Source organism: Enterococcus sp. DIV0724b, from assembly GCF_050531475.1.
In the GTDB taxonomy this organism is placed as follows: Bacteria; Bacillota; Bacilli; order Lactobacillales; family Enterococcaceae; genus Enterococcus_L; species Enterococcus_L haemoperoxidus.
The window spans coordinates 1,326,441-1,384,111 of record NZ_CP172890.1 but is presented as its reverse complement, the minus strand read 5'-3'; the positions used below and the strand labels follow the sequence as shown (position 1 = coordinate 1,384,111).

The following is a 57,671-nucleotide window of genomic DNA, read 5'->3' as shown; positions in this document are numbered from 1 at the left end:
CAAAAAAGCCTAATACCATAACGACCTCATCAGCTGGAATTTGGTCTAAGGTGTATGGATGTCGTATTGGAATGATTTGCATGATAAAACTTCTTTCTATTAATTATTTCTTAGTACCTTGCTAGGTTTTAATATGTTCTGCTTTGTCGGATGTGCCATATATAAACTCACAACTTGGTCTTGATAAAATAGTGCGACTAAATCTTCGGGCATTTCGTTTAAAGATAACTCAGCTGGAGTCAAGCGAACACCATTTTTTACTTTTTGATAAAGTGCAGCGGATAAATCGATTCGCGGAAAATGCTCAATAGCTGTTTCGATCGGTAATAACGTTTCAGAAATCGTATTTTGTTCCATTATTGCTGCAACTTGCGCCAACGTCAAACTTTGCTCAGCAGTCAAACCGCCACTTGCTGTGCGAGTTAAATCAGACATGTGCGCCGGAACCCCTAAAACAAGACCTGTATCTACAGACAACGTTCTAACATAGGTCCCTTTACCGCAAACTACTTTGAAGCGCCAGCTTTGTGTTCCTTTTTCTCTATCAAATTCTGGTTCATTCGTTCGTTCAAAAGAATAAATCATTGCTTTTCTCACTGGACGTTCGACTTCTTCCCCATTTCTAGCATACTCATAGAGGCGTTTGCCGTTGACTTTGACTGCCGAAAACATTGGTGGAATTTGAGTGATCTCGCCTGTCATCGTTTGCATTGCAGCATCAATTTCTTCTGTTGAAAAAGGTTTAGAGAGCGTAACACGTTCAACAGTTTCTCCACTGGCATCTTCCGTTGATGTAGAAAAACCTAGCGTGATTTGTCCTTCATAGGTCTTGCCAGAATCAACCATATATTCAATCACTTTCGTCCCTTTGCCGATACAAATAGGTAAAACACCAGAAACATCTGGGTCAAGTGTACCACCATGACCAATTTTTTTTGTATGTAAAATTTTCCTCAGTTTAAAAACACAGTCATGACTAGTCATGCCCGCTTCTTTCCATAAAGGTAAAATACCGTCCATTGTTTTCCTCCATTAGATTATTAACTCATATATTATAGCATAGAAGACAAAAAATATTCATTTTTTCAAAACTAGTTTTAATAGCTCTAAAGTAGAAGCAACAAAAAACGTGAAGCAAAACAAATTACGTTGTTTTACTTCACGCGACTATGTTAATACAAAATGAACTTAATTCAATCGTATTTTTAAGCAGAATGACCTACAATTACGCCACCAGCATATCCAAATCCAACACGGGTCATTCCAGGATTTAATTCCCAATCTCGGTGACCTGTTCCAGATGGAGATGTCATGTTCGTCTCATTGTACCAAGCCATGATGACAGAGTTTCCTGGAGCAAACATAAATGCAATTACTTCGTCTCCTCTGTTCCAATGATCAGATGGTACTTGGAAATCTTGCATGCTCGCTGCACGGCTACTAGCTGCAGCAGCAAGTCCTGCGTCCCAACTAACTGGACTCAAACCGTGAGCTGCTCGTAAAGAATTTAACGCTTGGAACGTCGCATCACCAGAAGTAACTGGTGGTGTTACAGGGTCAACAGGTTTTTCTGATGGTCCAGTACTTTCTTGATTGCCTGAGTTGTTTCCCTCATTTGGATTACTAGTCGACTCATTCGTCCCACCAGGATTAGATGGTGCTGTAGTTGTCTCTGTAGTACTTTCACTTTGAGTAGTTGTTGTTTCTGTTGCTTTTGAATTATCAGCTTTAGCAGTCTCAACCTTTTTGGCTTCTTTATTTTTCGCTTCATTTGCAAGCTGCGTTTTTAGTGCTTCTTGTTGTTCTTTTAATAATTTGCTTTTTGAGCTTTCAGCACCAGATGTTTCAGCTTCTACCTCAGCTTTTAGAACATTTAAATCAGCTTGTTTAGCAACCAGGTTTTCTTTTTCTTTTTCAAGTTGAACGGTTGCCTTTTCAACATTCGCTAAATTCGTTTGAATAGTTGATTTTTTACTTTCAATAAGGGCTTTATCTTCTTTTTGTTGTTTAACTAAATCATTATTTGCTGTCATAATTGAAGAAATTGCTTGCACCCGGCCGACTGCATCTGTGATTGATTCTGAATTTAAAATCATATCCAAAATTTGAGTCCCTTGTCCATTCACTTGAACATTTCTGCCTTGTTTTTGAATCGCTTCTGTTCTTTTATTGATTCGCACATCTAATGCAGCAATATCTTTTTTTAATTGTTCAGATTCTTTCGTTAATTCTGTTTTTTGTTTATTCAGAGAAATACCTTCATCAAAAATCGAAGAAATTTCTTCTTCTAATGTGGTGATTTGAGCTGCTACACCTTTTTGTTTTTCTTTTAATGCTGAAATTTCTTTATCTTGTTGTTCTATTTTTTTATCAGTTGTCTCAGCTAATGAACTAATCGGTACTATTGTTCCTGCAACTGTAACCATACTAACTATTAATAATGACAAATTCTTTTTCTTCACTATTAACCCTCCATTTTCTTCAACAGTGTCTTTAGTAAGACTTGTACTATAAATAATAGCATAAATTTTATCTATTTGATCGATAAAAATATTACAGTTTCTTTCAATATAGTTACAAAAGTCAATACTGTTACAAAATGCCACCATAAAAGACTCGGGAATCGTTCAAAAAGATACAAAAAAGCCAAAAAGGACGGATCCCATTCAGCTTTTTTTGCTTCTATTAGCATAGAGATTATCAGAAAGGTTACTTTAATACTTTAATTAATCAACTAAACGGTCTCACTTAACAATTTTAGATATATTAATCGAACCAATATATCCAGCACTAAAGTTTTCGACAACGATTAAAGGATTTGTTTCATTTTCGCCAACTTTGAATGTTTGGCTTATTTTATAGTAACCTTTTTCAGATAATTGATCTTTCGAAAGGAAGTTATTAATAATCTCTCTGCTTTCTTTTCCTGATGGATCCTCTTTCAGAGATAATTTCACACGATTGCTTTCTGGTTTTCCATTTTGTGGTTTGATATAGACCGTAGCACGATATTCGGCCCCTTTTTCTAGAGCGTCGATTCCTGTAAAATGTTTATATAAACTAGCATGACTATCAGAATAGAAAGTATAATCTCCCACTAAAGCAGCTTGTGGATCCTTCGACAGTTGAATATCTTGTCCTGAGAACATTTTCCAGCCCGCTGTTTTACCATTTGGCCAAGTGTCATTAATATTGACTTTAACTTTGATTGTTTTTCTAGCTACTTCATTACGACTGTTCTTCACTTCATAAGTCACTTTATAGGTACCTGGAATAGCACTACTTACGTTATTGGAAACCACTTTGATCTTATTGGTTAAATCTCCTATGCTTTGATCCGAGGCTTCTAAACCGATCCTTGCATCAAATGGATCAAATTTTTCGTCTTGTTGAATTTCGATGTTGTTTGCTTTCAATTCCGGTATACTGAGTCTAGCTACTAAGCCTTTTAATTTTACTATTTGCTCGTTACCAATTTTACCCGTTGTTGCGGCTAAGGTAAATGTCGATTCCTGACCTTCGTAAACATTTGGGCCCACTGAGAATACTGCGCCCCCATAATTGTGCCTTAAAGTAATCAATCCACCGCCAAAACTTTGAGTAAAGAAACCAAAATTTTCAGTTTCAGTAGGTAAGGGGATATTTTTCATGCTATTCCCTACTAAATAATCCCCTTTATCTGTCTCAACAAAACCTACATGCGGACCAACAATAGGTGAAATAAGCCCACCATGCTCTGGAATAGCTGGATCAAGGTATGTATTGACTTCAAAACCAAGTCCATTTTTCAACCCTAAAATACCTAAACCGCTACCATTAACTCCAGTTTTGCCAATTTCTCCAATTTCCCCTTGGTGAAAGGCCGCCCCAATCCCATTCCCTCCTTTTGAAGCAGTACCATAGTCAACATCAAAAATGAGGTTCATATTGTTATCTCCAAAAGTCAGTTTTGAGTTCAGCGTGATTGCTCCAAACTGATTTGATTTAGCTTTAGTCAGTCTTACTGTATTGCTATCAATCAATTCGGCATCACCATGAAGCGTAAAGTAATCGGTTAATTCAATATCTTCTAATGTATTGATATCTGTCTTTCGACTATTTTTTTCTTCCCCAAAAACCTCCTGATCCCCTAAAACAAAAACACTACTAGAAAATGCTGCAATGAGCAATGATGATAAAATTAATTTTTTCATACTAAATCTCCCCTTTCAAATTAGTTGAGTGATGATCCTTATTGATTGTTTCTCTAAAGCGGCATACCATTAAAAGAGCTCTCTTTTTTATCTGTCAAACCTATCAGCTCCCCCTCACTTTCTATTTACAAATTAATCGTTATTAATAATCATTAGGTCATAATGACATCCCAAAAAGATAAAATAATTAACTTTATCTAAAATTAATTTTACTATCTTTACAACAACAAAAAAGGTCATAAAAAGGACAATAAGTAACAAAAATGATTATTTTAAACTTATAAACTAAAAATATTTCTACAATAAAAAGGAAATATTACGACAATTTTATAGCTTTTTTGTATATATCAAACCTTAAACATTATCCGTGTTATTGGCTCATTTTGTTCATTTTTGGTTACTAAATTCCATTATATGATTTTTTTAGACAAACTCTTTGTTACACAAAAAAAAGCGTAAAACATAACTACATAACCGTTACGTTTTACGCTTTTATTCTATTCACCTTGATTTAATTTACGAATCAGCTCATCAATATGATTCCCATATTGGACAGATTCATCTTTCTCAAAAATTAGTTCCGGCGTTTTATACAATGTCAAACGTTGGCCTAATTCTTTGCGGATCAATCCTTTGGCTTTATCTAATCCTTGTTGCGCTTTTTGTTGATCAGAAGCTAGATCAGATAACAAACTGTAATAAATCGTCGCTTGTTGCAGATCGCCAGTTACTCGAACATCGGTAATTGTAATATCTTGCACACGTGGGTCTCTGACACGTTTTCTCAATATATCATTGATTTCACGCATGATTTCTTGACCCACTCGACGGTCACGATAATTTGCCATACTGTTTCTCCTTCTCTCTTTTTATTATTGTTTAATTTCTTCCATTACAAAGCCTTCGATCACATCATCAACTTTAAGATCATTGAAGTTTTCAACCATTGCACCACATTCAAAGCCAAGTTTAACTTCTTTAGCATCGTCTTTGAAACGTTTCAAGCTAGAAAGTTTGCCTTCAAAGATAACGATTCCGTCACGAATCACACGAACGCCACTATCACGACGGATAGAACCTTCTGTGACATAACAACCAGCAATCGTTCCAACTTTAGATACTTTATAAAGCTCACGAACAGTCATTTGACCAGTGATTTTCTCCTCGAATTCAGGATCAAGCATCCCTTTCATCGCTGTTTCAATTTCTTCGATTGCTTTGTAGATGATACGGTGTAAACGAATGTCCACTTCTTCTTGATCTGATTGTTGTTTTGCTTGAGGTGTTGGGCGAACGTTAAAGCCAATGATGATCGCATTACTTGCTGCAGCAAGTGTCACGTCACTTTCATTGATTGCACCAACAGCCGAGTGAACGATTTTCACACGAACACCAGCAACTTCGATTTTTTGTAAGCTTGCTGCAAGAGCTTCAGCCGTCCCTTGTACATCTGCTTTGATAATCACGTTAACGTCTTTCAATTCGCCTTCTTTTAGGCTTTCAAACAAGTTGTCTAATGTTACACGATTATTTGATGAACGTTGTTCAAGTTGTGCACGTTTGCCACGTTCTTCACCTGCTTGACGAGCTGTTTTTTCATCTTCAAAGACTACGAAACGATCACCAGCTTGCGGAACATCATTCAATCCTGTGATTTCAACTGGTGTTGCTGGACCTACAGCTTTATCACGACGGCCGATATCATTAGTCATAACACGGACACGGCCAAATGTATTCCCAACAACGATTGGGTCTCCAACACGTAATGAACCTTGTTGAACAAGTAATGTAGCAACAGGTCCTTTACCTTTATCTAAACGAGCTTCGATCACTGTACCGATTGCACGTTGCGTTGGATCAGCTTTCAAGTCTTCAACTTCGGCGATCAAAAGAATATTTTCTAGTAACTCGTCAATGTTTTGGTTGAATTTCGCTGAAATGTTTACGAAGATCGTATCTCCGCCCCATTCTTCCGGGATCAAACCATGTTCACTTAATTCTTGTTTTACGTGATCAGGATTAGCTCCTGGTTTATCCACTTTATTGACTGCTACAATAATTGGCACTTCCGCTGCTTTTGCATGGTTGATTGCTTCGACAGTTTGCGGCATAACACCATCATCTGCTGCAACGACTAAAATCGTAATATCTGTGATACCAGCTCCACGAGCACGCATACTTGTAAACGCAGCATGTCCTGGTGTATCTAAGAAGGTAATTGGTTTTCCATCGATATCGATTTGGTAGGCACCGATATGTTGAGTGATACCACCTGCTTCACCAGAAGTTACGCGTGAATTACGCAACGTATCTAGCAAAGTCGTTTTACCATGGTCAACGTGACCCATAATCGTTACAACTGGCGGACGTGTTACAAGATTTTCTTCAACTAATGCTTCTGGTTCGAAGAATTTATCAATATCAGCAACATCGACTTGAATTTTTTCCTGCGGCTCCATGCCATAATCCACTGCTAATAATTCAATTGTTTCTTTATCTAGGGATTGGTTTTGATTGACCATTACACCCATCATAAATAGTTTTTTGATGATTTCAGCTGGCTCGCGGTGAATTTTCTTCGCGATATCCGCAACGTTCATTCCTTCTGTATATTCTAATACATCTGGTAATTCACGGAATTTACGCGCTGGTACTGCCGGTTTTGTTGATTCTTGGTATTTGCCTTTTTTACCTTTTTTGTTGAATCTGTTGCGGTTTTGATTATTGTAGCCATTACGGTTACGATTTTGACCGCCGCCTCCACCGAAACTATTATTACGGTTTCCAGAATTCGTATTGTTACGATTTTGATTTCCTTGTGAGTTATTGCTAGCTTGCCCTTGTTGTGGACGGTTTTGCTGTCCTGCTTGTGCAGCTGGACGATTTTGATTTGTATTTTGAGTATTGCTTTGTGTGTTACGATTTTGATTTGTACTTGGCGTATTACCTTGTGAATTACGATTTTGAGTATTGTTACGGTTTTGATTATTTTGTTGTCCTGCTTGTGCTGGACGGTTTTGATTTTGGTTGTTTTGTTGCGGACGATTTTGTTGTCCTTGGTTTGAACGGTTTTGAGTCATATTTTGGCTGCTTCCTTGCATGTTACGATTTTGGTTGTTGCGATTTTGGTTATTTTGTTGTCCTTGTTGTGCTGGACGATTTTGATTATTTTGCTGCGGACGATTTTGTTGTCCGTTTTGTTGTTGCGGTCTTTGTTGAGTTTGGTTTGGTCTATTTCCATTTTGGTTAGCTGGTTTTGGATTTGCTGGTTTTGTTTGCCCTTGACCACTGTGTGCTACTTGTGGTTTCGGTGCTGATTTTTGTTGTGTACTTGCAGGCTTGTTCCCTCCAAATGAACTACGAAGTTTTGATTCTTCCTCAGAAGAAATTGCGCCCATGTGATTTTTCACATCCATACCTAATGCATGCGCTTTTTCGACAACATCTTTACTCGATTGATTCATTTCTTTTGCTAATTCATAAATTCTTTTTTTCCCCATGCAATCACCTTCCTAACCTTTGATTAGTTCCTTGAACTTAGTCGCAAAGCCCTGATCATTGATACCAATCACCATACGCGTTCTACCGATCGCGTGACTTAATTCTGAATGTAAAAACGACTCACTGCAAGGAACATTGTAATAAGAACATTTGTCCTTGATTTTTTTTCTTGTATTATCACTAGCGTCAGAGGCAACAAAAACGAATTTCGCCTTATTGCTACGGATATCACCGATAGTCAATTCTTCACCGGTCACTAGTTTTCCAGCTCTCATAGCCAAACCTAATAAATTTAGTATTTTTTCTTTATCCATTGCCGAACAACTCTTTACGTGCTTTTTGATGTTCAACATAATCTAATAATTCTTGATAAAAATCATCTGTCAATGTCGTTTCCAACACACGGTCTAAAATATGCTTATCCCAGGCCTCTTGCACTTCTTTAGGCTCAAGCGAAACGTAAGCCCCTCGTCCTGGCATCTTCCCTGTAGGATCGATTGCAACTTCGCCTTCTTTGGAACGCGTGATTCGAACTAATTCTTTTTTTGGTTTCATTTCACCTGAAACAACAGATTTACGCATCGGGACTTTTCTTTTTTTCATTCCGTTCCCTCCAAATCGTTAGACTTGTTCTTCGTCTTCTACTGTTTTATCTTCAAACTCAATATTTTCGTAATCATCAGCAGTCATATCAGATGCCACGATTTCTGCATCATGTGTTTCTTCTTCAGATGTTGCTTGATTTTCTGCTTGTTCTGCATAATAAGCGTCCATTTCAGATTCAGGTTTGATATCAATTTTAAATCCAGTCAATTTTGCTGCTAAACGAGCATTTTGACCTCTTTTGCCGATTGCAAGTGATAACTGATAATCTGGAACGACTACTGTACAAGCTTTATTGTTGTTTGGATCGAAAATAACATCAACTACTTGTGCTGGATTCAATGCGTTGCTGATGAAAACTGCTGGGTCTTCGCTCCATTCAACGATATCCATATTTTCGCCTTTTAATTCATTCACGATTGCTTGTACACGTTGCCCTTTTGGCCCTACGCATGTTCCTACTGGATCAATATTTGAATCCGTTGAGCGAACAGAAACTTTTGAACGGTCTCCTGCTTCACGTGCAATGCTTACAATCTCTACTATTCCATCATACACTTCTGGGATTTCTTGTTCAAATAATCGCTTCAATAAATCTGGATGGCTGCGGCTAACAAAGACTTGCGGGCCTTTTGACGTGTTCTCAACTCTTGAAACGTATACTTTGATACGATCATGCGGTTGATAAAATTCATTAGGCATTTGATCTTGCTTAGATAAAACAGCTTCGATTTTTCCTAGGTTTACATAAATGTAACGACGATCTTGTCTTTCAACGATCCCTTGCATGATATCATTTTCATACGCACTGAATTCGTTATAGATAATATTTCTTTCTGCTTCACGAACACGTTGTAAGATAACTTGTTTCGCTGTTTGTGCAGCAATTCGTCCAAAGTCTTTTGGTGTTACTTCAAAACGGATTTTGTCACCCATTTCGTATGCTTTATTAACTTCCATTGCTTCTTTTAATGATACTTCTAGTTGTGAATCAAAGACTTCTTCGGTTACTTCTTTAACAGCATAAACATGGATGTTGCCTTTTTTACCATCGAATTCTACTTCAACGTTTTGGGCCTGCCCATAATGTCTTTTGTATGCGGAAACCAATGCTGCTTCCAGTGCATCAATCACAATCTCTTTAGAAATACCTTTTTCAGCTTCTAATGCATCTAATGCATTTAACATTTCTTTGCTCATTTTTTTATCATTTCCTCCTACTGTCTAAATGAAAGATGAACGGAGCTGATCAACCTTTTATGGGTTGATTTTGCATCTCGTGATAAGTAAAAACTAGAATGTTCTATTTGATGTCTTCACTTAGTTAAAACTGAATTGCTAAACGAGCTTTTGCAATGTTTTTTCGTTCAAATGTATAATCTTTGACTCTTGTTTTGATTTTGACTGTCAAGGTCAACTGATCTTTATCTACTGTTTTTAAGATACCTTCAAATTGCTTCTCACCATCAATCGTTTGATAAAGTGAAACATGAATGTATTCTCCAACTGCGTTTTCATAGTCGCTTTCTTTCTTCAACGGACGTTCAGCTCCCGGAGAGGATACTTCCAGAAAGTATGCTTGAGGAATCGGATCAGGATCCATAGCATCAAGCTTTTCATCCAGCTGTTCACTAACAAGTGCACAGTCTAAGATATCAATACCGCCTTCTTTATCAATAAAGACACGGAGAAACCAGTCTCTTCCTTCCTTGACAAACTCTACTTCTACAAGTTCAAAATTTTGTTTTTCTAAGATTGGTGTGACTAACTCGGTAACAGTTTCCACAACACTACTCAAAATTTTCGCCTCCTTCGAGATTTATGTAACGTACTAGTTTTATTAGAAAAGCGGAGTGAATCGCTTTGACTTGAGTGAGTTTAAAGAAAAACAGTGTGATGTTCTCTATCACAATTTTTTTCTGTTACTCACCGAAAGTCAGATTCATACAGCTAGACAATGAAAAGCGGAGTGAATCGCTTTGACTTGAGTGAGTTTAAAGAAAAACAGTGTGATGTTCTTTATCACAATTTTTTTCTGTTACTCACCGAAAGTCAGATTCATACAGCTAGACAATGAAAAGTCGATTGCATCAGCATTTCATTGTGCTTTCCCTTTGTGTTACTCCATTAAAAAGAGTGAGCAGAAATCCGCTCACTCAAACTAGTATCATTACTTATAATGTATTCTAACACAGATTTTCTGAAAACTCAAATTTTCGTTATTATAACGCCATTATTCTCAATTATTTTTTACGTTTTCAATAAAGAATCATGCTTCACTTTTCTATTCATTTGTTTTACTATAGATAAGAAAAGCTGAAAGGAGCACTACGATGTCTCAAACACAAGTAATCAAAGTTAACAAAGATACTATGAAGAAAATGAAGTCATTTTACGAAAAAAATTATTTAAATAGAACTATTCCTTATTCTGAGTTTGTGGCGAAAGTTGGCAATACAACGATCACAGCTTACACTTCTGGAAAAGTTGTCTTTCAAGGACCAGATGCTGAAACTGCTGCCGCTAAGTGGGGAAAGCCAACTCAAAGTAAAACATCAAACACGTCTTCAGCAAAAAAGACCACTTCACTTCCAGCTAATTTTAGTCAACTTTCTGTTTTAGGTAGTGATGAAGTCGGCAATGGAAGTTATTTTGGGCCTGTCACAGTCTGTGCTGCTTATGTCGATAAAACAATGGTCACAAAGTTAAAAGCACTTGGCGTAAGAGATTCTAAAGAGCTAACTGACCCTCAAATCAGACAGCTATCAGATGTGATCAAAGAATTGATACCTTATAAACTATTGATTGTAGAACCAGAAAAATACAACCAAATCCAACCTAAGTACAACGCAGTCCACATGAAAGTAGCGTTACACAATCAGGCCATTCATTTACTGTTAAGTGAAATCGCACCAATCAAACCTGAGGCAATCTTGATCGATCAATTTACACCTGAAGCAAATTACAAGAAATATGTGCGCAACGAACAAAATCAAGTCAGTGAGAAGTTATACTTCATCACGAAAGGCGAGCAATATCACGTTGCTGTGGCCGCGGCTTCAATCATTAGTCGTGCAGCCTTTTTAGAAGAACTAGATAATGAATCGGAAGAATTAGGTATGAAAGTGCCTTCCGGTGCAGGAACCGCTTCTGATAAAGTCGCTGCTAAGATTTTAGCCAAAGGCGGCATGGCGTTATTAAGTAAATATGCAAAACTCCATTTTGCAAATACAGAGAAGGCAAAAAGAATTGCTTCTAAATAGTGAAAAGCCTAAGACAGAGTTAAGGAAATGTAGTGACCCCAAAAAGTTAGATTTTCAGGTCTAACTTTTTGGGGTCGTTACAAACTGTCTTAGGCTTTTTTTATTCTGCTTCTTTAATTTCTTTATTCAAATCTGCATAATCTATTTCAGTATGGATAAACGTCTCATCATTTTTAGGGAAATGTTGCAATAAAGAGTCCATCGGTTCAATTTCAACCGTTCCTGTTTCCAATTCAAAATCCATCAGATGTCCACCAAATGTTTGATCATCATCAATAAAATGCAAATGAAAATCTGCAGCTGCAACTCCTTGAAATAATTCAGGAGTGAAGAAACCAACTATAGTACCAGTAACGTCTTCTTTAATAAATTCAGGCTGTTCTTTGGATACTTCCACTAACCGTTTATATGGTTTTTCCTGTTTCGGCATTGCTCGAATATGCACTTTTTTAAACTTCCCGTGAATTTTAATTGCATGAAACAAATTTTCACTCTTTAACTGTTCACGGATCAATGTATTGATTTTTAGATTATCCGTAAGCTGTTCGACTTGAAATGTAATTGTCGGCTTAAAGGTTGTCACTGCAGCATAAGGTGTTTCTTGATCCTCATATAGTGCAATCAGCGCACCATCTTCTCTTCCTTGATAAGCTTTTCCACCTAAAATAATCAATTCTCCATCAAGACCGGATAAAGTCCCAATCCCAAAATCGCCTTTTTTCAAAATATTAGCAATTGTTTCAGTACCATCCATTAAGCCGGCCATTAAAGCACCTAATGTCCCGTGCTGGTATAAGATTGCTTCTTTTGTCATCGTTATCACCTTTCTAATAAAACTGATCTGGTAAAATCGTTTCGCCAAGTTTTTCGTTGTCTTGATAATCAATAGGAATATCGATCACGACAGGACCTTCCGTTTGAATCCCAGTCAAAATTGCTGTTCTTAATTCTTCCACGGTCTCCGCACGCAATCCTTTTGCCCCAAAAGCTTCAGCATATTTCACAAAATCAACCGGTCCAAAATCCACACCGGAAATTCGATGATATTTTAGCTGCTCTTGAAATTCCACCATGTTATAGCGACCATCATTCCAAATTAAATGAATTATATTCAATTTCTTGCGGACCGCCGTTTCAAGATCTTGTGCAGAAAACAAGAATCCTCCATCTCCTGATACTGATATTATTTGTGTATTCGGACGAACAAGCGCAGCTGAAATCGCCCAGGGAAGTGCTACTCCTAACGTTTGCATGCCATTACTAAAAAGTAAATGTCTCGGTTCATAACTTCTAAAATGACGCGCCATCCAAATATAATGGCTACCTACGTCAACTGTAACAGTCATCTCATCAGTCACAAGATTTTGCAGTGTCTCAATAACTTCTAGCGGATGGACCAGACCGTTTTCTGTCCGCTCTTTTAAGTCATCCCGTTCTATTAGCTTTTCGTGCAATAAATCTAAGTAATCCATTGCTTTTTCAGATAGTATTTTCGCCTCAATACTAGGTAAAAGTACGGTTAACGTTTCTGCAATATCACCGATCAGTTCACGTTCCGGCTGAAAATATAGATCGATCTCAGCTGGCGTATCATCGATTACAATGATTTTAGAATCCCCTTCCGCATTCCAATTTCTAGCTTCATACTCGATTGGATCGTAGCCGACGGCGATGACTAAGTCACTTCGCTTCAACAACATATCTCCTGGTTGATTACGGAATAAACCAACCCGACCAAAAAAATGATCTTCCAGTTTTCTAGAAATCACACCTGCCGCTTGAAATGTTTCAACAACTGGGATATTTGTTTTCTCAACAATTTCACGAATCGCTTTTGCTTCTTTTTCAGTAGATGCTCTCATACCAACTAACAAGACTGGTAATTCTGCTGCTTGAATCAGTTTAGAAAGGTATTGAATATCACAAGATGAAGCAGAACCGATCTTTGGATCACTCAAAGGTTTGATACTAGCAGATTCGACTGATCCGTCCACCACATCTTGAGGAATACTAATGAAACTAGCGCCTTTTTTTGATGATTTAGCCAAACGATAGGCATTTGCAAGAACTTCAGAAATAGTCTCTGGGTCTTGAATTTCTACACTATATTTAGTGATGGGTTCAAATAAAGCAGCATTGTTCATGCTTTGGTGCGTTAATTTTAGTAAATCTCTGCGTTTCACTTGACCGCCAATGGCTAGTACAGGATCGCCCTCTGCGGTGGCAGTGACTAAACCTGTTGCTAAGTTGCTTGCACCCGGACCACTTGTTGCAACTACCACACCCGGATTTCCGGTCAAACGTCCAACAGCTGCTGCCATAAAAGCAGCGTTTTGTTCATGACGCGTTACGATCAATTCAGGTCCGTCATCCACTAATGCATTAAATAGTCCATCGATCTTTGCTCCTGGAATCCCAAAAACATAATCAACTTGATGGTTTTTCAAACTCTCTACAATCACTTTAGCGCCATTTCTGCTTTTTTCCGCCATGTGTTACACTCCTTTTATAATCATGTTTCTTTTTCAAAAAAACGTTAATACAAAAAGAAACATTCGTTATTAAACAATAAAAAAATCTTTTTTTATAATACAGTTACATGACTTGTATCACTTTTTTCATTATAGCACGCATATTTTTATTTGTTTAATGATTTGATTGACGAAAAATAAAACAGTAACGAAACGTTTTAGGTTTCGTCACTGTTCAAAAACATGCTATTTTAGATATTTCACACGTTCATCTTCGATTCGTTTTTCAAAATCCATGCCATAATCAAAATCATAAACGTGGTCTAACTTGTCTTTATAGCAAAGCATATCAAGTGGCACATCTTCTTCTTGTTCAACCTTCTCCATATCTGCCGGCATCTGAAAAGGTAACAATTCTGATGGTGTGTACTCACCACTCAAAACACTTAAAATCGCCTGTATTTGGACACCAAAATCCACAATGATTCCTTGTGCAAATGGTTCTAATCCTTTCACAATCATCGGGTTTTTCACCATGAGAGAAACTAAAAAGCGCATTCTTCCACTTATTCTATCTTACAGAAAATTTAACTCTGATGCACACTCATCTAGCATTTTATGATTCTTTACTTGGCTCTGACACTTCTATTTTATTTTTAATAAGTTTAAGAAAGAGTAAAGAAAACGAAATTGTCAGGCTATTAACTTAAAATGCATCAAATTTGCGCTTGCCTTTGACAAATTAAAGTAGCCCCTCTCGCATTTGATTTCCTATCTGCCAAATGATAAAACAACACGGATTATTCTATTTTCTCACTTTTTATTATAAAAAATTTAATACTTAAGTAGTTGACATTAATGACGATATTCACTATATTTAGGGCGATCTAAATAACTTGTTAGGTGAGGCTCCTATGGAAACACAGGCTACTGCTCAAAAATGTCGAAAGACAGTAATGGGTAGGACAGGAATTGTCGAATTAAGGCTTTTCACAAAGTAGCTAAAAGCTCTGCTTTTTACGTTTCATAGTGCTAAAACTCAACGATGAGAATGATAATAAGCTCTCTTTGTGCTGAAATCAATCCCCCTTCGCTGAGTTATTTAAGCGAAGTTTTTTTGTTTTGATAAATAATGGTGACAGTATTTTTGATTTTGGAGGTGACGGTTTACAGGTTGACGAAATTAGACTTTGACTGTCTGTCACTTATTATTCACAGCAAAAAGAACTCTTTATCCCCATCTAAAACAATTCCTAAAGCCGAACTTTATTTGACGATCAATTAAAATGATTAGCGAGGAATAAAAAATGAAAACAGGAATGAAATTCTTAATTTGTATACTTCTTAGTATTATCTTACTTCTGACTGGAATCGGGAGTTATACTGCAATCACCTTTCATAACGGAAAGAAAATGGCTCTCTCTCAAGTAAATAAGACTAAGAATAATAATTTTTCCGGTGATCAACAAACAAATACGAAAGAGATCACAATCATGCTAATAGGTGACGATGGGCGTGAAGATGATGAAGATGGCGGACGTGCAGATACATTGATGGTCGCTCATTATAATAGCGAAACGAAACAGCCAAAATTAATTTCGATCATGAGGGACTCTTATGTATCCATACCAGGTCATGGTTTAGAAAAAATCAACGCTGCCTATGCTTATGGCGGAGCAGAATTAACCCGCAAAGTTCTTAATGATTCTTTTGGTTTACCAATCAATTATTATATATCCGCTGATTTTAATAACTTTATCCGATTGATCAATGAACTTTACCCCAAAGGAATTGAAATTGATGCGGAAAAAGACATCAACTTAGACAATGTTGATATCAAAAAAGGCAAACAAATCATGGACGGTAATACTTTACTGCAGTATGCTCGTTTTAGAATGGATGAAGAGGGAGATTTTGGACGTGTCAGAAGACAACAGCAAGTCATGGATGCTCTAGCTAAGCAATCTAAGGATGCAGTTGCTTTTATGCAGTTACCAAAAATTGCTGGTGAAGCGGTCGGTTACTTAGACACAAACATTCCAAGTGATCTCCTTGTAGATTTAGCAAAAGATTTTCTCACAGGAAAAGTAAAAAATCTAGAAACGTTATCTGTGCCAGTAAAAGGGAGCTGGGCCTTTAACGACTATACCGATGCTGGTAGTGTCTTGGAAGTAGATGAAAAACAAAATACACTGGCCATTCAAGACTTTTTGAATGATGGAGCCTCACGATGAGCTGGCCTAAAAGATTATCCAAACTGCATTATGTCGATTTTTATATTTTGATCCCTTATTTAATCTTATGTGTTGTAGGTATTCTGATGGTCTATAGCTCAAGTTCCTATCAATTGCTGGACAGTGAATTAGGGACCGCAAGTAAAGCAATCAAACAATCAATGTATTTTCTTTTTAGTTTGTTTTGCATGAGTTTTGTATATCGAGTCAATTTGAGCGTTCTTCGCAAACCCAAGATGATGTATTTCCTATTGGCATTAACATTTCTCTCAATTGTTGCGTTGCCTTTTATCGGAACAAGCGTTGGTGGTGCAAAACGATGGATCAATTTAGGTGTTCTTTTATTTCAGCCGTCTGAGTTAGTTCCTTTAGTCCTTGTATTGTACTTATCTTCTAACTTGTCTAAAAATGATACCTTAGTTCCGTTTACGTTTAAAAACCACAAACGCTCGTTACTGGTTTCGATTTTCTTTATGTTTTTTGTTGCTTTACAGCCAAATATAGCTGGTGCTTCAATGATTTTTATTCTTGTTTTAGTATTGTTTTTATTTAGTGGTCTTTCTCCTTTGTTTACATCACTTGCTTTAGTTGGCTTTGTTGCAATAAAACGGTTAGGGACGGTTCTTTTATTGTCGATTCCCACTGATTGGATGCCTCAAAAATTCAGCTATTTAGTAACACGTTTTGAAGTAATGCAAAATCCTTTTATCGATCCAACTGGCAAGGGATTTCAAACCTCTAATGCTTATTATGCCATGCATAATGGCGGTTTTTGGGGCTTAGGTTTAGGAAATAGTATTCAGAAAAAAGGATTTCTTCCAGCAGCTGATACGGATTTTATTTTTGCTATCTGTATAGAAGAGTTAGGATTGATTTTTTCTTTGGGTATTTTATTCGCCGTATTTTTTATTGTTGCTCGTTTGTTTTTATTAGCAATAAAATCAAAATACCTTTACTACTCTTACCTTTACATCGGATGTGGAATGTTGCTTTTCCTTCAAGTTTCTGTAAACGTTGGTAGCCTGTTAGGTTATATCCCTATGACCGGTTTGACATTTCCTTTTATCAGTTACGGTGGGTCTAGTTTACTGATTTTAAGCATCACGCTTGGTGTTGCCTTGAATGCACGTGGAACAGAACTTAGAGAAACAGTTAGACGACAAGGAGGCGTTGTATGAGAAAATCATTAACAGCAAAAAGCGAACCAGTGAATTACGCTCTCTTGTTACCTGTTTTTCTATTGATACTCGTCGGATTTATTGCTCAGTATGGTGCGTTTCATGCCGATCCAATGGTTGAATCGATTGCTCCGTTATTAAAAAAACAGCTTTTATGGACTATTTTAGGAATCGGAACAATGTTCGGTACTATGTTTATCCCTATCAAATATCTATGGAAATTAACACCCGCTTTATACGGCCTATCCTTGATTCTAATGGGATTGCTTATAAAGTTTCATGATCCTGTTATGGCAGCCGCTACAGGAACGAAACGTTGGCTTAGGCTAGGGCCTATCTCATTTCAACCATCAGAATTCATGAAGCTTGGCTATATTTTGATGTTAGCTTATATCGTTACAAGAAGAAGACAACGCGCCACAACCCCTTCAACGTCAAAAGAAGATTTTCATTTGTTGGGTGAATTAGTTATTGTCAGTTTACCTGTTTTAGCTTTGATGTTTTATCAAAAAGATTTCGGTACAAGTTTAGTTTTCATCTCGATTTTTCTTGGTATCGTACTTGTTTCTGGCTGTTCTTGGAAAATTTTAACCGTTGGTTTCAGTATAATTGGTGTACTTGGTGTTAGTGGTATTTTGCTAGTCTTGACTGAACAAGGGCAAAAAATTCTTTCATTCCTGCATTTTAAACCTTATCAATTTAATCGAATTCATGCGTGGCTCAATCCTTTTGAATATGCGGATTCAATTTCATTTCAGCAAGCCCGTGGTTTGACCGCAATTGGGTCCGGTGAAATGTTAGGAAAAGGATTAACAAATTTGCAAGTCTATGTTCCTGTTCGTGAATCCGATATGATTTTCACTGTCATTGGAGAAGCTTATGGTTTTGTTGGGACTTGCGCATTGATTCTATTGTTCTTTTATTTAATTTATCAAATGTTGATTTGTACGTTAAATGCGAAGCGTGAATTTTATGCCTATATTACCACTGGTGTGATTATGTATTTTTTATTTCATATTCTTGAAAATATTGGATCGAATATTGGTTTACTTCCGTTGACTGGGATTCCATTGCCTTTTATTAGTCAGGGTGGTACAGCTTATTTGGCTAATTTCATTGGGATTGGGTTGATTCTTTCGATGTATTATCAAAAGGAGAAAGTGGAAGTTGATTCAGTATAGTACTTTTAATAAAAAAAGAAAATAGTCTGTTGTTCTCTTAGATAAAAGAAGATGCGACCTTGAAAAGTTAAAAGTAATGTTTAATTAGGCAATAGATTGATACCAAAAAAATCCGATGAAAAATAACTGCAATTTAGTCTAAAAAGTAAAAGTTACTCTGTTCAAGTCACAAAACGCATCCATGTTAGTTTATTACTGGAAGCTTGGGCAAGTATTGAAAGTAGTTCAATACAGATTGCAACATGCGTCAATAAAAATGACCATGGACAACTATAGTCACTTGTCGCAAGAATCAAAAGAAAGAACAGTTAAATTAAAAAAATGCCGTTTCATTAAAACAAATAAAAAAGCTGAACCCTTATGCATCAAGGGTTCAGCTACTCTTTTAACTCTATTCTTCTTCTTCCGCCATGAATGTATTGAAAACTTCTTCAATCATGTCCCATTCAGCATCTGTTTCGATTTGTTGTAATTCGCCTTCTGTTCCTTCGTTGTTTTCGATGTAAGCATATGCTTGTAATTCAACATCTTCTTCTTCTGGAACGCCAGCTGGGTATAGAAGTACGTAGTTTTTACCAAATTCTTCTTGTCCGTCAACTGTCAATAAAATCTCATATAATGTTTCGTTGCCTTGTTCATCAACTAAAGTGATGTGTTCATGTCCTTCGTGATCATGATCATGGTTATGTTCTTCTGCCATTTGTTTTGCTCTCCTTTTATCTTACACTTGTTTTTTAAACAAGTCGTTTAAATTTTATTGCTAGCGCCATCTAGATAATTTTGTAAAATCATGACAGCAGCTACTTTATCGATTACTTTTTTTCTTTTAGCTCTTGAGGTATTTGCTTGCTCCACTAGCATACGCTCTGCTTGAACAGTTGTTAAACGCTCATCTTGATAAGTAACCGGTATTTGGAACATGTCTTCGATTTTCTTTCCGTAAGCCATTGATGCTTCTGCTCTTGGGCCGATCGAATTGTTCATATTTTTGGGCAAGCCGACAACAAATCTAGTCACTTCGTATTCTTTGACTAATTCTGCTAAGCGTTCAAAGCCGAATTCTTCCTGCTCTTCATTGATGCGAATAATCTCTACACCTTGTGCCGTCCAGCCAAATGGATCACTAACTGCAATCCCTACTGTCTTTGAGCCGACATCAAGTCCCATTACTCTCATCGAATAGTGATTCCATGATCAGATAAGTAATATTTAACCAGCTCTTCCATGATCTCATCCCGTTCGTGACGACGAATCAAATTTCGAGCGTCCTGATAACGAGGAATGTAGGCCGGGTCTCCAGAAAGTAAATAGCCCACAATCTGATTAATCGGATTATATCCTTTTTCCTCTAAAGCCTTGTATACAGTAGCTAGAGTCTCACTTACTTCCTTCTTACGACTGTCATCAAAATCAAAACGTACAGTTTCATCTGTAAAACCCATTTATCTACACCTCACTTTTATTCTATTCATACAGTTTCATTCTACTAAAAACAAGCCAAAACTACAAACAAAACTTAACATTTTCTGTCATATATTAAAGATTTCCTTTAATTTTAACAGAATTGATGGATTATGGAGCGGATAACTTGGTTTTTGCATTGATTTTGTCATCATTTTAATCTATTTTTTCCTAACGGTTGTTTTTTTATTGTATACTCTATTAAAGGGATGAATATGAAATAAAGGAGTTTTTTTGTGCTTATTGGAATTAGTATTGTATTGATTGTGTTATTGATTTGCTCATTTCGGCTTTTATTAAAACAATCGAAAAAGCCAACGGGATTTTTAGGGATTTTGATGATGCGCCTTTGGAATACCATTTACCTACCTTTAGTAAAATGGGCAACAACTAAAATCGAGTTGCCGGATCACTCGACTATTTTAGATATTGGCGTTGGTAATGGTATTTCCAGTGCTTATCTTTTGGAACAAAGAAATACTCGATCCGTGACAGGTATTGATATTTCTGAAGAGGCCATTTCACAAGCAAAGAGAAATTATTCAGATAAAATGCTTCATTTTGAAAAAATGGATATCCATGACCTTACTTTTGATTCTGAAACATTTGATCTTGTAACGGCGTTTCAAACGCATTTTCACTGGGATGACTTAGAGCAAGCCTTACATGAAATTTATCGGGTACTCAAACAAAATGGTGTTGTCATTTTTGCTTGTGAGTCTGCAAAAATCAATTACTTTTTGCCAAAATTAAAAAAATCAACTGATTTTCAAAAGTATATGTCTCAGTTCGGCTTCTCGATGACAAGTCAATCTACTACGGATCAATGGATCATGTATACGTTTAAAAAAATAAAATGATGTGACTAGGAAATAACTCTGTGAGTCACTTTCTAATAACATCAAATCCAGATAAATGGCGGGATCAGAAATTATTCCTTTTTACCCGCGCTTATCATTTTTTATAAGTTTGCCATAACTTTGACCATCAGTGCTTTTTGAGCATGAAGACGATTGGCCGCTTCTTGATAAATAGCAGAGTGTGCTCCATCAATAATATCAACTGATACCTCTTCTCCTCTATGAGCAGGTAGACAATGCAGGAAGAGGTAATCTTTTTTCGCTTGGACGACTAGTCGGTTATTAACTTGAAACGTCTTAAAAACTTCTTCTCGTTCTTTTTGTTCAGATTCATCTCCCATACTTGCCCAGACATCTGTTACGATGACATCGGCATTTTTTGCTGCATGATCAGGAGTATTTACAATTTCAATTTTACTTCCACTTTTTTTGGCATTCTTTTTAGCAAGTTCAACAAATTCCGCTTTTGGTTCATACCCCTTTGGTGTTGCGATGCTCACGTCCATCCCAACTAAACTTCCACCAATCAAAAACGAATGGGACATATTATTGCCATCACCGATATAGGCTAACTTGATTCCTTCCAGTTTGCCTTTTTGCTCATAAATCGTTTGAAAATCTGCTAGAATTTGGCATGGATGGTGATCATCCGTAAGTCCATTTATAATCGGAATGGATGCTTGCGCCGCTAGTTCAGCAACCATTTGATCAGAATAAGTACGTATCATGATAGCATCCACATAACTGGACATCACATTTGCTGTATCTTTGACAGGTTCTCCCCGGCCCATTTGTGTACTTTTTGAATCTAAAACAATCGCTTGACCACCAAGTTGAATGATTCCAGCTTCAAACGAAACCCGCGTTCTAGTACTGTTTTTTTCAAAAATCATCGCTAAGATTTTCCCAGCTAATACGCCTCGATATGCTTCTGGATTTGCTTTTATTGCCACAGCTAGCTCAATAATTGATAAAAATTCTTCTTTACTTACCTCAGTTAAATTCAAAATACTTTTACCATACATGGAATTCATTATTTATCACTCTCCCTTTTCTGAAAAGCCTATTTGTGACTCCAGATTGTTTAAGACTTTTTCAATGATCACTAAACCTTGATCAATTTCTTTTTCTGTGATCGTTAATGGTGGTAAAAGACGTAAAACTGTTTGACCAGCCTTTAATGCTAGCAACCCTTCGACTTCTAATTGCTCCAATACAACGCTCAAGGTATGTTGATCAGCTAACTCGATACCGATCATTAAACCTTTCCCACGAATCCCAGTGATCATTTTACTTTTTTCTGCTATTTGATTTAGACCAGAAAATAGCTGTCCACTTTTTTTCTGAGCATCCTGTAAAAATGCTGGTTGATTGATGCGCTCGACAACTTTACAAGCAACACTCATTGCTAATTTGTTACCGCCAAAAGTTGAACCGTGACTGCCTGGACCAAAAAAATTTGCTAAACTCCGTTTACCAAGCATTGCCCCAACAGGAATGCCGTTACCTAACCCTTTTGCCAATGTGAAAATATCTGGTTCGATTTGATATTGTTCATAAGCATAAAAGTTACCTGTTCGACCGATTCCTGTTTGAATTTCATCGATGATCAACAAAGCCCCATGCTCTTTACAAAGAGACTGTACAGCTTGAATCCACGATACATCTGCCGGTAATACACCGCCCTCACCTTGAATCAATTCTAGCATGACTGCTGCGGTTTGTTGATCGATTTCCATTTTTACTGGCTCTAGTTCATTAAAAGGGAGATAAATAAAATCAGGAACCAAGGGCTCAAATCCTGCATGAATACTATCTTGTCCTGTCGCGCTCATCGCACCGTATGTTCGACCATGGAAAGAATTTGTGAAGGTAATGATTTTACTTTTACCAGTTGCTTTGCGAGCTAATTTGATTGCAGCTTCATTCGCTTCTGCGCCACTGTTACAAAAATAACTAACATAGTCTTTTCCATTTGCTAACTTCTCAGCTACTTGTTCTTGTAAATCATTTTCGTACAAATTAGGTGTATGCCATAACAGACTAGATTGCTCTAACAACACCTGATTCAGCTCAGGATCATTATATCCTAAATTCATTACCCCAATACCGCTTGTAAAATCAAGATACCTTTTTCCGATTTGATCGATTAGCGTATTTTTAGAACCTTTGATCAACTCTAATTTTTTTCTTTGGTAATTCGGAAATAGGTAACTCATGCAAAGACCTCCTTAGATTTGATAATGGTTCCGGCATGTTGAATTTGATTTGTGATATGTACTTCTTTTACACCACCTTTGATGGCGGTTACAGCACTTTCTAATTTAGGCAACATTCCACCTTTGATGATTTTAGCTGTTTTAAGCATGGGAATTTCATTGGTAGAAAGTTCTTTCAGCCATTGATTTTCTTTTTTTACGCCTGGAACATCTGTTAGCAAATACAATTTTTCAGCCTGCAATTCCTCTGCTACTTTACAAGCTACATGATCAGCATTAATGTTCAACCATTCTCCTTCTTTGGTTAAACCTAAAGGAGCAATAATAGGAATATGCTTCGTTTCAAGTAGATGTTCTAACAATTCCGTATCTACTTGTTTGACTTGTCCAACTGAACCTAATGTATTTTTATCAAGGAACGTTCCTGTAATGATTTGACCGCAAGATGCATTTAAACCAACAACTGAAAATCCCTCTTGTTGAAAATGAGTAGTGATCATTGGTTGTACTTGCCCGATCAACACCATTTGTGCAATATCCAATGCCTCTTCTGTCGTTACCCGCAATCCATCTTTTATCACTACAGGTACATTCAAACGCTGCATCATTTCAGTAATATAATGTCCACCACCATGAACAATCACAATTTTTTTCCCATTTTTTTGCCAGCAATCGACTTGTTCAAAAAATGATGTTGTTAAGTTATCGCTGGCTACTCCACCCATTTTTATAACAATGACCTTCTTCATACTTACCGCTCCTCTACGTTTTAACTCTTCATTTTTACTTAATAATACATTTCTATGGATAAATCGGTAACTGATCCAGACCACATCGTTCATCAAATCCAGCAAAAATATTCAAATTTTGAATCGCTTGTCCAGCGGCACCTTTGCCTAAATTATCGAGAACAGTTACGATCGTGACCATATTCATTTTTGGATTATAAGATAGCCCAATATCGCAGTAATTCGAGCCAATCACTTGTTTTAGTACAGGATAATGACCTACCTCTTGAACCCGGATAAAAGGACTCTTTTCAAAATGTGCTTGATATAATTGAACTAATCTCTCGTCAGAAATCGGTTCTTGTAATTTAGCGTATGCAGTTAAGAAAATACCTCGAGTCACTGGAATCAAAGAGGTCGAGAATTGGATTGCTAAAAGTTGCGATTCCCATTTTTTTAACTGCTGAATAATTTCTGGAATATGCTGATGACTGTTCATTTTATACAACGTCATATTATCATGTGTTTCAGTAAAATGTGTTATTTGCGACAAACCTTTTCCTGCACCAGAAACACCTGATTTAGCGTCGATGACGATAGAATCTAAAACCAATTTATCCGCTTTTAATAATGGTGCTAAAGATAACTCTGCTGCGGTTGCATAGCAACCAGGATTAGCGACCCATTTTGATTCAGGATTTTCCCGATATTCGGCTAAACCATAATCAAATTTTTGAATCATATCCATCGGAGCTCCACTCGATCCATACCAATTTTCGTATTCTCCAATTTCTTTTAAACGAAAGTCTCCTGATAGATCGATCACCGGAAAGTCAGCTTCAATGAAAGGCAGTGCTAGCTCTTTTGAAATACCAGAAGGTGTTGCTAAAAAGACTAGATCACTTTTTTCCATAATTTCATTTGGATCGATTTTTTCTAACGGCAAAGAAATAAGTTGCTTCAAATGAAGATTAATGTCCTCTAATGATTTTTTATTCATTGAATGACTATGGATCGAAACAACTTCAACAAATGGATGCTGTCTGAGATAGCGTAACAGCTCTAACCCACTATACCCTGTAACCCCAACAATTGAGACCTTCATCAGCTTCACTTCTTTTCTTTTTATTTTTTATCAAACGAGTGTTGTTTTTCATATTATAAATTTTCTCATTATACAAGTCAATGGTTTTTTATAAATTTATACATCATTATTAAATAAATATGCAAAAACAACAATATCTAGACTGTTTTGACTAAAAAAATAAGCCTATAGAAAAGCTTGATTAGCTTTTCTACAGGTCCGAAATAACGTTTACGCCAACTATTTTTATCCTATCTATACAGAAAGGTAAATTACGATCGTCCCATCTGCTTTGTAATGTTCTACATCTGATAAATAGGTACGTCTTTTTTCCAATGCTTCGTCTTTCCAAATTTTCTGCCAAGCTTCTCCCACGCCTTTAGGGCTTGCCTCTGCTACTGAAACCTCTACATACTCACCGGTATGAATGACTGAACTTTCAGTAAAATCAGCTTGTTCGCTCCCTACCAACAAATCATAATCTCCTTGAAAATTGCTTTCATAGTTCGAATAGACAGCGAAAAACTCTCCATCTAAATGCATTTCTGGGACTTTGTTCCATAAAGCGATAATTTCATCTAAACGATGATTATTCGTGCGAATTTTCTTACCTTTTATTATTTTTTCCGTTAATTGAATGGTCATTTAATTCACTCCTTCAACATTTATAAGATGAGTTTAACATACAAATGATGACAACTGTCTGTCACTATTTCATTCAATTTTCTGGAGTATTTTTATTGATTACAAATAAAATTGTACCGTAACGATTCCAATCAAAATAAGAATGCCTGGCAAATAATTCGACACTCTGATTTTAGTGATGTCCATAATATTCAAGCCGATTGCAAAAATCATCAAACCACCGATTGCACTGATTTCCCCCATTAATAAATCCAGTAACTCTTTAGGTATATAGCGCATTAAGACACTAGCAAACAAAGCAATAATTCCTTGATAAAGAAAAACAGGCACTGCAGAAAAAAGAACGCCAACACCCAATGTAGCTGTCAACATGATCGACATAAAGCCGTCCATTACAGCTTTTGTAAATAACGTTTGATGATTATTCGCCACACCACTTTCGATTGCGCCAATGATTCCCATTGATCCAATAAGAAAAATCAACGATGCAGTCACAAATCCATCAGCAAAGTTGCTGTCTGGTTTTGCATAACGCTTTTCTAACTTTAAACCAAACTCATTCATCTTATCTTCAATCCCTATCGCTTCTCCTAACATTGCGCCTAAACATAAACTGATCAGAATTACAATAAAAGAGGATGTTTTAAAAGCCATTTGAATCCCTAATACTAAAACCCCTAATCCAATACCTTTCGTTACGGTATCTTTCATTTGTTCGGAAATATTTCGTAAAACAGCACCAAGTAAACTACCCAAAATAATGGCTAAGCCATTCACCAAAGAACCCAATAAAATCATCTTTTTCATCCCAATCATTCTGTACTTTTTCTTATTATACGATAAGAAGTGTCAAAGAGATATTCTAATGTCTAAATATTCTTGTAATTGACGCAAATGTCTATAGATTGTGCAGACTGCTTGATAGTTATTTTTCTTTTTATTGTTCCGTGCTATTTTTTCTTGCCATAATCAACTATACTAATCATAGATAAGATGACAGAACTTAAAAGTGAGGAAACGAAATGGCAACGATAGATATCGAAAAAGTCTTAGAGACTTGTTTACTAGCTGGGAAAATCATGCTGGAAAGTGATGCGGAAATGTATCGAGTAGAAGATACCATGAGCCGAATTGCTTTAGCTTCAGGAGATTATCGTTTGGTCAGCTATGTCACACAAACTGGGCTTTTCGTGGGACTTGATGGCACATCAACGATTCGGATGGTTCAAATCTTAAATCGTTCGATCAATTTAGAAAAAGTGTCCAGAATCAATCAGCTTTCCAGAGAATATGTGACTGGACTTTATACATTAGATGAACTTCTAGAACAACTAAAAACGTTAGAACAAGAACGAAAATTCTTTCCTCTATGGCTGCGGTTTATCAGTGCTGCCGTTGTCAGCGGAACGATTATGATTTTATTTGGCGGTGTTTGGTCCGATTTACTTTTAACTTGTTTAATCGGAGGACTCGGTTATATTCTTTATTATGCCAGTTTAAAAGTTTTACGTATCAAGTTTCTTTCTGAATTTTTAGCGGCCTTCTTTATTGGTTGCGCTGCTCTTTTGAGTAGTAAGATAGGATTAGGTGTTAATCAGGATATGATCATTATTGGTTGCGTGATGCCACTTGTCCCAGGTGTTCAGATCACAAATGCCTTACGCGACTTATTAGCAGGACATTATCTTTCAGGCGTTTCTAGAGGAACTGAAGCAATGATGACTTCTTCCATGATCGGTTTTGCCATTGCATTTGTTTTTCAATTGTTCTATTAAAATGGACATTCATGGGGTTAAGTAATTCAGTTTAAAATTCGGAGGTTTTCAAATGACCAATTTACTAATTCAGTTTTCTTTTAGTTTTTTAGCATCAGCAGCTTATGCTATCATTACAAATGTACCTAGACGTTCATTGATTGCTTGTGGACTATCCGGAGCGTCCGGCTGGATGTTCTATTGGTTTGCCGTTCAATTAGGCGCTAATGCTGCCTTAGGTTCCTTGCTTGGAGCCTTAAGTGTAGCTGCTGTTAGTTTTATCTGTTCAAGAAAGTTAAAGCTACCTGTCACTATTTTTAACATTCCAGGCATGGTGCCTTTAGTTCCTGGAGGACTAGCTTATCAAGCCGTTCGAAACTTAGTGATTGGAAACTATGAAACAGCTGTTTATTCAGCGGTACAAGCAATTATGATAGCAGGTGCTATTGCGTTAGGTTTAGTTTTATCCGAAGTTTTGAATCACAATATCAGGAACTTTAGAGAAAAACGTGATATTGTGAGTTTGATTAGAAAAAAAGAAGAGAAATAAATCCACTAGTTAAATAAGAAATACTGAGGTGAGTTAATGAGTGCAGTCAATGTTCTTTCATATTCAAAATAAGAAAGGAACAAAAGAATGATAAATAAAATCAGCCACTTAACACCAATTGAATTAGAAGAAATAGTTAAAATCTGGTTCAAAGCTAATTGTGAAGCACATCCGTTTATTCCAGAAAGTTACTGGAACCAAAATCTAGATTTTGTAAGAGCACAGTTGCCTAAATCTGAACTTTATGTGTATCGCGAAAATAACCAAATAATCGGTTTTATGGGGATGAATGACTCTTATATTGCCGGAATTTTTATAACGAGCAGTCATCGTAAACAAGGAATTGGTCAACAATTTTTGAATACAGCAAAACAAGCCCATGATACATTAAGCCTTTCTGTCTATGCAAAAAATCAAATTGCCGTAAATTTTTATAAAAAACAAGGATTTCAACTACTCAATGAACAAATAGATGCTACTGGTGAACTCGAGTTTAAACTTATCTGGAAAAAATAAGTAAAAAAGTACCAGCCAATTTCTGGCTGGTACTTTTTTACTTAAAATGAACGATAAACATACTGATTTTTCGGTTCATCTACTTGTTTTACTTTTGTAACCTCTACAGTTGGAATTTCTCGTTTAAACGGAGCATAATATTCAGAATGAATCGTTCCTGTCAACTCTACCCAGTCATTATTATTAAATGTCTGATTTTCAGGCATATTCGTCAACAATCCGAATACTCCAGAATCTGCTACGCAATGAATAATACCAAATCGGAAAACAAAGGTATCTAGCTGTTCTTTTTGTTTAGAATTAAAGACAAATCCTTTATAAGAAATCGTCTTACCGATAAATTCACTTGGGTAATTGTAAATCAATTCCATTACTTCTAAATAATTTTCATCGGTGATAGTTACGTGATTATCTTTGACATATTTCGTTAACGCTTGTTTCATTTGTTCATTATAGTCTGTTTTATCAAAATAAATACTAGTATCAGGTTTTAAAAATTGTGTCTCTACATCTGGATCTCCAACAGATTCTTTACTCAAAGGAAAATTAAACCCTTTCGCTTCAACAATCGAAGTGTCCAAACTAATTGTAGGAAACATAAATCCTACGATCAATGGTAAAGATAATAAAAGATACGCAATTCCACGTTGATACGGTTTATTCAACCCATGATCATGACCTGCATGATTATGATGATCTTCTGTCTTCTTATCCTCTTCTTTATTCCAAAGAATCAATTGAACGATTGCTAAAACAAAAGAAAGCGCCATTGATAAGATCGCTAAATAGCTATAATGGACATTAATATATTGATTTAATCTACCTGATACCTGCAAATACATCATTAATATTGTATACCCAATTAAAATCAAAAATCGAATCATCTGCTCTTTCCCTCCTTAGATTGCTAATGCGTACAGACTGACAACGACCGTAACAATTCCTACAAATTTCAACATAAACGACGTTTTAAAATAACGTTTCATCATCAATAAATTTTTGATGTCTACCATTGGTCCAAAAACGAGAAACCCTACTATAGGTCCGCTACCAAATAGACTTAATAATGACGAGCCGATAAATGCATCTGCTTCAGAACACAAAGACAATGTCGCTGCTAAAACAAGCATGACTAAAATAGCTAGAATCTTAGTATGACCTAGTTGTAATATAGCGCCTGTTGGTAAATAAGTCTGCATTGCAGCAGCTAATAAAGAACCAAAAATCAAATAACGACCTGAATCAAAAAATTCATCGATCCCATGCGTCAAAACAGACCAACATTTATGCCAAGATGTTTCATTTTCGTGATGCTGATGTCCATGTTCTTCTAAGGTACATACATGATCAAGTTCCGCTTGCTGTAAAATAGGTTCAGAATTAAAATAAGCCAGCCAAACACCAACGACTAATGCAACAAGCATACTTCCTACAACACGCCAGATAACAAATTTAATAGAATTGCTAAAAGCAATGTACGTAGAAAAAAGAACAATTGGATTAATAATTGGGGCTGTGATCATAAATGCAAATGCTGTGTATGTGGGCACATCCTTTTTAACAAATTGATGAACAATCGGTACGATGCCACATTCACAAGATGGGAAAAAGAACCCTAATAAACTGCCAACGATAATTGACAAAAATTTATTTTTCGGCAGTATTTTTTTTACTCTTTCTGGTGTTAAAAATACATGTAATGCTCCTGATATCACGCAACCAAGCATAACAAAAGGTAATGCTTCAATCACGATTGACAGAAAAATAGTGCCCATTTGTAAAACTGAATGAGGTAAAAACTGAAACATGGAATTCCTCCTACTGCTAAAAATAACACCAGTAATCATATGTTTTACGGATGCTTTTTTTAACATTCCAAAATATAATTAACTATACTGCACCTATTACAAAAAAACAAGACAAGCCAGCATATATTAAAATATCTATAATATATTCGTTGAATAACAAAAAGAGTAAGCCAAAACTTGAAACATCGTTGGCTTACTCTTAAATTATCAAATCGCAAATAGTTCTGATGCCGATTCCGGATCTGTATCGTAGACATTAAAATCAAAATTAACGCCCAATCCCTTTTCAGCTAAAATCGACTCCATCGCCATTCTGGCATGCTCTTTGGTATTATTTTCCTTGCTCAAATGGCCTAAATATATCCGTTTCGTATGATCTCCGATTACATCAGCCATTGCCAAAGCACCGTCATCATTAGATAAATGACCTTTATCTCCTAGAATTCGTTGTTTTAAACTCCAGGGGTATGGACCCATCCGCAAAATTTCTAATTCATGATTACTTTCAATCAGGTACGCATCAGCATCTTTGATCGTCCCACGAATATGGTCACTACAGTAACCTGTATCTGTCAACATCACAAAGGAACGATTGTCTTTATAAAAACGATAAAACTGTGGCGCAGCGGCATCATGAGATACACCAAAACTCTCAATATCCATATCACCAAAGGTCAAGACCTTCCCCATATCAAAGATATGTTTTTGTTCAAGTGCCACATTTCCGATCAACGGATCCATTGCTGTCCACGTTTTTTCATTCGCATAGACATCTAATTTATATTTTCTAGCTAGAACGCCAACCCCATGAATATGATCGCGATGCTCATGTGTCACTAAGATAGCATCCAAATCCTCTGGTTTACGGTCCACTTCAGCTAGTAATGATGTGATTTTTTTTCCACTTAATCCTGCATCAATAAGCAACTTTTTGTTCTCAGTCTCAATAAAAAGCGAATTACCAGTGCTGCCGCTTGCAAGAATGCTGATGTTAAAAGCTTTTTCTTGGCTCATTTTTCTATTCGCTTCCCTTCATTAGTCTACAGCTACTTATTATACAACCATCTCTACTGATTTTCCACCTTTGGTACAGTATTATTTGTAATGATTGTATTGCTCATGGCATTCACTTGCTCAATTTGCAAATTACTACCACTAGACTTGATACCGACAAACCACACAGGAACATACACATTTTTCTCACGAATTTTATAAATCCTTGTATATGCTAACTCTCTAAATGAAATCTTAGCATTACTCGGAATTTTGTTATTGATATACAACGTTTCAATAGCATCGCGTTCAGAAGACAAATCCATCTTATCTCGTAATTCTTCCATTGCTTGAATATGAGTTTGTGTATACTTGTAGATTTTGTGTAAACCATCTGTTTCATCTGATTTTTCCAATTTCAGAGAAATTTGTGCGGTATCATCTTTAAAAGGGATTCCTTTATAGCTTTGAGATACAATTATTTCCGGAAATTCTCCATTTAAAGTAGAAAAGTCAGGCAAATAACGGTATTGACTACCGAATAAGACACTGTCTTTATCATTCAAAAAAGCTTCTAAGGACTTCCCAATATTCTTTTCATCAACAAAATAGCTCATTTGAGTATAATTCATCTGAGGGTAAACCGTTAGTGAATTATCGATCATTTCAATGCCATTCTTAAAAAAATTACGGTCTCTATTTTCCCGCTCACTTTGAATTGTTTCATAAAAGTTCGTTTGTTCACCGCTTAAATAATAGCCCTCTTTTTTTTCTCCAGAAAGAGTACCTTTAAAGGTGATTCCATCTTTGTCTAAACGCTTTTCAATACTGTCTGTTTGATCAGAAAAAGAAACACTGCTCTCTTCTTTTATCCCTTTTTGATAAATGCCGAAAAGAAACATATTCAAGCCCAAAAAGGCTAGGAAAAAAATCCACTCAATTCGTTTGAAGTCCATTATTCCACCTCCAAATTGGCCAGTTTTTCCAATAATTCGCGCTCTGGATACCATTTGTTATCATAGCGGATGTACCACTCTGGAGTCAGATCAACAACTTGTGTTATTTCTTCGATTTTATGCCAAGTATAGCCAATTACCATTGAATTGATTTTTTCTGAGTTAGCACCATTTGCAATCAATTGCTCCAGTAAACTTTCAGTACTCTTCAAGACAACTTCTTCCTCTGATGGAATCGGTACTTGGATCGTATCAACACTGGTCTCAATTATTACTGTTGATTTTTCAGCTTTATCATTACCGATCGTGATCCGAACTTGACCTTTATCATTTTCACTAAAGACGGGGAATCCTTCTACAAATGTTCGATAATTGATTTCAGCATCCGTCCGGTCAAAGTAACGGATATTCCCCATATTCGTTCCTAATTTTTTTATATATTTGAAACTATCTGAGTAGATATTGTCTTTTGCTGTTCTAGACACTAATTCTCCATTAAAGTGGATCGTTCCCAATTTTTCATCAGCTGTTAATCGTTCACTCCCACTTGTATAGGACAAGTCTTTGCTATCTTCGTTTGTTTGAATATCTTCAACATTAGCGAAAAAAGCATTACGGAATTTTGTTACAGGCTGAGATGCTAAAATGTAGCTATATTTTTTCATTTTAAGATCTTCTGATAAATAATAATGCTTCCCAGCAACAGCTTGTTGCTCTGAAATTTGGCTATATTGTACACCAACTTTGTTCATTAAGGTTAATACTTTTTCAGTATCGATTGTAATTGATGCTTCATAGACATCTTTACGGTTAAAATCCAAAAAACGAATCTTATTATGAGTTAAATCCACTTGAATACACGTAAAGTAACTATCATCAATGCTGATATCTGCTGATTTCAACCCTAAATTATAAACAGAAATATATTCACTTAACAAAAATGGCCCTTCGTATAGTAGTTCAAATCCTTGTTCCATTGATAAAGCTTTTTCAAACTGTTCTGAATCTCCAACTACGGTTTGTGTCAAGTTCCCAAAAGAACTATGTTTTATTTCATTTTGAATATTTGTGATCAGATTCTCACTCGTATTCATCTCCGACTTTCCATCCTGCATACGAATTAAACGTAACGGTAAAAATACATCCGTATCCACTCGTTCATTTACAACTGCTGTCGTAAGTTGAGAGTCATTTTTGATAGGCTGTTCTTTTTTTGAGGAACTAAGCCAAATGCTAACTGAAAAATACAAACTGAGTAGTACTAAGAAAATCAAGCCGAATCTTACGATTTTTTCTGTTATTTTCATTCCCACCAGTCCTCCTCATATGGTTCATAAGGCAGGGAGATATAAAAAGTAGATCCTTGACCTTCCTGACTTTCAACCCAAATCGCGCCATTGTGTGCTTTCACTACTTCTCTTGAAATAGCAAGCCCCAGACCCGTCCCACCTTGTTCTCTAGCACGTGCTTTGTCAACACGATAGAAACGCTCGAAGACCTTGTTAACATCTTTTTTAGGGATACCTAATCCTTGATCGGTTACACTGAAAACAACATTATTATGGGTTTCAAGTAGACGGCACGTAATTTCTCCGCCATCTGGTGAGTATTTGATTGCATTATTCAAAATATTATCTAAAACTTGCATCACTTTATCCGTATCTAATTCCACCCACAAATCACGTTTTGTGAATTCGCGATGAATCGTATACTTTTTATCATTTGATTCAACCATCATATCAAACCGATCTAAAACAAAATTGATCAATTCATTGAAATTGACATATTCCAACTGTAATTCACCATTGCCGGAATCCATTCTTGAAAGATTTAATAAATCATTGATCATACGAATCATTCGATCCGTTTCTTCCAGTGTCACTTTCAAAAAGTTAGGCGCAATTTCAGGATTTTCCCATGCCCCTTCACTTAAAGCTTCAATATAACTACGCATACTCGTTAATGGTGTACGTAGCTCATGAGAGACATTCGAAACAAATTCTCGACGTTCACGTTCATTTTTCTCTTGTTCTGTTACATCATGTAATACACAGACAAGTCCCGTAATAAATCCAGATTCTCGACGGATCATTGCAAAATCAACACGAATGATCATTTGATCTTCTTCCATTGACGATGCGGAACGATCAATTAAAATCTCTTCTGGCTCTTCTAACAATTTTCGCAATGTATAATCTGTTTCAATGTCTAATAGTTCCAGTAAAGAAGAACCAATTACGTCTTCGTCTTTCACATTCAATAAAGACAGGGCCATTTCATTGATTGTAATAACTTTGCCTCGTCGATCTGTTGCAATAACCCCATCTGTCATGTGGGCCAGTACACTATCTAAACGATTACGCTCAGCTTCCATCGTTTCTTGTGCTTCTTCGATCCGTTCAGAAAGCTGATTGAACGTTTCTGCCAATTGCCCTAATTCATCTTTACCATAAACTTTAACTTTGCCGGTGTAATCGCCTTTAGCAATTCGTAAAGCTTGTTCTCGCATTTCTCCAATTGGTTGAGTAATCGATCTTGCAATCAAAATTGTAACGATTATCGAGATCGCACCTGCTATTATTGAGGCGGTAAAAAAGATCCGAGCCGTGTCAGTGATCTCCTGATATTTGTTTTCCGTATTACTTTTAACGTAAAGAACCCCGATGACTGTGTCGCCAGTCGGGGATTGGATAGGCTGAACATTAATGTATACACGTTTATCATTATCAATGGCTGAATATTTTTTGGCACTGAAGTCATTCAAGTCTCGATAATCATTTTTCTTGCCAACAATTCCTTGTCGATTTAAATCGCTGGTTGCTCTTACGATTCCTTTATCATCGACCACACGGGCTTCGATCGTCTCAGAAGCTGAAAAATCACTTAATGTTTTTTTCAAATTGGCATCGATTTCTGTTCGATCACGATCTTTTTCGCCGAGCTTGGGACTAAGAGTGCTGGCTAATTGGTTTACCTGCCGATCAACATTTTGTTTATAATCGTTAATTGTTGTCGATTCCAGTTCACGGATGAAATATCCGCCGATAATTTGGATCGCAATCAATAATAACAAAATAAATGATAATGCAATCTTAAAATTTACCGATTGAAAAAAGTGAACTTTTTTCTTCATAAATCACTACTCCTGTTCAGGGTTTCGAAGATAATAACCAACACCACGACGTGTGACTAAATAAGTCGGATGACTTGGACTGTCTTCGATCTTCTCTCTTAAACGGCGCACTGTCACATCCACTGTTCGAACATCACCAAAATAATCATAACCCCAAACAGTTTGAAGTAAATGTTCACGAGTCATGACTTGACCGATATGTTTAGCTAAATAATAAAGCAATTCAAACTCACGATGAGTCAGTTCAATTTTGCCTCCACGTTTTGATACCATATAGGCATCTGGATGGATCGTTAAATCTCCGATCGTAAGTTCCGATTGAGTAGTTGATTCTGCTTCTTTTGCACTTGTTGCACCACGACGTAAATTTGCTTTGACACGGGCCACAAGTTCTCGGTTAGAGAATGGTTTTGTCACATAATCATCTGCTCCTAATTCTAATCCTAAAACCTTATCGATCTCTGAATCTTTAGCGGTTACCATAATGATTGGCATATCATAAGTTTTACGAACTTCTCTGGCAACTTCCAGACCATCCATTTTTGGCAACATCAAATCTAAGATAATTAAGTCTGGCTCTACTTCTTTGACTTTTTCAACAGCTTCTTCACCATCATAGGCAGTGAATACTTCATATCCTTCTTTAGTAAGATTGTATTTCACAATCTCTGAAATCGGCTTTTCATCATCTACAACTAATATTTTTTTCATATAAGAGGCACCTCTTTTTCCTTTTGTCTTTTCGTAGTCTAAACATATTCTCCCTCATTATACCTTATTTTGTCCACTGTTTCATCTTTGACAAAAGAGTCCTTACTCTTTCTTATCTATATCTTGCAAAAACAAAGGCTTTCTGGCTATAATTAAGAATAAGTTTTTTAAAAGGAAGCGATAAAAATGAAAGCACCACGATTACAAGCAGGTGATGAAATCCGAGTCATTGCGCCATCTACTAGTTTTTCACGTTTGAGTGATTTGGGGATTAAGTCCGCTGAGAAAAAGTTGACGGATTTAGGATTCAAAGTTACTTTTGCTGAACACACAAATGAACAAGATGTTCTTGGCTCTTCTTCGATCATGAGTCGTGTCAAAGATTTACATGCCGCTTTTTCAGATGACAATGTCAAAGGAATTTTAACAGCGATCGGTGGGTTCAATAGTAATGAATTATTGCCTTATCTTGATTTTGAACTAATCAAACGTCACCCAAAAATTTTTTGCGGTTATAGTGATATCACGGCATTGTGTAATGCGATCACAGCTAAGACGAAGTTATTGACGTATGTTGGCCCTCATTTTTCTAGTTTTCAAATGGATGAACTGCAAGATTATCAAACTGAAACCTTTTTGCACGCAACGACTGATGAGAAAGCGTTTGACGTATCTGCCTCTGAATCATGGAGCCAAGACGAATGGTATTTACCTGATCCCAAAAGGACATTATTTGCCAATGATTGGAAAGTTTACAGCCATTCTGAACCTGTGACTGGTACTTGTTACGGTGGTAATTTAGGTACTTTCCAATTGCTTTTTGGTACTCGTTTTTTACCAGATCTCGAACGATCGATTTTATTTGTTGAAAATGCTGAAGAAAATGATTACCATGATTTTGCTCGTGGACTAGCTGCCTTACTTCAAGTAGTAAAGCACCCACAAGCCTTGCTGATTGGGCGTTTTCCTAAAGAAACAGACATGACAGAAGAACGGCTTTTAGCGATTTTATCAAAGTATCCTTTATTACGAGAGATTCCTGTGATTTATGATATGAATTTTGGTCACACGCAACCTATTTTTACGATTCCAATCGGTGATCAAGCAACAGTTGATACAACAAACAAGAAAATCACCTTTTTCTAAATAAAAACCCTTTAATGCTTGCTTCGCTCAACAGCCGAACAAACATTAGAGGGTTTATTTTTTTAGATTTTTCTTCTTTTATATTCAGTTAGCATTTGTATATAAAAAAGGGCTTGATAGAATGATCCTACCAAGCACCTTTCATTTTTACTCTTCAGTATCAAGTAAGTATTTGCTAACTAAAGCAGCAAGTACACCACCGATAAGCGGCGCTACAATAAATACCCAAACTTGAGATAATGCTTCTCCTCCAGCAAAAATTGCTGGACCTAAGCTTCTCGCTGGGTTGACAGATGTACCAGTTAGCGGAATTCCCACTAGGTGAATCATTGTTAATGTCAAACCAATCACGATTCCGGCCAATTTCGCATTGCCTTTTTTAGCACTTGTGACAGTCATGATAACCAAAACAAAAATAAATGTTAAAATAATTTCCACGGTTAAAGCACCAACTGCACTAAAGTCACCAAAACCATTTTGACCTAAGTTTGTTGTTTCTCTTCCAGATGCATTCAAAATTGATAATAATGCAAAAGAAGCAATCAAACCACCAATGATTTGACCAACGATATAATAAACCAAATCCATAGTTGAGATTCGTTTATTGACCCACATACCCAATGAAACTGCTGGATTTAAATGAGCACCAGAGATCGTACCAATGCTGTAAGCTGCTGCAATGATCGTCAAACCAAAAGCCAAAGCGATTCCTGTTGTACCAATTCCTTCAATCCCGCCTCCTAAAACAGCGGTTGCTGTACCAAAGAAAACTAGGATAAATGTTCCTAGACATTCTGCAATTGCTTTTTTCATAGATTTCCCTCCTTTCACTTTATTCTTAAACAGATTACCACAATCATGAAAATTTTCGTGATTGTTTCAACTAAAATTGAGAGAAAGTTCAATGAGTAATATCTCAATATAATTGATATCTCTAATCATAAGAGGTAAATAAAAAAAACACCAACAAAAAGCATCTAATAAACTCTCCTTTGTTGGTATTTAAATTTAGTCTAAAAGTTGGATTCCGATCCCTAAAAGTCCTGGTCCTGTATGAACAACTAACGCTGGGCTGATCGTTCCAAAATAAATTTTCTCAGCTTGAGGAAACTGTTCATTCAATTTTTCATAAAAACGTTCTGCTTCTTCTACCGCTTGCCCTTGGGCAACCGCTAAAACGAATTTCTTATGATCACCAACAAACGCTTTTACTAATTCAAACGTTTTATCTAAGCTCTTCTTTCTACCGCGCGCTTTAGCTACAGTATGATAAACACCTTCGCCGTTACAAGAAATGATTGGATTTAGTTTTAGTGCATTTCCTAAAATTGAAGCAACCAATCCAATTCGGCCACCTTTTTGCAAATATTCTAGCGTTGCAACATTGAAAAAGACTTTCGCTTTAGCTACATTGTTCGTTAATTTCGTTTTGATTTCATCCCACGGAAGGTCTGCTTCAATCAACTTAGCTGCTTCAATCGCTTGAAGGCCGCTGCCGATTCCGATATTTTTTGTATCTAGAACGAACGTTTCCAATCCTTCAAATTCTTCTGCAATCAAGCGAACCACATTGAATGTTCCACTCAATCCACTGGAAATCGTAACAGCTAAAACTTTTTCATACCCATCTGCTTTGATTTTTTCAAAAATTTTCGTGATTGTTTCACCATCTGGCAATGATGTACTTGGAATTTCCACAGATAAACGCTCATAAACTTCCTCTGGTGTGATATCTACTTTATCTGTGTAAATACGATCTTTATAAATAATTTGCAACGGAATCATATACATTCCATATTGTTCGACTAATTCCTTAGGCACATCTGTCCCTGAATCTACTAATAATGCAATTTTCTCTTTATTCATCCGCTTGTTCTCCATCTTCTTCTAAGTTTTTTTGTGCTAATTCAATGACCTTTTCAGTAAATAATTTGGTCGCAAAAGATAACGTTGCACCTTTTACAATTAAAAATTCTACAGGTATTGGTTGATCGAATGCTGCGACTGGTTCATTCCCTAACGCTTGAGCAACAACCACCGCTAAGGCTGCTTCTTGCTCATCGCAAAAAAGATTATAGGCTTCACGAATCCCAACTGCTGCACCTTGATAAACAATACCTTGTTTGATTTCTGGTATAGTTAAAACTTGCTTTAAAAGGGTAATAGCTATTAAGAAAGCTAAATGCTTTTGATTGTAACGTTTTTTATTCGGTGCTGGAATCAGTCCTAATTTCACATAATTATTGACCATCGATGAAGTTAGCAAGGTATGCTTTTCCTTTAAAATAACAGGTGACAAGTATCGTTCAACAAGTGTGATTACTTGATCCATATATAACTCTAATTCGGGTAATTCGTGCCATCTCGGCAAGTGGACATCCACCAATTCTTTTCCCCAAACTTCTAAAGAGGATTTTATTTCATTCACAAGATCCCTCCTTCTATTTACTAAAACATTTTAACATTCTTTTGAAAAACATTCAATCTAGTTTTTAAAACTAGATAAATACTAGAAATAAAAAACAAGCTTTCCTGTTTAAGAAAGCTTGTTTTGACGTATCTAATCACCATTTATTAAAAATCATTAAAACCATCGTCGTCTTCAGTATTGCGTTTGAACGGATCAAATCCAAATTTACCTCTGTGTGGAAAATCAGGTGAACCAAACATATTGCGAGGATCAAAAGATGCATCCATTTTACCAGGACCACCACCAAATCCATGGCCTCCATGTCTACCACGTCTATGGTGACCTCTAAAATCACGCTCTTCTTCTGGAATTTCTGCTTCCAAAGCTTCGAGTAATTTATTCATAATACCTTTAAATGATTCTTGTTCTGATTCAGACAATACATCAAAAATTGTTTCTTCTTCTTGCTTACTATTATCTGCTGCTATCATTCCTGCTTCTGTTAAGCGAATCACCATCACACGTCGGTCGCTTTCTAAAGGTTCACGACTGATATAACCATTTTTCTCTAACTTACCTAATAGTTCTCCTAAAGATTGCGGACGCATATCCAGTAAGTAAGACAATTCTTTTTGAGTTGTTTCTGGTTTTAGTTTTAACAAATTCAAGACTCGCCCCTGCCCTCTATGTGGATTGCCAAAAGGACCGTGCTCTCTGCGACGTTTCATAAAATACCTTTGCATCATTGCTTGTAAACTTAGAAACTGTTCCATCAATGTTTGCTCTTCCATGATCGATTCCCCCATAAGATAATATAATTCAGGTACCTGTCTTATATTTTAAAGGTACCTTCTTAATATGTCAAATACTTACAAAAGAAGCCATCAGAAAGAACTCAACGAGTCTACTTCTGATGGCTTATAATTAGATTTTTTTTAGTTCGCGTTTTCCAGCAACAATTCCAATTAAAAAGAATAGTTCTAATAAAACAAAAAACAGAATAAAACTATGCATAAAAAATGCTTCAGGCAATACATTTATGATAGGGTCAGTAGCTGGATCAAATAACCAATCGTCATTATTAAAAAATACACCATGAAATGCTACAAAAAATTGATCAAAACCAATTGCCATCAATACCCCAAAAAATACTGGAATAATCATACCCCATTGAAAAGGACGAATCAATCGCCACACTCGTTTTACCTTGACCAAGCGAAAAACAAAGAGAATACTTGGAATCACGGTTACAAGTAATACGCTATAACAGAGTAGAAAAAGTCGTTTTACTTCATAAAAATGGAATGCACCGCTTTTTGATGATGGAAAATCAGGTAATTGTAGCGTGTGAATGAATGGATTATTTAAATAGGCCATCAATTGATCAAAGTTTTTTAACAATGTCGGCTTGTCCATATCTACATAATCTAGAATCTTCAACGAATCAATATCAAAAACATATAATAGACGAAAATTAATGGTGATCGTAATGCTTAAAGAAATGATGGTCAAAATCAGACAAACGATTCCGGCACGTTCGCGCCAGATCCAACTTTTTTCTTTCATATCAAAAAGCCCATTCATCCAAAGAATCAACAATATACGTCGGTTGTTCTGGCAAATTCGGTACAGCTGATTTTGCTGTAAATCCAGATAAAACAAGTAAACTATCAATTCCATTTTGAAGACCAGACTGAATATCTGTTTCATAATTGTCGCCAACCATAATGACATCTTCTTTATTCATTTTCATGACTTTTAACGCTTCATTCATAATGACCGCATTCGGTTTACCAATCATGATCGGATCTGTCTGCGTTGCGGTTTGAACTAAAGAAATAAATGAACCTGCTCCTGGCAACAAGCCGCGTTCTGTCGGGATGCTCTTATCTGGGTTTGTCCCAATAAACGTTGCGCCATTGCGGATACACAAAGCAGCCGTTGCAAATTTTTCATAATTTATATCTGTGTCTAGTCCAACAACCACGTAATCCGGCTTTTCTTCATCCCAATCAAAACCTGCAGATAAAATCAAATCAACAAGTCCGGATTCTCCAATCACATAGACTCGGTTTCCTTTGCCTTGTTCTTTCATGTAATCGATTGTTGCAAGACTTGCTGTATAGACCCTTTTAGGCGATACGTGAATATCAAATTCCTGAGCTAGTCGATCAGAAACTGCCTCAGGCGTTTTTGTCGTATTATTGGTCACAAAAAGAAAAGGCAATTTCAATTCCTGCAGCTGTTCCACAAATCGCTTTCCTGCTGGAATAGCTTCTTTCCCTAAATAGATCGTACCGTCTAAATCAATTAAATATCCTTTATAATGCTTCTTCACAAATAATTACTCCTCACGTTGGCGAATTGTAAATGAACGGCCTTTATTAGCCGCATTCTCTTTCTTTCCAATAACTGCTTTTTTAGGTTCATTTTCTTTGCGATTTTTGATCACGGGCTTCATTTTATTCGTTACAGGCACACGTTTTTCTTCTGTATGAGCTTGATTTTGATGTGCTGTTTTTTTTGTTGGTTTCTTACGTCGAGTTTGTTGTTTTTCGCGTTTTCCGCCAACTCTCTCGATCACAAAATAAGCACAGCCAAAATTACAGTACTCATATAAATAATCTTCTAGTGTATCGATTCTTTGTTCAGGAGCGGCTTTACGGTTGGACTCATTAAAAAAGCCTTTCAAACGCAGTTGATCGTAGCCCCAGTCTCCCACAATGTAATCATATCTTGAAAGAACATCACTAAAACGTTCTCCTAATCGTTCTCCATCAAAAGCTTCCCGATGATTTTTTACTAAAAGATATTGACGGTCGCCGATCGTGACATGTACATCGTCAACAAGCGTTACGATTTCGCCTTTTTTCTTCTCTTTGACAGGTTCTTCTTTTATCTCTTCAAGGACAGCTGTGATTTCTTCTGTTAAAGTCGCTGCTGGTTCTTCTTTATGTTTAACTGGTTTCGTTGATTTGTATGGTTTTTTTACTTTTTCTGTCATTATCTCACCGCCTAGATTTTATTATACCTTGTTTTTATGGGATTGGGTAGTGCTCGTTCAAGTAGTTGCCTAAAACTGTTCGGATAAATTCTGGAAAGATAAATTCAACTTCTCCCACAAGCTCAATTGTCGGAAAAAAGGGGATGAACATGAAATGATCAACAGTTGTAAATGTATACTTATGTCCAAGATCAACGGGCTCATTTTGCCATAAGACTTGTTTTTTCTGTTTATCGTATCGGATCCCATCATAATATAATTCTCCAAATACTTTACCACGAAAGCCCATTCCTGTAATTGGAAACTTCCGTAAATAGTGCCGATTTTTTTCCATTTCTCTGACCATCCGAATCAGTTCAGCACCAGACAAAGTCACACGAATCAAATGCATTGGATGTGGCAAAGATTCATGAAGCTGATCTGCATCAACGATTCCTTTTGGAATGTCTGATAAAAATAAACCATTGTTTAAAATTGCAGCATCTGTCTGCCCTATTTCTTCCAAAGCTTTTAAAGTCGTTACGATCAAAGGCTGTTCAGCGTTTAAATTCACTAATAAAGGATGAGAAATAGTCGCGATTTTCTTAGCTTTCAATAACTGATGACCTAACGTCATATAGTTCTCTATTTCACTTTGGTCTTTGGATAAAATAGGTAGCTTTGCTGTCGGCACTGCTTTGGCTTCACTATGGATAATTTTTCCATTCTCGATCGTTAGATGAACTTCTCCTATATAATAGCCAAACTTACCTGCAGCAGAAAGTTGTGTGCCGTTGATTTTTTCACCCTCTTTAAATAAATGATGTGTGTGGGAACCTAGCAAAACATCGATTTCTGGAAATTCATTTGCAATTTTAATATCTTCATCGATGCCTAAATGGCTCATTAGGACTAAAATATCGCACTGCGGTTGAACATCTCTGATTAATTGTGGTAGCATTTCTTTTGTTGGACGAATATCCCAACCATTTGGATTATAAGTCAAAGGAAAAGGTACAGTTAAAGCAATCAAACCGATTTTCGTTTTTTCATTTGTTTCAATAATTTTATAAGGACTCGCCCAAACAGGTGCTTCTTTCGTTTCTAAGTCAAATAAATTTCCTAATAAAACATCAAAATTTCGGTGATCATATAAATGGTTTAACTGCTCTTTAGAATTTCCAATCCCTTCATTATTTCCAATCGTTGCTGCATCATAGCCAATCTCGTTCATCAGTTCAATATTCGCTTGACCATCTGTTGCTTCGGTCAAAGGGTGCCATCGATCAATAAAATCTCCTAAATCGACAGTTAAAACAGTTTTTCTAGATTTCATATATTTTTCTTTTTGACCTATCAAATATCTTCTGATCTTGGGCCAATTTTCTAAATGTGAATGCAAATCATTCGTGTGAAAGATGACGACTTCTTCCATTGTATTGCCCCCTGATTTCAGTATATAAAAATATAGTACCATACTTCTGGATAGAGTATAATAAAGTAACCACACTGATTAAGGAGAAAAAAATGAAAATAAATGTTCCTTTTGGCTCAATTTGGTTAGATGCTGATGATGAAGGTCTAAGCGCTGTTTCTTTTTTTGAACTGGCTAACCATAAAACGAACCCTTTTACTGAGCTTGCTGCTAAAGAACTCACCGAATATTTTGCTGGTCAACGTACGTATTTTACTGTTCCGTTATCCGTTAACCGCGGTACTCAATTTCAAAGACAAGTCTGGAGGGCTCTTTCTCAAATTCCTTTCGGTGAAACACGCAGTTATTTAGAGATCGCTCAAGCAGTCGATTCACCGAAAGCCGTTCGAGCAATCGGTCAGGCAAATAGTAAAAATCCAATTCCTATTATTGTTCCCTGTCATCGAGTGATAGGTAAAAATGGCAAATTAACAGGTTACCTCGGTAGTTCTGAGCATGATGGACTTAGCATCAAGAAGTTCTTGTTACAGATTGAAAATGTACCCCTCGATAAGATATAAACTTTCTTAGAACAACAAAAAAAGGGAAAACAAAACATCGTTCGTTTTGCTTCCCTTATTTGTTGTCTTAAATCGAATGAACATTCACTACTAAATTAGAACAAATTAATTATTTCCCTTAGTTTCATCGCTGTCTTTACCACGGTATTTTTCCAAATATTGCTCCTTGGTCATAACATCATCTACGCTCATATTAAATTCGACAAGTTCTAAACCAGTCATATGTGCTATCGCTTCTTTGACTTTTTCAACCGTTTGATCAAAAACTGATGAAATATTAACATCGTATTTGCAAATCACGGATACATCAACAGCTACTTGTTTAGTTCCTACTTCAACTCCAACGCCCTTAGTGACATCTTCATTATCTCTAAAACGGTCTGCAAAATCGGTAAAAAGATTGCCACTCAAACCTAAAATTCCATCAATATCGGAAATAACGACACCAACGATTTTTTTGATTACGACATCACCAAACGTTAATTTTGCTTTTAGTCCACCTGTGTTGTTTTCTACTGTTTCTGCCATTTGCATTCACTCCTTCAATATAATTTTAAATTCCCATCATAGACCTAACTGAATCTATCAAGGAATAAATATCCAAATCTTCATCTCGCATTTTCCCTATAATATATCCGACTGCTGCAAAAATCAGCAAGACCAATGTTTTACCAAAACCAATCAGCAATAAAAGAATGGCTAGTAGTAAAAACAAAAATGTCCAAATAATCCGGAAACGATAAGGTTTGAGTTGTTTCATCCAACGTTCTTTTTTTTCTTGATCCATGACGTCTCCCTCCTAAATCACCCGTGATTGTTTTTTGCCGAAAGTTGTAGATTCTGTTGGTTCTTTTTCTCTTAAATGCACTATTACTTGGCTGTCGATTGATTCTAAAGCTGTGTTTAGTGCATTTTGTATTGTGTCTTTTATTTCTTCTCCTAAGGGTTGGAAACGTTGTTTGCTTCTGACGTCTACTCTTAGTTTAACAGCTACTTTTTCCTTGCCTTTGATTTTAACGGTCATTTTAGTTTTATCTGGATGAATAATCGTGCTATAGGCATCTTGCACAATTTGTTCTACAGTACTTTTTGGTATTTCGATTCGGTTCTTGCCTTCTTTCACAACCAAACGTTTCCTTCTTCCAGAAACAGAAAGAACAACAATCAAACTGATAAATAAAAGACCACCTAAAATAAGTAAAATCCATTCAAAGAACGTGAATAGCCAAGGATAATTGTAGAGTAACTCGTTTACTTCATAAGACAACCAAGGAATGTCGATTAACTGACTAAGTAACCCTAATGTTCCGACAAACAATAGGAGTATGATGAATGCAAAAATAATTTTCAGCAATCGTTTCATATGCTTCCCTCCTTTAAGACTAGTTGTTTTGCTGTTAACTAAATTGTAACGCCTACAAAAAAGTATTACAAAAGATATGAATTTCTTTTTTTGTTATACGCATAGTTTTTTATCAAACAAAACGGCTGAACTCCAATATTCGGCTCTATAATTTATGGGACTGATGAATCAGAATTGATTCTTCAGTCCCATTTTCATTTTAGATATTAAAAAACATATCGTTCTCTAGTATGATTAAATCACCACAAAATAAACAACTGAGAGGACGATATGCTATATGAATGATTCTATCAAAAAAATGCTACGATTGACAGATAAAGATTTGATGATTAATGAGGTCTCTTACGAGACTTTTCAGAATACAAAGACATTGATCGTCTATGCTGTTCTCTCACCTGCTCCATATGCCTGTAAAAATTGTGGTTCTTCAGTGGTAGCTGGGAATGGGAAATCGATTGTGGTTAAAAATGGCAAGAAAGAAACCATTATACGTTTTGAACAATACAATCATATGCCAATGATTATGCGTCTAAAAAAGCAGCGCTATACCTGTAAAAACTGTCAAACCCATTGGACCGCTCAAAGTTATTTTGTCCGTCCAAGACATTCGATTGCGAATCATGTCAGATATAAAATTACTTCTTTACTGACTGAAAAAGTATCTTTATCTTTTATTGCGAAAAGTTGTCTGGTATCGTTGACAACCGTTATTCGTACATTGAAAGAGTTGAAAAGCTATTTACCAAAGTCTTCCAAAAGGATTCTACCCAAAGTATTGATGGTTGATGAATTTCGTTCTCACACTTCCACTGAAGATAAAATGAGCTTTATTTGCGCAGATGGCGAATCAGGAAAGTTAATTGACATTTTACCTACACGAAAATTGCCTCGATTAACAAGCTATTTCCGAGACTGTATCAACCCTGAAAAAGTAGAATTCTTAGTTACAGATATGAACGCCGCCTACTTCCAGCTCACCAAGAGTGTTCTACCAAATGCGAAATTAGTGATTGATCGGTTTCATATTGTCAAACATATGAATCAAGCATTCAACGATTTACGTATCCATGAAATGAAAGAACTACGTAAATCAGGTCAAAACAGTGAGGCTGAAAAACTGAAAAAGAACTGGCGCTTTCTGTTAAAAAATCGTGCAAACATTAATCATTATGAATACAAAACATGGCTAAGTTTTCGAGCGCCTAAATATCCGTTTCTTACCGAAGCGATGATGATCGATCGATTGCTTGGTTTTTCCACGCCCCTGAAGGAGGCGTATCCCTTTTTTCACGAGTTGGTTGAAGCCTTTCGAGACAAAGAGTCCGAATTGTTCTTCTCCTTATTGAAAGAACTTCCAGAAACATTAAATGACAGCTTCCGTGAGAAACTTCAAAACCTTCTGACCTATGAAGAAGGCATTACCAATGCGATGATCTACCCTTACTCTAATGGGAAAATAGAAGCGAAGAATACCCATATAAAGACAATGAAACGAGTATCATACGGATTTAAATCATTTGAGAACATGAGAATCAGAATCTTTTTGATCAATCAATTAATCAAAGTGAAATAACAAAAAATCTGAGCCAGAATGAGATTCATTCTGACCCAGATTTGATTTTGCACAACTCATCAGTCCCTATTGACAAAGAGCCCAATATTCTAGCGATTTATCTGCCAGAATCCTTCGTTCAACCGTGATTTTATTTATTCATCTAAATACTCTTCTTTAGAAAACTCGGTGTCTTCATATTCACCACTATCTCCATAAAATTGATTATATCGTTGTTTAAATTTACGGAAAATATACGTCACCAGAACTTTGGCAATTGCATAAATTGGAATACCAAAAATTAATCCGAACATCCCTAACAAATCGCCCATTACTAATAAAACGATCACGATTGTTAATGGATGTACAACTAATCGTTTCCCCATCACTTGTGGTGCAATCAAATGTCCGTTAAGCATTTGAACGAGCATCCAAACCAGACTCATCTTAATAAACATACCAAATGACACCATCAAAGCAACGATAGCTGCTGGTACAAAGGCAATCACAGGCCCAATATAAGGAATAACCGCTGTGATCCCTACAATGATCGATAACGTTCCAGAATAAGGCACTTTAATCAGCCAAAATCCGATAAATGTTAAAATACCGATTGCAATCGACACTAAAATTTGTCCTTTTAAATACGCACCAACTTGGCTGCTCATTGTTGCCCCGATTTCTTTGGCATCACCTCTAAAACGTGGTGGTATAATTTTTAAAACAAAGGAGAAAAACTTCTGATCATCTTTTAATAGGAAAAAAGTAATGATCGGAGCCGTTACCATCACCAGAGCAAAACCAGTAAGCGTAGAGAAAACCGTTGAAGCTCCTTCCACAGCTTTGCTAAAGTAACTACCGATTCCATCTGAGATATTATCAAACCATCGCTGTATTGCGTCTAAAGCATTCGCTAAAGGTTTCTCCAATGCTGAATTATGGAAGAAATCCGTCACCATCTTGTTCAAATCATCCATATACTGTGGGAAACTTTCTATCAAACCTTCTACTTGTTTTTGCAAAATCGGAACAACTAAAATAATACCGACAACGATCAATGCAATCAAAATAATAAAAATAGCTGAAACACCATAAACTCGTTTCACTTTGTGTTTTTCCAACCAATTGACGACTGGATTAAATAAATAATATAAAATCAATGCTAAAATCGTTGGTCCAATAATCGTTTTGAAAACAACCCCAATCGGTCCAAATATAAAGCCAACCTGATGAAAAATAAAAATCACTGCGCCTAATAACAATAACGCAACTAGCGTGAATAATAAATTTTTTCCACCAAGAAATTTGATCCAGCGTGTTTCTTGTTTCTTTTCCATTTGCTTCCCTCCTAAAAATAAAAGTGCACTGGGCTTGCTAAACTTCAGTAGTGGCGCATGAACATCACCTCTTTATTGTATCGAAAAAAAACTTATCTGTAAAAAAATAATCACTTCATTAAATTGAACAAAAAATCACTCAGCCATTTAGATAACTGACTAAGTGATTTTTTGTTTAATTCGCTGATTTGCGTCCTTTTCGTTGTGTTGCTTCCATAATTACAGGAAGAATCACTGGACGGCGTTTTGTTTGTTCAAACAAGTAACGGCTCAATTGTTCCCGAATATCTTGTTTTAATTTGCTCCACTCAAAATCGCTACTTTCAAGATGTTTTTCAACGATCTCCGTTACGATACTGCTACTTTCTTTCATCAAATCTTTGCTTGTTTTGACATAAACAAAACCTCTTGATGTGATTTTAGCAGGTGAAACAATACGTTTTTCACGACGATTGATTGTTACAACGGCTACGAAAATACCATCTTCAGATAAGATTCTACGATCACGAAGCACGATATTACCGATATCGCCAACACCAATTCCATCGATCATGATATTATCAGCCGTTGTGCTACCGGCAACGTTCATTTTCTGTTTGCTATATTCAAGGATATCTCCTCGACCAGTAATGAAAATATTTTTGTACGGAATACCCAATTCATGTGCCAAATCAGCATGTGCTGCTAATTGACGATATTCACCTTGAATTGGAATAAAGTGTTTAGGTTTCATCAAGTTCAACATCAATTGCAAATCATTTGGACTTGCATGACCAGAAACACGTAAATTATCTGAGATTTGTTTCACCACACCACCAGCGCGGTATACGATATCTTCTGTTTTTGCTACGGCTGTCTCCATCGCAGTTGTAGGTGTTGTCGTGATATACACTAAATCACCTTCTTTGATTTTGATAACACGATGTGTGCCATTGGCCATTTTTTGTAGTGACTTGATCGGCTCACCCATTGTTCCTGTTTCTAAAATCACTAATTGATCCGCTTGATATTTTTTCATGTCTTTCACACTAACGATCAAATCTTCACTCGGTAATTTTAGTTTGTCTAATTTGATAGCAGTATTAATAATTCTTTGGAAATCTTGACCTGTTAAAACGATTTTACGGTCAGATCGATGAGCTGCATCTAAAATTTGTTGGACGCGCTGTAAATTACTAGCAACACAAGCCACGATAATTCGACCTTCCCAGTAACGAATCGTATCAAAAACTTCATCCGCTATCTGTAGTTCAGAAACAACTTGAGCTGGGTTTTCAGCGTTCGAAGAATCACTCAATAAAGCCAAGACACCTTCATTACCGATTTCAGCCAAACGACCAAAATCCGTCTGATACATTGGAATTGCGCTTTGATCAAATTTGAAATCTCCTGTGTAAACGATATTGCCTTCTTTAGTTTTCAAATTGATTCCGATAGAATCTGGAATCGTATGTGTAGTACGGAAAAAACTGATCGTAGCATGTGCAAAATCGATTTCTGTATGTGCATCGACTACATGAAAATCATTAAATTCTTTTGAATCTGCATGATCTCCTACGTTTAATTTTGCTAACTCGATTGTTAATTCGGTACCGAATACTGGTACATGAACTTTAGATAAAAGATACGGTAATGCTCCAATTGCATCGGCATGACCATGTGTTAAGAAAATCCCAGCAACACGGTCAATATTTTCCACTAAATACGTAAAATCTGGAATTACCACATCAATTCCTAATAGCTCATTTTCTGGATATTTTAATCCACAATCCAGTACAAAAATTTCATCTTCCACTTCTGCGATGTACATATTTTTACCATTTTCACGAACGCCGCCTAAGGGAACGATTTTTATTGTACTCACTAACTTCACCTCTCTATATTCTCATACTGAATCAAAGATCCAGTATGCTTAAAATTTTCGCTTTTTCTTCAGTTGTACAAGATACAAGAGGTAAACGTAAATCCCCAACGGAAATGCCCATTTCGTTCAACACTGCCTTTACAGGTGCTGGTGAAGGAACCGAAAACAAAGCATTCATCTTAGGTAACAACTGCCGCTGAATGCTTGCAGCCGTTTTGACTTCTCCACGATCTAATGCCTGGAACATATCGTACATTTCAGTACCGAACACATGGCTTGCGACCGAAATCACCCCTTGTCCACCTATCGCTTTTATTGAAAAAGCTAAGGAGTCTTCTCCAGTATACACTAAAAAGTCTTTTGGTGCCTTTTCTATCAACTCAGTCAATGCATCTAAGCCGAAACATTCTTTAATTGCAATCACATTTTCTAACTCAGCTAAGCGCAAAGTTGTTTCGACATCAAGGCTTGCTACGGTTCTTCCTGGAACATTATATAGAATAATTGGCAAGTCACTCGCCTCAGCAATTGCCTTAAAATGTTGATACAGACCTTCTTGATTTGGTTTATTGTAATAAGGTACGACTGCTAACCCTGCATCGATTCCTCTAATAGCTGATAATTCTTTTACAAATTCAACAGAATCACGTGTATCATTGGTTCCCACACCACAAATAATCGGCACTCTTCCATTAACTAAGCGAATCACTTCATTGAACAACTCAATTTCTTCATCATGAGTCAATGTTGGCGATTCACCTGTCGTTCCGGCTAAAATAATTCCTTCTGTATGATGATCAAGCAAATGTTCAACCAACTGAGGCAGCTTAGCAAAATCGATTGCGCCGCTTTCATCAAAAGGTGTGACCATTGCAGTAATTATCGTTGCATTTTCTAAATTCATACTTACTACCTCCTAATTTTAAAAGCATAGCGGGCTCATTTAGGCTCGACTGGAAAATAGGAAAATACGTTTGTGACGCTTTTTGTCACAGGCAGATTTTATCTTTTTCCCGAAACCTTTAATCCTTAGAGCTTTAGCTCATCGGAATTGATGAGATCGAAGCAGAGCATAGTGACTAACCCGCGAAGCTAGGTAACGTTAAAAGCTAAAAGAGCTCAGTCAGACTCGGCAAGAAAATAGGAAATAATGACTGAGGTGCTTTTTACCTCATTCATTATTTATCTTTTCTCCGAGAGGCTAGCTCTTGAAGCTAGATAACACATGGCAAAATAACTTGTACACTCTTGACCGAAAAACAGATCTAAGGATTTTTCCCATCCTTCATATTTTATCTTTCAAAAAAATCCAGGTACTATTTAAACCCTCACTAAATCCATCTCATGCAGTGTTTCCGCAATTTGAACTGAATTCCAAGCAGCACCCTTTAATAAATTATCAGAAACAACCCACATATGATACCCCTTGTCAATATCGATATCTTGACGAATTCTCCCTACAAATGTTTCTTTGCGATCGATACTCGTTATAGCTTGCGGATAAAGTTGTTGACTTGGATCATCTTGCAAAACTGCACCTGGAGCATCAGCGATTAATTGTTTGATTTTGCTCACGTCAGAACCATCTTCTTTGACCTCAATATAAATTGATTCAGAATGACCAGACAATACAGGAATACGAACACACGTGGCTACAACTTTAATACTGTCATCTTCCATGATTTTTTTCGTCTCATTGATCATCTTCCATTCTTCATACGTATAATCAGCATCTGCAAAGACATCAATCTGGGGTAAGGCGTTAAATGCGATCGGATAATGTTTTTTGTCGCCACCCGATGGTAAAATATCAGCTTCTAATTTGTCAGCAGGCGTGCCGTTGATATACGCTAACGCTTGTGATTTCAGCTCTTCCATCGCATTGATTCCTGCTCCGCTCACAGCTTGATAAGTTGATACGATCAAACGGTCCAAACCATAAGCTTGTCTGATTGGTTCAAGAGCTACCATCATTTGAATCGTCGAGCAATTTGGGTTAGCAATGATCCCTTTATGACGCTTTAACGCATCAGGATTGACTTCTGGGACAACTAAAGGGACTTCTGCGTCCATTCTGTAATGACTAGTATTGTCTACTACAACAGCTCCACGTTTAACTGCTTCTGGAGCATATTGTTTTGAAATATTTCCGCCAGCACTGAATAAAGCAATATCTATATCTGTAAATGACTCAGGCACTAACTCTTCAATTATAAGAGTTTGTCCTTTAAACGTTACTTCTTTTCCCGCTGAACGTTTTGAAGCTAAAAGTTTAACCTGATTTATTGGTAATGATGTTTCTTCCAACATTTCGATCATTTTAGTGCCCACAGCACCAGTTGCGCCTACCACGGCAACATTATAATTACTTTTCATACTTATTGATCTCCTCTCAAATTCCTGAAGAAAGTTGCTTTTTCTATTTTACCATAATATTGTCTTTTACTACATAGGAAGTAAAATGATTTTGCTTTAATTTTGTCATAAAAGAAAAAGAAAAATTTGTTTCATAACATTTCAAATCATTTTTTAATGACGTTCTTATGATTCGAGCATCATAGTCGACTAAATTTTTTTGCAGTTTTATACTGGCTCTGCGGCTTATTTTTTGTTGGCATTGTCTTATTAAATCTTTTTGGAAAAGATGATTGAGGTAAAAAAGCTTAGATCTATTTTTCTATCAAGATTGGACAAACTATTATGCCAAACGTTATCTAGCTTCAAGGATTGAAGATCTTTTGGAAAAAACGGAAATGGAACGAGGCAAAAAGGGACAACGTCAATGTTTCCTATTTTCCTGTTAGAACTGAACGTGCCCGTTACACTTTTAAATTAGGAGGATGCTCAATGTACACCATATCAGATTATTTATTGGATCGTTTAAAGGAATTAGGAATCGATGAAGTATTTGGGGTTCCTGGAGATTATAATTTGCAATTTTTAGACCATATCACAGCGCGAGAAGACCTAAAATGGATCGGTAATGCCAATGAGTTAAATGCTGCATATATGGCTGATGGGTATGCGCGAACTAAAGGAATTTCAGCTTTTGTGACGACATTTGGTGTGGGAGAATTAAGTGCTGTCAATGGTTTAGCAGGTAGTTATGCGGAAAATGTACCTGTTGTTGAAATTATTGGTTCACCGACAACAACTGTTCAAAACAATAAAAAACTTGTTCATCACACTTTAGGCGATGGTGATTTCCTGCGCTTTGAAAAAATGCATGAAGAAGTAACAGCTGCAATCGCTCATTTGACTATAGAAAATGCCACCTCAGAAATCGACCGAGTATTGACTATTGCAATGACAGAAAAACGTCCAGTTTATATTAATTTACCAATTGATATAGCTGAAACAAAAACAAACAAACCGAATAAACCTTTACAAAAAATGACAGAAAGATTAACAGAGGCTGAAGCAACTATTTTAAGCAAAGTTGAAAAAGCTCTACAACAAGCAGAAAATCCAGTTATCATTGCTGGACATGAAATTTTAAGTTACCATATAGAACATCAATTAAACGAATTCATCCAAAAATTTAATTTGCCAATTACGACATTACCCCTAGGAAAAGGCGCATTTGATGAAGAAGATTCTCACTATATTGGAACATATTCAGGATCACCTACTGAAGAGCCTCTGAAAAGTCGTGTTGATAATGCAGATCTTGTTTTACTTTTAGGCGCAAAATTGACGGACTCAGCAACATCTGGTTTTAGTTTTGGTTTTACAGACAAACAAATCATCTCGATTGGCGCAACAGAGGTCTTATTTTATGGTGAAAAACACGAAGCAATTCAGCTAGATCGTTTCGTTTCTGCTTTATCAACGCTGTCATTTTCTAGATTCACAGGAGACTTACTTCCAGTAAAACGTATATCCAAAGTAGAATTCAAAGATGAACAACTGACTCAAAAACGGTTCTGGAAAATGGTAGAAACTTTTCTATTGCAAGGAGATACTGTGGTTGGCGAACAAGGAACTTCTTTCTTTGGGCTAACAAACGTTCCGCTAAAAAAAGACATGCACTTTATCGGACAGCCATTATGGGGATCGATTGGTTATACTTTCCCTTCTACTTTAGGTAGTCAAATCGCAAATAAAGATAGTCGTCACCTGTTGTTTATCGGAGATGGTTCGTTGCAATTGACTGTTCAAGAATTAGGGACTGCAATTCGAGAAAAACTGACACCCATCGTTTTTGTGATCAATAATAACGGTTATACGGTTGAACGCGAAATCCATGGTGCTACCGAGCAATACAACGATATTCCCATGTGGGATTATCAAAATCTGCCGCTAGTCTTTGGCGGAACTAGTCAAACTGTGGCAACTTACAAGGCGACTACAGAAGCTGAATTAGCTGAAGTGATGAAGTCTGCTAGAAAAGATACTGAACGATTACAATGGATCGAAGTGGTGATGGATCAAGAAGATGCCCCTTTGTTATTGCAAAAATTGGCCAAGATTTTTGCAAAACAAAATTCGTAACTCCTCGACCACTGTTCTATTAGAATCTATTGACTTTTTAAGGTATTTTGTTATAGTTAAAAGCGACATTTACTTAATGTGAAGGAGTGAATAATATGGCACGTGTTGAAAGTTTTGAATTAGATCATAATACAGTTAAAGCCCCTTATGTTCGTTTAGCGGGTACTGAAAAAAATGGTGAAGCCTTGATTGAAAAATATGATCTTCGTTTCTTACAGCCAAATGAAGACGAATTACCTACAGCTGCTGTTCATACATTAGAACATTTATTAGCAGTAAATTTACGTGATCACTTAGAAGGAATCATCGATATTTCCCCTATGGGTTGTCGTACTGGTTTTTACATGATTATGTGGAACGAGCATTCACCAAAAGAAATTCGTGATGCTTTAGTGAAAGTCTTGAACTTTATTGTTGAAACAGATTTTGTTCCTGCGGTTTCCGCTAAGGAATGTGGAAACTATAAAGACCATTCTTTATTTTCCGCACAGGAATATGCGAAGATTGTGTTGGAAAAAGGCATTAGTTTAGATCCTTTTGAACGTATTTTATAAAAAATTGAAACAAAGACCAAACCTCCGTATAATGCAGGTTTGGTCTTTTATTTATCCTAAAGCAACATCTAAAATCATCATGATAATAAAGCCAAGCATCACACCAAAAACAGCAAAATGTCGTTTACTGGTCACTGTCTGCTGTGCTTCTGGAATCAATTCTTCCACAACTACATAAATCATCGCACCTGCTGCAAATGCTAACGCATATGGCAAAAGCAATGTAACTTTTGTCACTAGAACTGCTCCAATGATCCCAGCAATCGGTTCAACGATCCCTGAAGCTTGCCCGTAGAGAAATGCTTTCTTTCGGCTTAGATTTTCTTGTCTTAATGGAATCGACACAGCTGCTCCTTCTGGGAAATTTTGTATTCCAATCCCTAAAGCTACAGAAATCGCTGCTAATACTGCTTTTTGCGGATCATCAGCTGAATTTGCTGCACCAAACGCCACTCCTACTGCTAAACCTTCAGGAATATTATGTAAAGTAATAGAAAAAACCAACAAAATCGTCCGTTTTAAATGACTTGGCAAACCTTCTTTTTCATGATTTGGCCCAAAATGCATGTGTGGCAACGTTTTATCTGCAATATACAAAAACAATCCTCCCAAACCAAAACCAAAACTAACAACAAGCCAAGCTATGTTGCCATTTTCTTCTGCCTGTTTGATTGCGGGATCTAACAAAGACCAAAAACTTGCAGCGATCATCACACCAGATGCAAAACCGAGCATCATATTTAGAACATCTTTTTTGATTTCTTTGAAGAAGAAAACCAGTCCAGCCCCCAATGCTGTCATAAAATAAGTGAACCCTGTCCCTACCAATGCTTGCTGCCAAGCTTCTAAAGATAACAGCCAATTAGTAATTACAAACACCTCATCTTTCCAAAATACTTTTCTTAGCTTAACTTTATCATATCAATGATTTTATGACCACGCCTAAAGTAAAAAATGCTTTCAGTTGGTACAAAAATGGAGAAAGAGTATACTTGATATAGAAGGTACTTTTAGAAATGGAGTGAGCCAAATGACAGAAACAATCAATGCTGCCGTTGCTATGATCAAAGTATTGGAAAGTTGGGATATCGATCATATTTATGGCATTCCTGGCGGATCTTTTAATTCCACCATGAATGCTTTGTACAAAGAAAAAGAAAAAATCACTTATATTCAAGTTCGTCATGAAGAAGTCGGTGCTTTAGCTGCAGCCGCAGATGCTAAATTAACTGGAAAAATAGGGGTGGCTTTTGGCTCAGCAGGTCCTGGGGCTACACATTTGATCAATGGATTATATGATGCACAAATGGATCACGTCCCAGTCTTGGCACTCTTGGGACAAGTCGCTACAAATTCGATGAACTACAACTCTTTCCAAGAATTAAACGAAAACCCAATGTTTGCTGATGTAAGTGTCTATAACCGAACAGTTATGACACCAGAAAGTTTACCTCATGTCGTAGATGAAGCGATCAAAGCAGCCTATAAAAACAAAGGGGTTGCAGTTGTAACAATTCCCGTTGATTTCGGCACAAAAGAAATCCCTCTATTAGATGTTTCGACCGCTAAGAACCATCAACAGGGATTGCTCATGCCAAATTATGATGACCTTAAAAAAGCGATTCCTCTAATCGAAGCAGCCGAAAAGCCGATTCTTTATATTGGCCAAGGGACACGTAATGCTTGGCCAGAAATCAGAACGTTCTCTGAACACTTTTCAATGCCCGTTATTTCAGCTGTTCTAGGAAAAGGAATTGTTCCAGATGCTTATGAAAACTTTCTTGGTTTTGCCGCTCGTGTCGCAACCAAACCTGCCAATGAAGCCTTAGCAGAAACGGATTTGATCATATTTGCCGGCAGTGACTTTCCTTTTGCAGCGTATTTCTTTAACCCTGATGCTAAATTCGTTCAAATCGATATTGATTCGACAA

59 protein-coding genes and 1 riboswitch (2 of these 60 cut by a window edge) are annotated in these 57,671 nt (G+C 36.5%); of the genes, 14 read left to right on the top strand and 45 right to left on the bottom strand.

The window, feature by feature from the left end; translation table 11 throughout:
- The 10 genes from ribF to rimP all read right to left on the bottom strand — a co-directional run.
- A protein-coding gene (gene ribF / locus IGJ02_RS06425) for a riboflavin biosynthesis protein RibF (RefSeq protein ID WP_430603709.1) crosses the window boundary here: on the bottom strand, window positions 1-82 show its 5' portion. 866 nt of this gene lie to the left of the window's left edge; 82 of the gene's 948 nt are visible here — the first part of the coding sequence; it begins with the start codon at window positions 80-82; its stop codon lies beyond the left edge, outside the window.
- Between the two features lie 17 nt (window positions 83-99).
- Window positions 100-1,020, bottom strand: coding sequence for a tRNA pseudouridine(55) synthase TruB (truB, locus tag IGJ02_RS06420; protein ID WP_430603708.1), 921 nt, complete (start codon window positions 1,018-1,020; stop codon window positions 100-102).
- Between the two features lie 185 nt (window positions 1,021-1,205).
- A complete protein-coding gene (locus tag IGJ02_RS06415) occupies window positions 1,206-2,462 on the bottom strand; it encodes a coiled-coil domain-containing protein (protein ID WP_430603706.1) in 1,257 nt (418 codons plus the stop codon).
- Window positions 2,463-2,744: 282 nt separating this feature from the next.
- Window positions 2,745-4,193 carry a lectin-like domain-containing protein gene (locus tag IGJ02_RS06410; RefSeq protein WP_430603704.1) on the bottom strand — a complete coding sequence of 483 codons (1,449 nt, stop codon included), beginning with the start codon at window positions 4,191-4,193 and terminating at the stop codon, window positions 2,745-2,747.
- A 497-nt stretch (window positions 4,194-4,690) separates the two neighbouring features.
- A complete protein-coding gene (gene rbfA, locus IGJ02_RS06405; protein ID WP_010760997.1) occupies window positions 4,691-5,041 on the bottom strand; it encodes a 30S ribosome-binding factor RbfA in 351 nt (116 codons plus the stop codon).
- 24 nt (window positions 5,042-5,065) lie between these two features.
- A complete protein-coding gene (gene infB / locus IGJ02_RS06400; protein ID WP_430603703.1) occupies window positions 5,066-7,693 on the bottom strand; it encodes a translation initiation factor IF-2 in 2,628 nt (875 codons plus the stop codon).
- Between the two features lie 12 nt (window positions 7,694-7,705).
- The gene (locus IGJ02_RS06395; protein ID WP_010760995.1) at window positions 7,706-8,008 is read right to left on the bottom strand and encodes a YlxQ-related RNA-binding protein; all 303 of its coding nucleotides are present in this window, start codon (window positions 8,006-8,008) and stop codon (window positions 7,706-7,708) included.
- Window positions 8,001-8,297 (bottom strand): RNase P modulator RnpM, encoded by a 297-nt coding sequence (gene rnpM / locus IGJ02_RS06390; protein ID WP_010760994.1) that lies wholly within the window; start codon window positions 8,295-8,297, stop codon window positions 8,001-8,003. Before rnpM ends, IGJ02_RS06395 begins: the two co-directional genes overlap by 8 nt.
- Window positions 8,298-8,315: 18 nt before the next feature.
- Window positions 8,316-9,497 carry a transcription termination factor NusA gene (gene nusA, locus IGJ02_RS06385; RefSeq protein WP_010760993.1) on the bottom strand — a complete coding sequence of 394 codons (1,182 nt, stop codon included), beginning with the start codon at window positions 9,495-9,497 and terminating at the stop codon, window positions 8,316-8,318.
- 124 nt (window positions 9,498-9,621) lie between these two features.
- On the bottom strand, window positions 9,622-10,095 hold the full coding sequence (gene rimP, locus IGJ02_RS06380; protein WP_010760992.1) for a ribosome maturation factor RimP: 474 nt from the start codon (window positions 10,093-10,095) through the stop codon (window positions 9,622-9,624).
- A 535-nt stretch (window positions 10,096-10,630) separates the two neighbouring features.
- Between rimP and rnhC the strand changes: the two genes are divergently transcribed.
- Complete coding sequence (rnhC, locus tag IGJ02_RS06375; RefSeq protein WP_430603702.1) at window positions 10,631-11,560, top strand: ribonuclease HIII; 930 nt, start codon at window positions 10,631-10,633, stop codon at window positions 11,558-11,560.
- Between the two features lie 100 nt (window positions 11,561-11,660).
- On the opposite strand, the gene budA is transcribed toward rnhC, so the two are convergent.
- From budA to IGJ02_RS06360, 3 genes are all read right to left on the bottom strand, one after another.
- Complete coding sequence (budA, locus tag IGJ02_RS06370) at window positions 11,661-12,374, bottom strand: acetolactate decarboxylase (RefSeq protein WP_430603701.1); 714 nt, start codon at window positions 12,372-12,374, stop codon at window positions 11,661-11,663.
- 13 nt (window positions 12,375-12,387) lie between these two features.
- Window positions 12,388-14,052: an acetolactate synthase AlsS gene (gene alsS, locus IGJ02_RS06365; protein WP_430603699.1), complete on the bottom strand. Its 1,665-nt coding sequence runs from the start codon at window positions 14,050-14,052 to the stop codon at window positions 12,388-12,390.
- A gap of 225 nt (window positions 14,053-14,277) precedes the next feature.
- On the bottom strand, window positions 14,278-14,553 hold the full coding sequence (locus IGJ02_RS06360) for a hypothetical protein (protein WP_430603698.1): 276 nt from the start codon (window positions 14,551-14,553) through the stop codon (window positions 14,278-14,280).
- Window positions 14,554-14,919: 366 nt separating this feature from the next.
- Window positions 14,920-15,089, top strand: a riboswitch (M-box (ykoK) riboswitch).
- 249 nt (window positions 15,090-15,338) lie between these two features.
- Here IGJ02_RS06360 and IGJ02_RS06355 point away from each other — a divergent pair.
- The 3 genes from IGJ02_RS06355 to IGJ02_RS06345 are packed head-to-tail and all read left to right on the top strand — an operon-like array spanning window position 15,339 to window position 18,624.
- Window positions 15,339-16,265, top strand: coding sequence for an LCP family protein (locus IGJ02_RS06355; protein ID WP_010760987.1), 927 nt, complete (start codon window positions 15,339-15,341; stop codon window positions 16,263-16,265).
- Window positions 16,262-17,443, top strand: a complete 1,182-nt coding sequence (locus IGJ02_RS06350; RefSeq protein WP_430603695.1) for an FtsW/RodA/SpoVE family cell cycle protein — start codon at window positions 16,262-16,264, stop codon at window positions 17,441-17,443. Before IGJ02_RS06355 ends, IGJ02_RS06350 begins: the two co-directional genes overlap by 4 nt.
- Complete coding sequence (locus IGJ02_RS06345; RefSeq protein WP_430603693.1) at window positions 17,440-18,624, top strand: FtsW/RodA/SpoVE family cell cycle protein; 1,185 nt, start codon at window positions 17,440-17,442, stop codon at window positions 18,622-18,624. The genes IGJ02_RS06350 and IGJ02_RS06345 overlap by 4 nt, the downstream gene beginning before the upstream one ends.
- A gap of 391 nt (window positions 18,625-19,015) precedes the next feature.
- Here IGJ02_RS06345 and IGJ02_RS06340 read toward each other — a convergent pair whose 3' ends face one another.
- Genes IGJ02_RS06340 through IGJ02_RS06330 form a run of 3 tightly spaced genes read right to left on the bottom strand, consistent with a single transcriptional unit; the run spans window position 19,016 to window position 20,066 of the window.
- Window positions 19,016-19,324 carry a DUF1292 domain-containing protein gene (locus tag IGJ02_RS06340; RefSeq protein WP_010760984.1) on the bottom strand — a complete coding sequence of 103 codons (309 nt, stop codon included), beginning with the start codon at window positions 19,322-19,324 and terminating at the stop codon, window positions 19,016-19,018.
- A 47-nt stretch (window positions 19,325-19,371) separates the two neighbouring features.
- Entirely contained in the window at window positions 19,372-19,800 is a 429-nt protein-coding gene (gene ruvX, locus IGJ02_RS06335) for a Holliday junction resolvase RuvX (RefSeq protein WP_010760983.1), read from the bottom strand.
- Entirely contained in the window at window positions 19,797-20,066 is a 270-nt protein-coding gene (locus IGJ02_RS06330) for an IreB family regulatory phosphoprotein (RefSeq protein ID WP_010760982.1), read from the bottom strand. The genes ruvX and IGJ02_RS06330 overlap by 4 nt, the downstream gene beginning before the upstream one ends.
- A 255-nt stretch (window positions 20,067-20,321) precedes the next feature.
- On the opposite strand from IGJ02_RS06330, the gene IGJ02_RS06325 reads away from it, so the two are divergent.
- Window positions 20,322-20,945 (top strand): class I SAM-dependent methyltransferase, encoded by a 624-nt coding sequence (locus IGJ02_RS06325; protein WP_430603692.1) that lies wholly within the window; start codon window positions 20,322-20,324, stop codon window positions 20,943-20,945.
- Between the two features lie 101 nt (window positions 20,946-21,046).
- Here IGJ02_RS06325 and argF read toward each other — a convergent pair whose 3' ends face one another.
- The 6 genes from argF to IGJ02_RS06295 all read right to left on the bottom strand — a co-directional run bounded on the left by argF (window position 21,047) and on the right by IGJ02_RS06295 (window position 26,419).
- Complete coding sequence (gene argF / locus IGJ02_RS06320; protein ID WP_430603691.1) at window positions 21,047-21,979, bottom strand: ornithine carbamoyltransferase; 933 nt, start codon at window positions 21,977-21,979, stop codon at window positions 21,047-21,049.
- A gap of 6 nt (window positions 21,980-21,985) precedes the next feature.
- Window positions 21,986-23,164, bottom strand: coding sequence for an acetylornithine transaminase (locus IGJ02_RS06315; protein WP_430603690.1), 1,179 nt, complete (start codon window positions 23,162-23,164; stop codon window positions 21,986-21,988).
- Window positions 23,161-23,913, bottom strand: a complete 753-nt coding sequence (gene argB, locus IGJ02_RS06310) for an acetylglutamate kinase (RefSeq protein ID WP_010760978.1) — start codon at window positions 23,911-23,913, stop codon at window positions 23,161-23,163. The genes IGJ02_RS06315 and argB overlap by 4 nt, the downstream gene beginning before the upstream one ends.
- Window positions 23,914-23,965: 52 nt before the next feature.
- On the bottom strand, window positions 23,966-24,997 hold the full coding sequence (gene argC / locus IGJ02_RS06305) for an N-acetyl-gamma-glutamyl-phosphate reductase (protein ID WP_430603688.1): 1,032 nt from the start codon (window positions 24,995-24,997) through the stop codon (window positions 23,966-23,968).
- A gap of 234 nt (window positions 24,998-25,231) precedes the next feature.
- A complete protein-coding gene (locus IGJ02_RS06300; protein ID WP_430603686.1) occupies window positions 25,232-25,621 on the bottom strand; it encodes an effector binding domain-containing protein in 390 nt (129 codons plus the stop codon).
- A 99-nt stretch (window positions 25,622-25,720) separates the two neighbouring features.
- Window positions 25,721-26,419 carry a DUF554 domain-containing protein gene (locus IGJ02_RS06295; protein ID WP_010760975.1) on the bottom strand — a complete coding sequence of 233 codons (699 nt, stop codon included), beginning with the start codon at window positions 26,417-26,419 and terminating at the stop codon, window positions 25,721-25,723.
- 224 nt (window positions 26,420-26,643) lie between these two features.
- Between IGJ02_RS06295 and IGJ02_RS06290 the strand changes: the two genes are divergently transcribed.
- The 3 genes from IGJ02_RS06290 (at window position 26,644) to IGJ02_RS06280 (ending at window position 28,441) form a co-directional block, all read left to right on the top strand.
- Window positions 26,644-27,396: a threonine/serine exporter family protein gene (locus tag IGJ02_RS06290; RefSeq protein WP_010760974.1), complete on the top strand. Its 753-nt coding sequence runs from the start codon at window positions 26,644-26,646 to the stop codon at window positions 27,394-27,396.
- Window positions 27,397-27,448: 52 nt separating this feature from the next.
- Complete coding sequence (locus tag IGJ02_RS06285; RefSeq protein ID WP_010760973.1) at window positions 27,449-27,925, top strand: threonine/serine exporter family protein; 477 nt, start codon at window positions 27,449-27,451, stop codon at window positions 27,923-27,925.
- Window positions 27,926-28,012: 87 nt separating this feature from the next.
- Window positions 28,013-28,441 (top strand): GNAT family N-acetyltransferase, encoded by a 429-nt coding sequence (locus IGJ02_RS06280; protein WP_010760972.1) that lies wholly within the window; start codon window positions 28,013-28,015, stop codon window positions 28,439-28,441.
- Between the two features lie 41 nt (window positions 28,442-28,482).
- On the opposite strand, the gene IGJ02_RS06275 is transcribed toward IGJ02_RS06280, so the two are convergent.
- From IGJ02_RS06275 to yycF, 7 genes are all read right to left on the bottom strand, one after another.
- Window positions 28,483-29,325 (bottom strand): TIGR03943 family putative permease subunit, encoded by an 843-nt coding sequence (locus tag IGJ02_RS06275; RefSeq protein WP_430603684.1) that lies wholly within the window; start codon window positions 29,323-29,325, stop codon window positions 28,483-28,485.
- A gap of 15 nt (window positions 29,326-29,340) precedes the next feature.
- The gene (locus tag IGJ02_RS06270) at window positions 29,341-30,249 is read right to left on the bottom strand and encodes a permease (protein WP_430603682.1); all 909 of its coding nucleotides are present in this window, start codon (window positions 30,247-30,249) and stop codon (window positions 29,341-29,343) included.
- Between the two features lie 207 nt (window positions 30,250-30,456).
- Complete coding sequence (locus IGJ02_RS06265) at window positions 30,457-31,263, bottom strand: MBL fold metallo-hydrolase (protein WP_430603681.1); 807 nt, start codon at window positions 31,261-31,263, stop codon at window positions 30,457-30,459.
- A gap of 53 nt (window positions 31,264-31,316) precedes the next feature.
- A complete protein-coding gene (locus IGJ02_RS06260) occupies window positions 31,317-32,198 on the bottom strand; it encodes a two-component system regulatory protein YycI (protein WP_430603679.1) in 882 nt (293 codons plus the stop codon).
- Window positions 32,198-33,505, bottom strand: a complete 1,308-nt coding sequence (locus IGJ02_RS06255) for a YycH family regulatory protein (protein ID WP_430603677.1) — start codon at window positions 33,503-33,505, stop codon at window positions 32,198-32,200. Before IGJ02_RS06255 ends, IGJ02_RS06260 begins: the two co-directional genes overlap by 1 nt.
- Window positions 33,502-35,331, bottom strand: coding sequence for a cell wall metabolism sensor histidine kinase WalK (gene walK / locus IGJ02_RS06250; RefSeq protein ID WP_430603674.1), 1,830 nt, complete (start codon window positions 35,329-35,331; stop codon window positions 33,502-33,504). Before walK ends, IGJ02_RS06255 begins: the two co-directional genes overlap by 4 nt.
- A 6-nt stretch (window positions 35,332-35,337) precedes the next feature.
- A complete protein-coding gene (gene yycF, locus IGJ02_RS06245; RefSeq protein ID WP_010760965.1) occupies window positions 35,338-36,042 on the bottom strand; it encodes a response regulator YycF in 705 nt (234 codons plus the stop codon).
- A gap of 186 nt (window positions 36,043-36,228) precedes the next feature.
- On the opposite strand from yycF, the gene IGJ02_RS06240 reads away from it, so the two are divergent.
- Window positions 36,229-37,188, top strand: a complete 960-nt coding sequence (locus IGJ02_RS06240) for a S66 family peptidase (protein ID WP_430603671.1) — start codon at window positions 36,229-36,231, stop codon at window positions 37,186-37,188.
- A 147-nt stretch (window positions 37,189-37,335) separates the two neighbouring features.
- Here the strand turns inward: IGJ02_RS06240 and IGJ02_RS06235 are convergent, their stop codons facing one another.
- The 8 genes from IGJ02_RS06235 to IGJ02_RS06200 all read right to left on the bottom strand — a co-directional run bounded on the left by IGJ02_RS06235 (window position 37,336) and on the right by IGJ02_RS06200 (window position 44,016).
- Window positions 37,336-38,001 carry an MIP/aquaporin family protein gene (locus IGJ02_RS06235; protein WP_010760963.1) on the bottom strand — a complete coding sequence of 222 codons (666 nt, stop codon included), beginning with the start codon at window positions 37,999-38,001 and terminating at the stop codon, window positions 37,336-37,338.
- A 195-nt stretch (window positions 38,002-38,196) separates the two neighbouring features.
- Window positions 38,197-39,054 carry a DegV family protein gene (locus IGJ02_RS06230; protein WP_430603668.1) on the bottom strand — a complete coding sequence of 286 codons (858 nt, stop codon included), beginning with the start codon at window positions 39,052-39,054 and terminating at the stop codon, window positions 38,197-38,199.
- Complete coding sequence (locus IGJ02_RS06225; protein ID WP_430603666.1) at window positions 39,047-39,616, bottom strand: DUF1836 domain-containing protein; 570 nt, start codon at window positions 39,614-39,616, stop codon at window positions 39,047-39,049. Before IGJ02_RS06225 ends, IGJ02_RS06230 begins: the two co-directional genes overlap by 8 nt.
- A 146-nt stretch (window positions 39,617-39,762) precedes the next feature.
- Entirely contained in the window at window positions 39,763-40,389 is a 627-nt protein-coding gene (locus tag IGJ02_RS06220; protein WP_430603665.1) for a MarR family winged helix-turn-helix transcriptional regulator, read from the bottom strand.
- A gap of 133 nt (window positions 40,390-40,522) precedes the next feature.
- Entirely contained in the window at window positions 40,523-41,164 is a 642-nt protein-coding gene (locus IGJ02_RS06215; RefSeq protein WP_430603664.1) for a TIGR01906 family membrane protein, read from the bottom strand.
- A 1-nt stretch (window position 41,165) separates the two neighbouring features.
- Entirely contained in the window at window positions 41,166-41,936 is a 771-nt protein-coding gene (locus IGJ02_RS06210; protein WP_430603663.1) for a TIGR01457 family HAD-type hydrolase, read from the bottom strand.
- 6 nt (window positions 41,937-41,942) lie between these two features.
- A complete protein-coding gene (locus IGJ02_RS06205; protein ID WP_430603662.1) occupies window positions 41,943-42,602 on the bottom strand; it encodes a YutD family protein in 660 nt (219 codons plus the stop codon).
- A gap of 34 nt (window positions 42,603-42,636) precedes the next feature.
- Window positions 42,637-44,016, bottom strand: a complete 1,380-nt coding sequence (locus IGJ02_RS06200; RefSeq protein ID WP_430603660.1) for a bifunctional metallophosphatase/5'-nucleotidase — start codon at window positions 44,014-44,016, stop codon at window positions 42,637-42,639.
- A gap of 92 nt (window positions 44,017-44,108) precedes the next feature.
- On the opposite strand from IGJ02_RS06200, the gene IGJ02_RS06195 reads away from it, so the two are divergent.
- A complete protein-coding gene (locus IGJ02_RS06195; RefSeq protein WP_430603658.1) occupies window positions 44,109-44,576 on the top strand; it encodes a methylated-DNA--[protein]-cysteine S-methyltransferase in 468 nt (155 codons plus the stop codon).
- Window positions 44,577-44,681: 105 nt separating this feature from the next.
- Here IGJ02_RS06195 and IGJ02_RS06190 read toward each other — a convergent pair whose 3' ends face one another.
- Genes IGJ02_RS06190 through amaP form a run of 3 tightly spaced genes read right to left on the bottom strand, consistent with a single transcriptional unit; the run spans window position 44,682 to window position 45,939 of the window.
- Entirely contained in the window at window positions 44,682-45,104 is a 423-nt protein-coding gene (locus tag IGJ02_RS06190) for an Asp23/Gls24 family envelope stress response protein (protein WP_010760954.1), read from the bottom strand.
- A gap of 25 nt (window positions 45,105-45,129) precedes the next feature.
- Window positions 45,130-45,363, bottom strand: coding sequence for a DUF2273 domain-containing protein (locus tag IGJ02_RS06185; protein WP_010760953.1), 234 nt, complete (start codon window positions 45,361-45,363; stop codon window positions 45,130-45,132).
- Window positions 45,364-45,375: 12 nt separating this feature from the next.
- A complete protein-coding gene (gene amaP / locus IGJ02_RS06180) occupies window positions 45,376-45,939 on the bottom strand; it encodes an alkaline shock response membrane anchor protein AmaP (RefSeq protein ID WP_430603657.1) in 564 nt (187 codons plus the stop codon).
- Window positions 45,940-46,216: 277 nt separating this feature from the next.
- On the opposite strand from amaP, the gene IGJ02_RS06175 reads away from it, so the two are divergent.
- Window positions 46,217-47,512, top strand: coding sequence for an ISL3 family transposase (locus IGJ02_RS06175; RefSeq protein WP_430603656.1), 1,296 nt, complete (start codon window positions 46,217-46,219; stop codon window positions 47,510-47,512).
- 134 nt (window positions 47,513-47,646) lie between these two features.
- On the opposite strand, the gene IGJ02_RS06170 is transcribed toward IGJ02_RS06175, so the two are convergent.
- The 4 genes from IGJ02_RS06170 to IGJ02_RS06155 form a co-directional block, all read right to left on the bottom strand.
- A complete protein-coding gene (locus IGJ02_RS06170) occupies window positions 47,647-48,828 on the bottom strand; it encodes an AI-2E family transporter (RefSeq protein WP_430603654.1) in 1,182 nt (393 codons plus the stop codon).
- A 175-nt stretch (window positions 48,829-49,003) separates the two neighbouring features.
- Entirely contained in the window at window positions 49,004-50,692 is a 1,689-nt protein-coding gene (locus IGJ02_RS06165; RefSeq protein ID WP_010760950.1) for a ribonuclease J, read from the bottom strand.
- 31 nt (window positions 50,693-50,723) lie between these two features.
- Complete coding sequence (gene dapA / locus IGJ02_RS06160; protein ID WP_430603652.1) at window positions 50,724-51,596, bottom strand: 4-hydroxy-tetrahydrodipicolinate synthase; 873 nt, start codon at window positions 51,594-51,596, stop codon at window positions 50,724-50,726.
- A gap of 416 nt (window positions 51,597-52,012) precedes the next feature.
- Window positions 52,013-53,068, bottom strand: a complete 1,056-nt coding sequence (locus IGJ02_RS06155; RefSeq protein ID WP_430603650.1) for an aspartate-semialdehyde dehydrogenase — start codon at window positions 53,066-53,068, stop codon at window positions 52,013-52,015.
- A 471-nt stretch (window positions 53,069-53,539) separates the two neighbouring features.
- Between IGJ02_RS06155 and IGJ02_RS06150 the strand changes: the two genes are divergently transcribed.
- Window positions 53,540-55,186 carry an alpha-keto acid decarboxylase family protein gene (locus IGJ02_RS06150; protein WP_430603649.1) on the top strand — a complete coding sequence of 549 codons (1,647 nt, stop codon included), beginning with the start codon at window positions 53,540-53,542 and terminating at the stop codon, window positions 55,184-55,186.
- Between the two features lie 95 nt (window positions 55,187-55,281).
- Window positions 55,282-55,740 carry an S-ribosylhomocysteine lyase gene (locus IGJ02_RS06145; protein ID WP_010760946.1) on the top strand — a complete coding sequence of 153 codons (459 nt, stop codon included), beginning with the start codon at window positions 55,282-55,284 and terminating at the stop codon, window positions 55,738-55,740.
- 51 nt (window positions 55,741-55,791) lie between these two features.
- Here IGJ02_RS06145 and IGJ02_RS06140 read toward each other — a convergent pair whose 3' ends face one another.
- Window positions 55,792-56,610 (bottom strand): ZIP family metal transporter, encoded by an 819-nt coding sequence (locus tag IGJ02_RS06140; protein WP_430604075.1) that lies wholly within the window; start codon window positions 56,608-56,610, stop codon window positions 55,792-55,794.
- Between the two features lie 160 nt (window positions 56,611-56,770).
- Between IGJ02_RS06140 and spxB the strand changes: the two genes are divergently transcribed.
- A protein-coding gene (spxB, locus tag IGJ02_RS06135) for a pyruvate oxidase (protein ID WP_010760944.1) crosses the window boundary here: on the top strand, window positions 56,771-57,671 show its 5' portion. The gene runs 827 nt beyond the window's last position; the window shows 901 of its 1,728 coding nt (coding positions 1-901); it begins with the start codon at window positions 56,771-56,773; its stop codon lies off the right edge, out of view.

Excerpts from the sequence above, each read along its gene's own strand:
- IGJ02_RS06155 (WP_430603650.1), bottom strand. The coding sequence starts at position 53,068 with ATGAAAAGTAATTATAATGTTGCCGTGGTAGGCGCAACTGGTGCTGTG.
- nusA (WP_010760993.1), bottom strand. The coding sequence starts at position 9,497 with ATGAGCAAAGAAATGTTAAATGCATTAGATGCATTAGAAGCTGAAAAA.
- dapA (WP_430603652.1), bottom strand. The coding sequence starts at position 51,596 with ATGAATTTAGAAAATGCAACGATAATTACTGCAATGGTCACACCTTTT.
- IGJ02_RS06220 (WP_430603665.1), bottom strand. The coding sequence starts at position 40,389 with ATGGAAGAGCAAACATTGATGGAACAGTTTCTAAGTTTACAAGCAATG.
- IGJ02_RS06170 (WP_430603654.1), bottom strand. The coding sequence starts at position 48,828 with ATGGAAAAGAAACAAGAAACACGCTGGATCAAATTTCTTGGTGGAAAA.
- IGJ02_RS06315 (WP_430603690.1), bottom strand. The coding sequence starts at position 23,164 with ATGAGTTACCTATTTCCGAATTACCAAAGAAAAAAATTAGAGTTGATC.
- IGJ02_RS06145 (WP_010760946.1), top strand. The coding sequence starts at position 55,282 with ATGGCACGTGTTGAAAGTTTTGAATTAGATCATAATACAGTTAAAGCC.
- walK (WP_430603674.1), bottom strand. The coding sequence starts at position 35,331 with ATGAAGAAAAAAGTTCACTTTTTTCAATCGGTAAATTTTAAGATTGCA.
- amaP (WP_430603657.1), bottom strand. The coding sequence starts at position 45,939 with ATGAAACGATTGCTGAAAATTATTTTTGCATTCATCATACTCCTATTG.
- IGJ02_RS06205 (WP_430603662.1), bottom strand. The coding sequence starts at position 42,602 with ATGACAGAAAAAGTAAAAAAACCATACAAATCAACGAAACCAGTTAAA.
- IGJ02_RS06355 (WP_010760987.1), top strand. The coding sequence starts at position 15,339 with ATGAAAACAGGAATGAAATTCTTAATTTGTATACTTCTTAGTATTATC.
- IGJ02_RS06410 (WP_430603704.1), bottom strand. The coding sequence starts at position 4,193 with ATGAAAAAATTAATTTTATCATCATTGCTCATTGCAGCATTTTCTAGT.
- IGJ02_RS06235 (WP_010760963.1), bottom strand. The coding sequence starts at position 38,001 with ATGAAAAAAGCAATTGCAGAATGTCTAGGAACATTTATCCTAGTTTTC.
- alsS (WP_430603699.1), bottom strand. The coding sequence starts at position 14,052 with ATGGCGGAAAAAAGCAGAAATGGCGCTAAAGTGATTGTAGAGAGTTTG.
- argF (WP_430603691.1), bottom strand. The coding sequence starts at position 21,979 with ATGAATTCCATGTATGGTAAAAGTATTTTGAATTTAACTGAGGTAAGT.
- argC (WP_430603688.1), bottom strand. The coding sequence starts at position 24,997 with ATGAAGGTCTCAATTGTTGGGGTTACAGGGTATAGTGGGTTAGAGCTG.
- IGJ02_RS06270 (WP_430603682.1), bottom strand. The coding sequence starts at position 30,249 with ATGTTTCAGTTTTTACCTCATTCAGTTTTACAAATGGGCACTATTTTT.
- IGJ02_RS06175 (WP_430603656.1), top strand. The coding sequence starts at position 46,217 with ATGAATGATTCTATCAAAAAAATGCTACGATTGACAGATAAAGATTTG.
- IGJ02_RS06260 (WP_430603679.1), bottom strand. The coding sequence starts at position 32,198 with ATGGACTTCAAACGAATTGAGTGGATTTTTTTCCTAGCCTTTTTGGGC.
- IGJ02_RS06280 (WP_010760972.1), top strand. The coding sequence starts at position 28,013 with ATGATAAATAAAATCAGCCACTTAACACCAATTGAATTAGAAGAAATA.
- IGJ02_RS06215 (WP_430603664.1), bottom strand. The coding sequence starts at position 41,164 with ATGAAAGAAAAAAGTTGGATCTGGCGCGAACGTGCCGGAATCGTTTGT.
- IGJ02_RS06350 (WP_430603695.1), top strand. The coding sequence starts at position 16,262 with ATGAGCTGGCCTAAAAGATTATCCAAACTGCATTATGTCGATTTTTAT.
- IGJ02_RS06265 (WP_430603681.1), bottom strand. The coding sequence starts at position 31,263 with ATGAGCCAAGAAAAAGCTTTTAACATCAGCATTCTTGCAAGCGGCAGC.
- rbfA (WP_010760997.1), bottom strand. The coding sequence starts at position 5,041 with ATGGCAAATTATCGTGACCGTCGAGTGGGTCAAGAAATCATGCGTGAA.
- infB (WP_430603703.1), bottom strand. The coding sequence starts at position 7,693 with ATGGGGAAAAAAAGAATTTATGAATTAGCAAAAGAAATGAATCAATCG.
- IGJ02_RS06240 (WP_430603671.1), top strand. The coding sequence starts at position 36,229 with ATGAAAGCACCACGATTACAAGCAGGTGATGAAATCCGAGTCATTGCG.
- argB (WP_010760978.1), bottom strand. The coding sequence starts at position 23,913 with ATGAAGAAGGTCATTGTTATAAAAATGGGTGGAGTAGCCAGCGATAAC.
- IGJ02_RS06285 (WP_010760973.1), top strand. The coding sequence starts at position 27,449 with ATGACCAATTTACTAATTCAGTTTTCTTTTAGTTTTTTAGCATCAGCA.
- IGJ02_RS06200 (WP_430603660.1), bottom strand. The coding sequence starts at position 44,016 with ATGGAAGAAGTCGTCATCTTTCACACGAATGATTTGCATTCACATTTA.
- ruvX (WP_010760983.1), bottom strand. The coding sequence starts at position 19,800 with ATGAGAGTAATGGGACTTGATGTCGGCTCAAAGACAGTAGGGATTGCA.
- rnpM (WP_010760994.1), bottom strand. The coding sequence starts at position 8,297 with ATGAAAAAAAGAAAAGTCCCGATGCGTAAATCTGTTGTTTCAGGTGAA.
- IGJ02_RS06300 (WP_430603686.1), bottom strand. The coding sequence starts at position 25,621 with ATGACCATTCAATTAACGGAAAAAATAATAAAAGGTAAGAAAATTCGC.
- IGJ02_RS06190 (WP_010760954.1), bottom strand. The coding sequence starts at position 45,104 with ATGGCAGAAACAGTAGAAAACAACACAGGTGGACTAAAAGCAAAATTA.
- budA (WP_430603701.1), bottom strand. The coding sequence starts at position 12,374 with ATGACAAAAGAAGCAATCTTATACCAGCACGGGACATTAGGTGCTTTA.
- IGJ02_RS06290 (WP_010760974.1), top strand. The coding sequence starts at position 26,644 with ATGGCAACGATAGATATCGAAAAAGTCTTAGAGACTTGTTTACTAGCT.
- truB (WP_430603708.1), bottom strand. The coding sequence starts at position 1,020 with ATGGACGGTATTTTACCTTTATGGAAAGAAGCGGGCATGACTAGTCAT.
- IGJ02_RS06230 (WP_430603668.1), bottom strand. The coding sequence starts at position 39,054 with ATGAATAAAGAGAAAATTGCATTATTAGTAGATTCAGGGACAGATGTG.
- IGJ02_RS06340 (WP_010760984.1), bottom strand. The coding sequence starts at position 19,324 with ATGGCAGAAGAACATAACCATGATCATGATCACGAAGGACATGAACAC.
- IGJ02_RS06345 (WP_430603693.1), top strand. The coding sequence starts at position 17,440 with ATGAGAAAATCATTAACAGCAAAAAGCGAACCAGTGAATTACGCTCTC.
- yycF (WP_010760965.1), bottom strand. The coding sequence starts at position 36,042 with ATGAAAAAAATATTAGTTGTAGATGATGAAAAGCCGATTTCAGAGATT.
- IGJ02_RS06295 (WP_010760975.1), bottom strand. The coding sequence starts at position 26,419 with ATGATTTTATTGGGTTCTTTGGTGAATGGCTTAGCCATTATTTTGGGT.
- IGJ02_RS06330 (WP_010760982.1), bottom strand. The coding sequence starts at position 20,066 with ATGGGTTTTACAGATGAAACTGTACGTTTTGATTTTGATGACAGTCGT.
- IGJ02_RS06150 (WP_430603649.1), top strand. The coding sequence starts at position 53,540 with ATGTACACCATATCAGATTATTTATTGGATCGTTTAAAGGAATTAGGA.
- IGJ02_RS06360 (WP_430603698.1), bottom strand. The coding sequence starts at position 14,553 with ATGATTGTGAAAGGATTAGAACCATTTGCACAAGGAATCATTGTGGAT.
- IGJ02_RS06275 (WP_430603684.1), bottom strand. The coding sequence starts at position 29,325 with ATGATTCGATTTTTGATTTTAATTGGGTATACAATATTAATGATGTAT.
- rnhC (WP_430603702.1), top strand. The coding sequence starts at position 10,631 with ATGTCTCAAACACAAGTAATCAAAGTTAACAAAGATACTATGAAGAAA.
- IGJ02_RS06195 (WP_430603658.1), top strand. The coding sequence starts at position 44,109 with ATGAAAATAAATGTTCCTTTTGGCTCAATTTGGTTAGATGCTGATGAT.
- IGJ02_RS06395 (WP_010760995.1), bottom strand. The coding sequence starts at position 8,008 with ATGGATAAAGAAAAAATACTAAATTTATTAGGTTTGGCTATGAGAGCT.
- IGJ02_RS06255 (WP_430603677.1), bottom strand. The coding sequence starts at position 33,505 with ATGAAAATAACAGAAAAAATCGTAAGATTCGGCTTGATTTTCTTAGTA.
- IGJ02_RS06185 (WP_010760953.1), bottom strand. The coding sequence starts at position 45,363 with ATGGATCAAGAAAAAAAAGAACGTTGGATGAAACAACTCAAACCTTAT.